This is a genomic window from Nakamurella lactea DSM 19367, from assembly GCF_000426645.1.
GTDB lineage: Bacteria > Actinomycetota > Actinomycetes > Mycobacteriales > Nakamurellaceae > Nakamurella > Nakamurella lactea.
In genome coordinates this window covers 57672-115342 of the sequence record NZ_AUFT01000011.1, presented here as the reverse complement: position 1 = coordinate 115342, position 57671 = coordinate 57672, and the positions used below count along the sequence as shown (strand labels likewise).

The following is a 57671-nucleotide window of genomic DNA, read 5'->3' as shown; positions in this document are numbered from 1 at the left end:
GAATCGAGTAGCCCTCGGCAGTCGGCGTCACCGAAACCACCGTCCACCCCTTCGTTTCGGTCCAGGCGCTCGCTACCTGCGAGACCTTGTCCGTTGCCGTCGTCGACTGGGCCAGCCGAATGGAAGTCAGCACCAGCGGAACGGCGACGATCACGGCCAGCGCGGCGATCACCAGGACACCGGGGCGGCGCCAACGCCGAGTCTTGCCCTTGGCTGTCATCCGGCTACCGAGCAGGCCGTATCCGGCCATCACCGCCAGCGCGGTGGCCATGATCGCCGAGACGTTCGCCAGGAACAGCAGCAGGGCGCCGCCGGCTTCCGCCGGTGCCCCGGACTCCAACGTCATCCCGACCACGCTCAGCGGCGGCACCAGCGAAATGGCGATGGCCACTCCCGGCAGGGTGTCGCTGATGTCCGAGCGCAGGAGCGCAATCGATCCGACGGCGCCGGTGGCCAGAGCCGCGACCAGATCGATCAGCTTGGGGCTGATCCGGGCCGCGACCTGGGAATTCGTCGCTGCGGTGACCGGCTCGACCTTCGCCAGGCCGACCAGGAAGCCGATGAGGATGACAACGACGACGCCGGCGACGACCGTGGCCAGACACCGGAGCAGGTTGCGCCGATTGTTGAGCACCATCGCCAGCACGATCCCGAGGATCGGGGACATCAGCGGGGCAACGATCATGGCGCCGATGACGGTTGCGGTCGAATCGCCGGCGACGCCGGCGCCGGCGATGATCGCCGCGAGCACCAACAGTAGCCAGAATCGACTGATCCGGCGGCCGGCGTCGTCACCCTCGAAGAACAGCTGCGACCGCATCCGCGCGACGTCGTCGGTACCGACCATGGCTGAACTCCGATTCTCTGGAGGGTTGCATGATCACCTTTTCCGGTTCCCCGCCGTCCGGACGTCACCCTCGGAGGATGATTGCGGGCAACCGCCGACGACGCGCCGGGCGCGGGTAGCAAGAGCCACCCCAGCTGCTCGTCATGCCGTCTGCGCCATCGGCGTGGCAGGATCCGAATCATGGAGCTGTCCGACTTCCTGGACCACGTCAGCCGCGGCGCGACGATCGTCGGTGGCTCGGATCAGCACGCGTTCATGCATGGCATCGCCCAGGAGGCGCTGCGGATCATCTCCGAGCTCAACACCGGATACCGCGCGCCCGAAGAAGTACGCGCCCTACTGTCGCGACTCACCGGCAAGGCGGTTGACGAGTCCGTCACCGTCTTTCCGCCGTTCTACAGCGAGTTCGGCAAGAACCTCACGCTCGGCCGGGACGTCTTCGTCAACATGGGGTGCAGTTTCCAGGACACCGGCGGGATCACCATCGGTGACGGGACTCTCATCGGACACGGCAGCATCCTGACCACGCTCAACCACGGGTTCGATCCGGACCGGCGCGCCGACATGATCCCGGCGCCGGTCCAGATAGGCCGCAAGGTGTGGCTCGGCGCCAGGGTGACGGTGGTTCCGGGCGTGACGATCGGTGACGGGGCGATCGTCGGCGCCGGTGGTGTGGTGACCAAGGACGTTCCGGCCAACGCGGTCGTCGCCGGGGTGCCGGCGAAACTCATTCGGATGACCGGGTTTGACGCGTCACCGCGGTGAAGCCTGGGCGGCGTGATCACCGGAGCGGGTAAACACCCAGCTGCCAATTGCGTGTCGGCTACCTACGCGTCATCGATTCTTGGGCTGACGCAACGATTGTCCCTCGGGCACCGCGGGGTTCGACGTTGCAGGCAGTCGCCACTGTGCGGATCGGGACAGATAGACGGTCGCGTCCTTCTCCTTGCTGCACCGCGTGCAGGCACGGTAACCCTGCTTCTCCAGCCCGCCGGATTCCGGGTTCGGGTCAGGAAAGTCCACAAAATGATGCAGACCGACTCGGCACAGCCGGGGCATGGGCATGGTGACCTCCTTGCGACGACGCTACCTCGGGTGAGCCGACCATGGAGGGAATCTTTCTGTCGTACGGGGCGTCAGGTCGCCTCAGGCCGCTGGTGTCAAGGCGGACCCGAAGGCGGCCGGCATTGCCGGCAGGCCCGTCGGCGACACGGCCACCGGCTGCAGTCGCGGCAGGAAGGTGCGCCTGGCGATCCGAACGACAGTGCGCACCGCGAGCATCCCGACGAAGGCGGTGATGGCCGACAGCAGCAGGTAGGTCACCAAGGTGGCGTGTGGCACGTGCTCGATCCACACCCAGCCGATCGCATTGCCAACGGTGGCTGCGTACGGGAAGGAGTAGGACCACCAGCCCGGACCGAACGGGGCGGTGCGATACGCCCGGATCAGGCTCAGCTGCACCGTCGCCATCAGTACCGAATAGCCGGCCAGACCCAGAGCGATGCCATCGGCCCGGCCGCCGTTGATCGCGAACCATGCGTTGCCGGCAACGACCGGCGGAGCGATCAGGATGGCCATCGTCGGAATCAACGGCTTCGGCAGCCGCTCCAGCCCGACCAGATGGTGCAGCAGGATGCCGCCGATCAGCACCCAGCTGAGAATGCCGAAGCCGAACAACAATCGGGCGAGCCCAGGAGCGCCGAACACGGCGGCCTCGCCGGCGGCCACGATCGGAGCACCGACGGACGGCAGGTAGTACCCGGGATGCCAATGCGTCGACGGAGCGTCGTCCATGGCCCAGACGGCGAGCAGGTGTCCGGCTAGCGCCAGCGCGACGATCAGCGACACCACGAACAACACCAGCCCGGCCATGTGCGCGTGTGGCTCGAGCCCACCGGCCAACAACAGCCCGACGATTGCTGGGATGCTGACGAACGGCCCGAAGACGTGATCGCTCAATTCGGTATGCCACCGACCGGCCTGCCGCACTGATCGCAGGTAGAGCAGCAAGGTGATCAGCCAGGCCGCACCGGCTACCAGCCATAGCCCGTCGGCGATCGCCGGCGGGGTTCCGGCGACCCGGGTCGTGAGGGTCCAGGTCTGCGCCAGGCCGGCGAGTCCGAGGCTGATGGCGAACAGGTTGGGTGTGATCCGGACCGGCGGAAGCGTCGCGGTCGGCGATTGATGGTCAGCTGATGTGTGCTTCATAGCGCCTAACTGTCCGGCCGAAGGCGGCCGCAGAGTAGGTGTGTCGACGTTGGGCCGGTACAAGGCGGATTGGTAGCTACCGGCGGCCGGGTCGACGCCGGGTAGTCGTCAAGGCCGTAGCGGCGTCCCACGTTGGCTGCCGGCGATGTGGGCGATCAGATCTCGCGCGGCGCCGGCCGGCGGCTGCCGGTCACCCGCCCAGACCGCCCGCAGCGCCCGGCGGCCGTCCAAACCGTCGACCGGCACCTGCACCAATTGTCCCCGACCGATGTCGTCCCGCACCGCCAAAGAACTCAGGACGGCGGGTCCGGCGCCGGCCAACACCGCGGCTCGGATCGCCGTCGTCGTCGACAACGAGATCGCCGGGTCTGCGTGCTCGTAACCGTCGCCCAGCACCTGCCTGACGGCGGCGTCCAGGGCGTCCCTGGTCCCCGAGCCCCGCTCGCGGGTCACCAGCGGGGTGGCGACCAATTCTGCCGCCGTCAACGGTGTCCGTCGGCGAGCCCACGGATGCGTCGGCGCGACCACCGTGACCAGTTCGTCGTGGCCCACCACCCGACTGCGCAACGTTGACGGGATCCGGGGCCCTTCAACGAACCCCAGGTCGGCGAACCCTTCTCGCACGTGCGTCAGCACGGTCTCGCTGTTGACCGCGGTGAGCTCGATCTCGGTCGGCCGAGCCATCGCGCCCCCGCGCGGGTCCCCGCCGGCGCGAGCGATCCGAAACGCCACCAGCCACGCCGGAAGCAACTGTTCGGCGACCGTCAGACTCGCGCTCACCCGCAACCGGGAGCGGCGGTCCTGACGCAGCGCCGCGAGCCCGATGTCGAACTCGGCGGCAATCTCCAGAACCTTCGCCGCCCACTCGGCGACCACCACACCGTCAGCGGTCAATTGCGAGCCGCGCGGTCCCCTGCGGACCAGCACGACGCCCATCTGCGCCTCCATCGACCGCACCCGGGAGGAGACGGCCTGCTGGCTCACTCCGGCCCCGGTCGCGGCTGCGTTGAAGCTGCCCGTGCGTGCGACAGCCAACAGGATCTCGAGCGCATCGAGGTCCGGAACATGACCACTCAACGGCATCCACGCAGCCTATCCGTCGGCTACAAGTCTGTCTTGTACATGGACACGGACGAGGTACCTACTCGGTGGGGCCACGTCGCGCAACGGTGAGTCCAACGCACCACCGGGGTGCACCGAAAGGCAGGCAACATCATGTCGACCAACATCAGCCGCCGCGGCCTTGCAGTGACTGCCATGACCTTCGCGGTCGCGATGACCTTCATCGACCAGACCATCGTGTCCGTTGCGGCGCCGAGCATCCAGGCCGACCTCGGCCTGACCAGTAGCGGGCTCCAATGGGGCGTGAACGCCTACCTGCTCGCCATGGCCGCGCTGTTCGCCTTCGGCGGCCGCCTCGCCGACACCATCGGTCGGCGCCGGATGGTGACGATCGGCGTCGTCGTGTTCACTGCGGCTTCAGCGATGTGCGGGTTCACGCCGGCGGGCAGCCTGGCCGAACCCTGGCTCATTGCCTTTCGCGCCTTGCAGGGCGCCGGCGGCGCCCTGCTGTACCCGGCCGCTCTGGCCATCGTCGTCAGCGCCTATGACGCGCGGCATCGCGGAAGGGCGCTGGCCACGTTCTTCGGCATCGCCGGCGCCCTGACCGCGGTCGGACCGGCCCTCGGCGGCTTCCTGGCCGCCTGGACCTGGCGTTCGATCTTCTGGATCAACATCCCGGTTGCCGTGATCGCCCTGGTGCTGATTGCGCTGGCCAAGACCGAAGACGATCCCCGCCCGGCCCGCCTCGACGTTCCCGGGCTCGCCCTGATCACCTCCGGATCCGGGCTCGCGGTGTTCGGGCTGCAGCAAAGCGCAGGCTGGGGCTGGACCAGCCCGCTCACCATCGGTGCGATCGCGATCGCGGTTGCCCTGCTCGCCGCGTTCGTACTGGTCGAACTGCGCACGGCGGAGCCTTTGATGGATCTGAAGATCTTTCGCGACCGGTCCTTCCGGGTCGACAACATCATTCTCTTCGCGGCCTCGATCGTCTTCGTTCCGGTGTTCTTCTTCGCCAGTGAGTACGGACAGATCGCTCTCGGGCAGACCCCGGCTACCGCAAGCCTGACCCTGCTGTACTTCTTCGCCGGCTTTGCCGTCGCCGCGCAGTTCGGGGGCCGGATGCTGGATCGTATCGGCGCCCGCCGACCCGTCGTCCTCGGAGCGGTGCTCGCTGCGGTCGGTCTGCACCTGTGGGCCACCCACGTGACGTCGCTGTCGATCGGCCAGCAGGTGATGTTCATCGTGCTGTCCGGCGCCGGCATGGGACTGCTGCTCGGACAAGCCAACACCGACGCGCTCAACCACTCGCCGAGCTCGGCCTACGGCCAGGCGACCGGTATCACCCAGACCGTCCGCAACCTCGGCGCCGGTCTCGGTCTGGCCGCGTTGGGAACGGTCATGGTGGCGCAGTTCCGTTCCCACCTGACCACCTCACTGATCGGCCATGGCGCCGCGGCCGCCCCTGCGCATCGGCTGGCCGCCGGCATCGCCGAGCTGAAATCCGGCTCGGGCCAGGCCATTCGTACCATCCCGCAGTTCGTCCAGCTCGACTTCGCCCGGGCGACCGGCAGCGTCCTGACGGCAATGTCCTGGGTGCTGGTGGCCGCCGCGGTGGCTGCTTTCCTCGGCCTACCGCGACGCTCGTCCCGCAATGCCGCCGCGGTTGGAGCGCAGCAGGCCGAGGTGGGAGGCGATCGAGACGGCCTGCAGTTGGGAGTGCGCACCGAGCTTGCCGAGCAGGTGCTGGACGTGGTTGCGCACGGTGTTGACGCTGATGCCCAGGGCGGTGGCGATCTGCTGATTGGAGTGGCCGGCGCCGATCAGTTGCAGGACTTCCGATTCGCGGGGCGTCAGGTCGGATCCGAGCGGACTCGGCCGGCCGGCGAACAGCGCGCCGACCATGTCCGGCGAGATCGGGGTGTCGCCGCGCAACACGGCGGCGACCGCAGCCAGCACCTCGTCGATGTCCTGGCGCTTGGTGACGAAGCCGTCGCAGCCCGCGTTCATTGCTTCGAGCAGCACGGCACGTTCGTCGGCGGCGGTCAGCATCAACACCCGGGTCGAGGGTGAAAGTCGTTTCAGCGCAGTAACGCTGCTCGCGCCGGTGTCGCCGGGGAACCGATGGTCGAGCAGCACGAGGTCGGGAACGAGGTCGGCGACCGCGGCCAGCCCGTCAGCCAGGCTGCCGTAGCTCCCGACGACGTCCAGGCCGCGCGAGCCGAGCACCTCGGCGAGCAGTTCGGCAAAGACCTTGTGGTCGTCGATGATCAACACCGTGGCCCTGTCGCGCGGTGTTACGGTTCGGTCAGTCGTCATCGGCGCCGCTACCTCCGCACGTGCCGGGACGTCGTGACTGTCGCAGCGGGATGGACCACCATGCACGAGTTCCTCCGAGAAGGCGCCGACGCTGGACCCCGGCCGGATCCGGTCCGGGTGGTGCGGGCGGGCGAGGTCGCAGCGTTGCGCCGGTCTTCGCCCGATAGTGCCATTGTCGCGCTCGTGGAGTCGACTTCGCCCGCGGAAGCGCTCGCCGCGCAGCTCGCCGGGGCGGACGTGGTGCTGCCGTGTATCGCGGAAACCGTGCCTGACGAGGCGGTGCTGACGGCGGCCGGCGCCGCGGCCCGTGCGCTGGCCGAAAAGGCTCGGCTGACGCGGGAACAGACGCGTGCGGCCGCCCACGAGGTCGCCGGCAATGCCTCGGCCGTGGCGATGATGGCCCATCTGCTGAGTCCCTCGGATCCGGCCAGGGCCGATCACCTGCGGCGACTGGCGGCGCGCGGTACGGAACTGGCCTGGCAGGCCGGGCGGTTGACCCGCAGCAACGGCGCGTCGCTGGAGCTGGCGGATCTGGCGGAGGTGGTCGGCGGAACCTGCCGCAGCCTGCGGACACAGGGACGGGTCGAGCTGCGGATGGACTGCGGCGCCCGGATCCCGGTGCTCGTCGACCGGCATCGGCTTGCTCGGGCGGTGTCCGCGCTGATCGCCAACTCCCGGCGTTCGGGTGCCAGGGTCGTCACGGTCCGGGTGGCCGAGGAACCGCCCGGCTGGGCAGCGCTGACGATCGTCGACGACGGTTGCGGGCTGCCGGACGGTTGGGCGGCGGGCGATCCGCTACGGCCGTTCGTCAGCGGGTGGAACCCACCCGGCGACGGGCTCGGGCTCGCCGAGGCCGCCGAGTACGCCGCGGATCACGGCGGCAGCCTGCATGTTGAGCCTCGCGGCGATGCCACCGGGGTGCGCGCGGTGCTGCGGATTCCCGTCATCGGCGGACCCGCCACCGCGGGCGGCAGTGCCGCAGACGTCAGTACCGCAGACGGCGCTGCCGATCGCGACCCGGATTGGACGCTCGCGTCGATCCTGGAGGGGATCGCCCGGCGCGACCCGCTCCCGCAGAGCCTGGAGGCCCTGGTCGCGACGATGGAGCGGCACCTGCCGGCCAGCGTGTGCTCGATCCTGTTGCTGGATCAGGAAACCGGCACCCTGCGACACGGTGCGGGCGCCCGGCTTCCACCGCCGTACCGCGCGGCGATCGACGGGCTGCCCATCGGTCCGCTCGCCGGCTCGTGCGGCACCGCGGCGTTCACCCGGGAAGAGGTCGTCTCCGCCGATATCGCCACCGACGAGCGCTGGATCGATTACCGCCACTTCGCGCTGACCTACGGATTGCGGTCGTGCTGGTCCAGGCCGATCCTCGACGTCGACCGCGGCATCGTGCTCGGCACCTTCGCGGTGTACCACCGCGCTCCGTGGGTGCCAGGTCCGTCGGCCACCGAGCTGGTCCAGCGACTCACTCACGTCGCCGCCGTCGCGATCGGTACCGCCGCGCTGCACGGACAACTCGTGGAGAGCGAGGCCCGGTTCCGCAGTACCTTCGAGGCCGCGGGGCTTGGCATCGCGCTGGTCAGTCCCAGTGGCACCATCCAGGACGCTAACGCCGCCCTGGTCGGCATGGCCGGTCGGCCGTTGGTCGGGACCTCCATCGCCGGGCTGCTCGTCGAGCAGGACGCCGCCGCGACCCTGGCCGCGCTGACCTCGACCTTGGCTCGCCCGGACGGCGACCAGAGTCTGACGACGGCCGAGGTCCGGGTGCGCCGGGCCGGCCCGGATACCGAATCGGTCTGGGCCGCCATCAGCGGCTCGCTGATCCGCGGACCGGCCGGGGAGCCCCGGCACTTCTGTATCGAGCTGTTCGACCTGACCGAGCGACGCCAGGTCGGGCAGGCCCGACTCGAACAGGAGGTGGCCGAGGCCGCCGACCGCGCCAAGAGCGAACTGCTGGCGCTGGTCAGCCACGAGGTCCGGACCCCGCTGCACGCGGTGATCGGCTTCGCCCAGGCATTGCAGAGCCTGCCGCTGTCGCCCGAACGTCAGCGCGAGGGCATCGAGCACATCCTCGGTGCGGGTCGGCATCTGCTGCAGCTGATCAACGATCTGCTGGACGTCACCGGGGCCGAGACCGGGCAACTGCAGCTCGTTCCCGAGTCCGTCGCGCCGCAGGAAGTCGTCGCCGAGGCGATGGAGATCGTCGCGGGGCTGGCCGCCGAGCGCTCCATCGTCCTACGGACGCAGGCGGTTTCGGGGCTCCCGCCGGTCCGGGCGGATCGGCATCGGCTGCGCCAGGTGCTGTTGAACCTGCTCGGGAACGGGATCAAGTTCACCCCGGTCGGCGGTGCGGTCGCCGTCGTGGTCGGGCCGAACGAGTTCCTGGTGCAGGACTCCGGCCGGGGCATCCCGACCGACCTGCTGCCGTTCCTGTTCACCCCGTTCCACCGGGGTGACGACACCGCAGCCGCGGGATCCGGTCTGGGACTTGCGGTCTCGCGGCGGCTGATGCGAGCGATGGACGGCGACCTCACCCTGGTCGACTCCTCGGACCGGGGCACGACCTTCCGTCTGGTGCTTCCCTCTGCGCCCTCACCGGCTGCGCCCCGGGCGTCGGGGACGATCAGTCAGGAGCCCCGGGTGACCGCGTCGACGCAGTGATCTCGCGCAACGCGCGCAGGAACTCCGGAACGTCGATCGGTTTCGTCATGCAGACATCCGCGCCCGCGGCGCGGGCCCGCCCGAGGTCCCGCGCGCTGGTCACACCGGTCAGCGCCACCACCGGCAATCCGTCCAGCTCCGGGCGGCGGCGTACCTGATCGATGAGCCGAAAGCCGCCCTGGCGATCCGCGCCCATCATCAGGTCGGTCACCAGAACCCTTGGCACGGCATCGTTCAGCAGGTCCACCGCGCCGGCCGCGGTCGCGCACGCGCGTACGGTGTGCCCGTCGGCCTCCAGGAGAATGCGGAGCAGCTCCAGACCGGCGGGATCGTCGTCCACCACGACTATGTCCAATTGCGCATCCTCGCCAGAGCCGGTCGATCATCCGACAGTAGTCGGCGGTGGCGCCGGCCGGGATGGTTCAAATGAACTACAGGCGCCTGGTGCCCTCGGCACTTCTGGCCGCCGCCCGCTGCTCCTAGCCTGGCAGGACATCGACACGGCCATCGACTGCAAAGGAGCGCTCAGGTGGGCACTATGAAGGCTTTCGTCATGCCAGAGGTCGGACGGACCGAGATCGTCGAGAAGCCGATCCCGGAACCGGGTCCGAACGATGTGATCGTCAAGACCACCCACGCACTCATCTGCACCTCGGACGTGCACACCGTCAAGGGCGCGCTGCCGGTCAAGGACGGCGTCACCCTCGGGCACGAGGCGCTCGGCGTGATCCATGCCATCGGCTCGGCGGTCACCGGGTTCACCGAGGGACAGCGGGTGGCCGTCAACGCCGTCACGCCGTGCTTCGAATGCCGCTACTGCCAAACGGGTTACACCAGCCAGTGCGGCGGGCCGCTGGGCGGGTACCAGTACACCGCCCAACGCGACGGCAACATGGCCGAGTACTTCCTCGTTCCGCACGCCAAGGCGAACGTCGCGCCGATTCCGGAGGACGTCTCGAGCGAGGCCGCTGTGTACGCCTGCGACATGCTGTCCACCGGATTCATGGGTGCCGAGCACTGCTACCTGAAGCTCGGCGACACCGCCGCGGTGTTCGCCCAGGGGGCCGTCGGGCTCTCCGCGACCATCGGCCTTTCGCTGCTCGGCGCCTCGCGGATCTTCGCGGTCGAGTCGATCCCGAACCGCCAGGAACTGTCAAAGGCCTACGGCGCCACCGACATCATCGACTTCACCAAGGGCGACGCGGTCGAGCAGATCATCCAGGCGACGGACGGCGAGGGGGTCGACGCGGCGGTGGAGGCGCTCGGCTTCCCGCAGACCTGGGAAGCCTGCCTGCGGGTGACCAAGGCCGGCGGCCGGGTCTCGAACATCGGCTACCACGGCGAGAACCCGGAGCCGCTGCGTGTTCCGCTGGACGCCTTCGGTCTCGGGATGGCCGACAAGGCCATTCACAGCGGCCTGTGTCCGGGCGGCAATGATCGGATGCAGCGGATCTTCGCGCTGATCCGGACCGGCCGGTTCGACCCGACCCGGATGACGACCCACACCTTCGCCTTCGACGACGTCGGGACCGGGTTCTCGATGATGCAGAACAAGGAAGACGGCATCATCAAGCCGCTGATCACCTTCTGACCCGACGACGCCCCCAGGAAGGCCGAAAGCCATGAAACTCGCTCTGTACCTGCCCAACTTCCGCGACAAGGTGACGATCAAGGAACTCGAGGATCTGACCGCGCTGGCCGAGGATCTGGACTTCGACTCCGTCTGGGCGCTCGACCGGCTGGTGGTCCCGGAGGCGTCCGACCGGGGGGAGTTGCAGTACCCGTTCGGGATGATGACGGAGTTCCCGACCGGCATGCCGGTGATCGCCAGGGGCGAGTGGTTCCAGGGCATGACGCTGATCCCGTGGCTCGCCGCGAAGACGCAGAAGGTCCGGATCGGCATGAGCATCATCGACACCTCCTACCGCGCACCGGCGATCCTCGCCGCAGAACTGGCCACCCAGGACCATCTGTCCAACGGCCGGCTCAACGTCGGAGTCGGCGCCGGCTGGATGCCCGAGGAATTCGCCGCCGCCAGTGTCCCGCAGCTGTTCCCACGCCGACACGCACATGTCCGCGAGACCATCGAGATCATGCAGGGCATCTGGACGAACGAACTGTTCGAATACCACGGCGAATTCGCCGACTTCGAGCCGTCCGGGTTCGGCCACAAGCCGATCCAGAAGCCGCACCCACCGATCTACTTCAGCGGGCTGAAGGATCCGAAGCGGTCGGCCAGACGCATTGCCAAGTACGGACTCTCCGGCTGGATCGGCATCCAGGACACCCCGGAGGAGATCGTCCGATGGCGTACCGAGATCGAGCGGGAACTGGGCGAGATGGGCCGGAGCCTGCCGGACGACTTCGACATGTGCTCGATGATCTGGTTCGTGATCACCGAGGACGACGCGGACCAGACGCCGGCCGGCAAGGCGTCCAACCTGCTGGTGGGTTCGGCCCGGCAGATCGAGGACATCCTCAAGCGCTACGCCGATGCCGGCCTGACGATGCCGCTGCTGTGGCCGCCGTTCCGGGACGTGCCCACCGCCAAGACGCTGGACGACATGAAGCGGCTGACCGAGGAGATCATGCCCAAGGTGAACTCGGTCTGAGGACCGGCACGGTGAACAGCGCTGCGGGCCAACGATTGTCGGCAGTGAGCGGGCCGGCGGTCGGCGGTGCCGTGCTCGCGGAAGGCCGGGGGCCGTCAGGGCGGCGGCCCTCAGATCGACGGCCCCTGGGCCGCCCAGCCGGTCCAGCCGGTCACCTCGATCGAGACGACCGGACCGCGCGGGCGACGCTCGACGTAGACGGGGTAGCGGGCGGCCAGCGCGTCCACCGCCTCGTCGTCCACGTCCAGGACGGTCGCGATGCCGTCCGCCCGTACCCACCAGAGGCGACTCCAATCGTCGTCGTAGACGTCGACCAACAGGCAGACCGCCGGCCGGGCCGCGATGTTCGCCAGCCGGCGCAGCCGGGTGGTGGTCTTCGGCTTGTCGTCGACCACGAACACGATCCGGTCGCCGACCACGGCGAAGGTGACCGGCACCAAATGCGGTGTCCCGTCAGCCGAGACGGTGGCCAGCCTGGCCACCCGCGCGGCGGCGAATCGGGCCCGCGCCTGCGCCGTCGGCAGCCGCATCAGTCGGCCCGCACGGCCCGGGGCAGGTGCCGGATCGCTGTCGGTCGGGTGGTGACCATCGGCGGCAACCTCTCCTGCGAGCATGGACAGATCCGGCGGCGCCTGTCGCGCCCCCACCCTAGCGCCGACCGGCGAGGGAGCCAGTGATGAACGAGCCGCTGTGGGTCCCATCGGCCGAGCGCATCCGCAGATCTGCGCTGCGCGAATACCTCGACTGGCTGCAGGTCCGGGAGGGCCGGCCGTTCGACGACCACGACGCCCTGTGGACCTGGTCGGTCGAAAACCTGGACAGCTTCTGGCTGTCCGTCGTCGAGTACTACCACCTCGACGTCAGCCAGCCGTGGCGGCAGGTGCGCACCGCCGATCCGATGCCGCACACCCGCTGGTTCCCGGGCGCCCGGCTGAACTGGGCGCAGCACCAGCTGCGCAGAGGAGCCGACGACGACGTCGCGCTGGTGTGCGTCCAGGAGGGCGGGCTGCCGGAGCGGGAGATCTCGTTCGGCGTCTTGCGCCGGTCGGTGGCGTCGGCGGCCGGCTGGCTGCGCCGGGCCGGGGTGCGTCCCGGCGACCGGGTCGCCGCGTACCTGCCGAACACCGAGCACGCCGTGATCGCCTGCCTGGCCGCGGCGGCGGTCGGCGCCGTCTGGGCGTGCTGTTCCCCGGACTTCGGGGCCGACGGCACCATCGGCCGGCTCGCCCAGCTCGAACCTACCGTGCTGATCGCGGCGGACGGATATCACTGGAACGGCAAGGTGATCGACCGCGGGGACGTCGTCGCGCAACTCCGTGACGGACTGCCGACGCTGCGGCACTTCGTGCACGTTCCGTACGTGTTCGACCGTCCGGACCCGGCCGGTTCGGTGCCGTGGGCCGACCTGGTGGCCACCGACGAGCCGCTGGTGTTCGACCAGGTCGAGTTCTCCCACCCGCTGTGGGTGCTGTTCACCTCCGGCACCACCGGCCTGCCCAAGGGCCTGGTGCACGGGCACGGCGGGATCACCCTGGAGGGCCTCAAGTGGTCCGGGTTGTACGCCGGGCTGCGCCCGGGCGAGCGGATCTTCACCTACACCTCGACCGGGTGGGCACTGTGGAACATCCAGTTCAACGCGCTCACCCAGGGGGCCGCCCTGGTGCTCTACGAGGGCAGCCCCGGCCATCCGCCGGGCGCAATCTGGGAGGTCGCCGCCCGGACCCGGGCCGACGTGATGCTGCTCGGCGCGGCAGTGATCACCGCCGGAGCCAACGCCGGCGTTTCCCCGCGCGGGCAGGGGCTCGACCTGAGCCGGCTCCGGCAGCTGATGGTCAGCGGGTCGGCGCTGCCGTCGGCCGGCTACCACTGGGTGATGGAGCACGTCAGCCCGGATCTGCGGATCGATTCGACCAGCGGCGGCACCGACATCTCCGGATCGTTCGTCGGCGCCAACGAGTATGCGCCGGTCCAGGTCGGCCGGATCGGTGGTCGGCTCGCGGGCGTGGACTGCGCTGCCTGGGACGACGACGGCCAGCCGGTCGTCGAATCAGTCGGGGAACTGGTCATCACGGCGCCGATGCCGTCGATGCCGGTGTATCTGTGGAACGACCCGGAGTCGGTGCGCTACAACGATTCCTACTTCGACACCTGGCCCGGGGTGTGGCGGCACGGTGACTGGGTGACGATCCACGCCGACGGCAGCGTCTCCGTCCACGGGCGTTCGGATGCGACGCTGAACCGGCAGGGGGTGCGGCTGGGCAGCGCCGACTTCTACGACGTGCTGGAGCCGATGCCCGAGATCGCCGACACCCTGGTGGTCGGGCTGGACCTGCCCGACGACGGGTACTGGCTGGGACTGTTCGTGGTGCCGGCCAACGGGTTCGCGGTCGACGACGACCTCAAGCAGAAGATCGCCGCCACCTTGCGGACCCGGCTGACGCCCCGACACGTGCCGGACGAGATCGTCGAGGCGCCGGCGGTTCCACATACCCTCACCGGCAAGCGGCTGGAGGTGCCGATCAAGAAGATGCTCGCCGGACAGCCACTGGAGAAGGCGGCGAACCTCGCCGCCGTCGACAATCCCGACGCGCTGCGCTGGTACGCGCAGTTCGCCGCGGACCGGCGGTGGCGGCTCCGCTGAACACCGGGCTGACGGAGCACCCATGCGGCTAGGCGCGACCCTCGCCCACTTCTCTGCCGCGCCGCCGCGGCCAACCGCAGCGTGGGCGAAACGGTTGGTGGAGGCGGGCTTCGAGAGTCTCTGGGTGCCCCAGATCATCGGTCGCGGCTCCCTGGTACCCGATCCGTTCGTGACGTTGGCGGTGGCGGCCACCGCGACCGCCGGGGTGGAGCTGGGGACGGCGACACTACAGGTTCCGCTGCACCATCCGGCCGAGCTGGCGCACCGGATCCTGTCGCTGCAGATCGTCTGCGGCGACCGGCTGACGATTGGCGTCAGTCCTGGGTCGACCCGGACCGACTTCGGCGCCCTCGACCGGGAATACCCGGCGCGGTTTCGTACTTTCGAGGCCAACGTGGCTCGGCTGCGTTTCCTGCTCGACCACGGTCGGGACGAGCAGGCCGACCTGGTCCCCGCCGCCGTGCTGCCACCCCGGCCGCCGCTGCTGCTCGGCTCGTGGGGCGCCAACGTCCAGCGGGCCGCTGGTGAGTTCGACGGGTGGCTGGCGTCCGGGATTCGGCGGACTCCCGATGAGATCGTCGCCGCCCACGAGAGATTCCGGGCGGCCGGGGGCCGGCGGGCCGTCGTCTGCGCGATCCGGCTGGCCGGCATGGACGACCTCGGACCGACCGGTGATGTGCTGCACCGCTATGCGGAAGCAGGCTTCGATGACGCCGTCGTCCTCATCGAACCGGGTGGGCCGACGCCCGAACAGGTCAGGGCGCTGTATCCACCGTTCTGAATGCCACGACGAGTGGCGTCAGCGGTGGCCTTCAATCAGCGCCTCGCCCTTCCGCTGAACGCTCTTTGGCGGCTGACGTGTCGCCTTCGACGGCGGAGATGATCGAGCCCTCCGTCAGGATGGGACGCGGTGCTGGCGGCCCGTGCCAGCTGCGACGGCGATCTCCGGATTCGGAGCATCCGCCTCTGCGCAGATCACCGCTGAGATCGACCGCACTCATGACGAGCTGAGACTCGCGGCCGCCGGGTAGAGACTGTCCGTTGGGCGGCAGGCACCTCTGCGCCGGCCGCCCAACGGGCGGGTTGTTCTTGGGGGAGCTCTTACTTTGCCGGGGGCATCAGCACTGTGTCGATGAGGTAGACGGTGGCGTTTGCGGTGTGGACTCCGCCGCAGATCACCGATGCGTCGCCGACCTTGAGGTTGTCTCCGGAGCCGCTGACGGTGACCTTCGCTCCGTTGACCGTGGTGTGCGTCCCGTCGATCTGGCTAGGGGACAGCTGCCCGGAGATGACGTGGTAGGTCAGGATGGACGACAGTAGCGTGGAGTCGGTCTTGAGCTTGTCGATGGTCGCTGCCGGGATCTTCTTGAACGCATCATCAACAGGGGCGAAAACGGTGTACTGGCCGTTGTTCAGCGTATTGACCAGGTCGACCTTAGGGTTGAGCTGGCCTGATACTGCCGCCACCAGAGTGGTCAGCACCGGGTTGTTCGAGGCAGCAGTCGCGACCGGGTCGCCGGCCATTCCGGTGACCGATCCGGCACCGGTGGGTACCTGCTTGGCGTAGTCGGCGCAGCCTGGTCCGACGAGATCGGCGGCCGGGTCCGCACCTGAACTCATGGCCCCCGAGTCCATGCTGCCCATGGCGCCGGACCCCATCGCCTCGGAGTCCGTGCTGCCCATTTCGCCGGAACCCATGGCTGGTGATCCCATGCCGCTCATGGCGCCTGAGCTCATCGGTGAGGTCATGGGTACCGAGGTCGCAGGTGCCGAGGTGGCCGAGCCCGAATCGGCTGCGGGAGTGGAGGATCCGCAGGCGGTCAGGGCCAGTGCGATTCCTGCTGCGGCGGCCAGTGTGAGGGTGCGTTTCAGCAACATGGTGATGCTCCTTCTTCTTGTTGTCGGTGGACCTGGTGTCTACCGATTCCGTTGGCTGGCAGCGGCGATTGCGCTGGGCCGGGCTGGGGGTTAGGGATTGACGGTGACGACTCTGGAGTCGTAGCCGGTGGCTCCGTCGGGCATGATCGGTGCCGCGGCGCTGGTTTGGGTTGTTCCGGTGGCGTCGGTGGCCCTGCAGCGGATGGTGTGTTCGCCCGGTGTGGCGTTCCACAGGTAGACCCATTGCCGCCAGGTGTCGATGCTGAACGGGGCGGACAAGGTGGCCGGCAGCCAGCTGCCGTCGTCGATCTGCACGTGCACAGCGGTGATGCCGCGGTGCTGGGCCCAGGCGACACCGGCGATCGGAACGGGCCCGGTCTTCAGTTGGGCGAATCCGCGGGGGATGTCGATGCGTGATTCGGTCTTGATCGGGCCGTTGGCCGACCAGCCGCGCTTGGTCCAGTAGGCGTTGACTGCCGAGAACGTGGTGACTTCCAGGTCCACTACCCATTTGGTGGCCGAGACGTAGCCGAACAGGCCCGGCACGACCATCCGCACAGGGAAGCCGTGTTCCAGCGGGAGCGGATCGCCGTTCATGCCGACCGCGAGCAGCGCGTCCCGCCCGTCGGTGAGCGCGGCCAACGGCGTAGAGACAGTGAAGGAATCGACACTGGTGGACAGCACGCAGTCGGCGCCCGGCTGGGGTCGGGCGCGGCCGAGGATGTCGGCCATGCGGGCGCCGACCCAGGTCGCGGTGCCGTTGAGGTTGCCGCCGACCTCGTTGGAGACACAGGACAGGGTGATCGTTCGCTGAACCAGCGTCATCGCGGTCAACTCCGCGAAGTCGATTTCGAACGGGTGGCTGACCATGCCATGCACGCGCAGTCGCCAATCCTGGGCGGTGATCCGGGGCACGGCGAATGCGGTGTCCACCCGATAGAAATCGGCATTCGTCGTCAGGAATGGCGTCAGACCTGGGGTTTTCAGATCAACCGTCGGGGCCGGTTGAAGGTCGGCCGCCGTGGGCAGGACGATGCCTGCGCGGCTGGCTGTCACCTGCTCGGTGGACGGTATCCAGCGGGAGAGCGCGCCGGCCGTCGCGGCCGCCAGCGCTCCCAGCCCGATGAGCCGAACGAAGCCGCGGCGGTTGGACTGTGGCGTGATGGCACTGCGCGGCGAACCGGCGAGACCGTCTGCAGGAGTACTGCGTTCGGCCGGGTCAGCTCCAGGATGGGTTGCATTCGGTAGCGGGCAATTGAGTGCTCGTCGCAGCGCACTGACCAGAAATGCGATCCCTGCCGCGCCACCCAACACGGTGGGCAAGACATCGACAATGCCGGTAGCCGGTCGCAGTAGTACCGCGATGGCAGCGGCGATGACACCGGCAGCCAGAATGCCGGCGGCCCAACGCGGCCGACTGCGTCCGATCACTCCGACGATCGTGGCGATCAGCAGAAAGGTGATGCCCATCCCGGCCAGCAGCGCATCCTTGTCGTGCTGCCCGAACGTCCGGATGGCGAACTCTTTGAGCCATTCCGGCGTCAGCGAGATGAAGGTCGAGCCCAGCGACACCACCGGGGACGTACTGACGCCCCACCACCCGAACCAGCCGCCCAGCGCTGCAAGGAGTTCCGCGACCCCCAGCGCCAGGCCGACCGCGACGACGCCGATCAGCGCCGCGAGCGGCAGACCCGGTCGCCGCGCGGAACGCCGCGGCGTCGACGTCGTGTTGTCCATACCCGGTGTCCGCTGCGGACCCGGTGACGGATGGGTGCCAGCACCGGAATCGTCAATTCCCCGAGGGACTTCGAACCTGGACCCATCCATCACAGGCGCCCCGCCGGATCACCAGTGTTGCGGCGGTGACATCACCGCCGAAGCCCGAGGGTCGAGCGGGTGGGGTCCGCAGGTCTCACAGATCACGGTGCCTGCTGCGGAGTACGGTCGGCAACCCCAACGGCAGGCGGAAAGGGAGTGTTCGATGGCAGGGACCCACCGTCGGATCAGTTGGCGGCTGTATGTGGCTGTCGCTGCCGTGCTGTGTGCAGTCGGTATCACGTTGATCGCGGTCTCCTGGGCCGGTAGCAGGACGGGACCACCGATGCCTCCGGCGTCGGCCGCCGGCTCCATCGATGGCCCCGGTGTTTCGAGTGCGAGCGCCACCCGCACGGATCGGGCTGGTGAACCGGAGCGCGGCCGGACTCCCGGTGACGCGGCGTCCACCGACCCGATCACCCGGTCCACCGCTGCGCTAGCGACCACGGCACCGTCAGACACCCGCAGTTCCCCCGAACCGTCGAACCCGCGCGTCACCACCGTGCCGAGCCCGACGACCGGCACGGCGCACACTGCTGTCGGCACTCCGACACCGGACCCGACCAGGCCGGACTTGACCGGACCGGTCCTGCCTGCCTCAGCGCCGGTGTCGCTGTCCATTCCCACGATCGGTGTGGACGCGCCGCTGATCGACCTCGGGCTCAACGCGGACGGCAGTGTGCAGGTCCCCGACCTGAACGACCCTGATTCCAAGCCGGGCTGGTACAAGAACTCTCCGACGCCCGGATCCGCAGGTCCGTCGATCATCCTGGGACACATCGACTCTGCCAAATATGGACCGGGTGTGTTCTACAGGTTGGGCACCCTGAAGCCCGGCGATACCGTGGACATCGGCCGCGCCGACGGCACCGTCGCGGTGTTCCGGATCGATGGTGTCCGTTCGTACGGCAAGGACGATTTCCCGACTCTTGAGGTGTACGGGAACATCGACCATGCCGGCCTGCGGTTGATCACCTGTGGTGGCACCTTCGACCCTGGCAGCGGCCATTACGAGAGCAATATCGTCGCCTACGCCACTCTGGTCTCCTCCCATCGGGCCTGACCTGCGTATTCGATGTGGGCATTCCGGCGGTCGGCCGGCAACGAATATCTGGCATCATCGCATCCGATGCCGACGGTGCAATGGCTCATCCCGACGCGCGTCGACACCGAGACTGCGTTCCACCCGAACGGCGACGGAACCAAGATCGCCACCCGGCTGTCGTCCGGACTGGGCGCCGGTACCCACCCCCAGAGCTACCGGGTCATCTCCGGCGACTCGCACCCGATGGTCGGGGTGCTGCGCTTCGCGGATCTCTCCCGTCGGACGCCCACCGGCGGTCGAACTGGCGTGACGACACGGTCCGAGATGATGGAGGCGGTTCCCGAACACTGCCCTGGATGGCCGGGTCGGGACCAATCCGGGTGGTCGGCTGCATCGAATACCGGTGTGACCAGTTGTTCGGCGGGATGAGGGAGGTGCGCGATGGTGGGACGGTCGTTGTCTGCAGTTCCTGACGATCCGGGCCGCGGCCCGGGTGATGCACCGGGATCCGAGGATGATGCGGCCGAGCTGCTGCGGCGGATCGCGCAGGGACACACCGAAGCGTTCGAGTCGTTCTACCGACAGTTCGGTGCCCGGGTCTTTGGACTGTGCCGCCGCGTGGTGCGTGATCCCGGCCTGGCCGAGGAGGTGGCACAGGAGGTGTTCCTGGAGATCTGGCGGCGGGCCGGCTATTTCGACCGGAGTAAGGGATCGGCGGCCGGCTGGGTGATGTCGGTGACCCATTCCCGCGCCGTGGACAGAGTTCGCTCGACCCAGGCGTCGGCCGATCGGGAAGCGAAGGTCGCCGCTTCGACGGCATCCAGGGAATCCGACACCGTCGTTGAAGCCGTCGAGCACCGATGGGAACGCCGGGCCGTGCGCCGGTGTCTGCTGACCTTGACGGATATCCAGCGGGAGTCGGTGACTCTGGCGTACTACAACGGCTATACCTACGCGCAGGTGGCGCACCTGCTGGAAACCCCGCTGCCGACGGTGAAGACCCGGATGCGGGACGGCCTGATCCGTCTGCGCGACTGTCTGAAGGTGGCCCGATGAACGCGCAATTGCATGTCGACACCGGTGCCCGGGCGCTGGATGCGTTGCTGCCCGCCGAGGCGGCAGCGTTCGATCGACACTTGGACACTTGCCCCTCCTGTGCGACTGAGTACGGCGAGTTCACCGAAACGGTCGCGCTGCTGGGTTCGGCCGTCGCTGTTGAGCCGCCACCATCGCTGCACGTGTCGTTGATGAGGTTGATCGCCATCACTCCGCAGGCGCCGCCGCCCGCGGCCGAGCCCGATCCCGCGAGCAGTGAACCCCCCGGTCGCGCGGAGCGAGTCGACCGGCCGCGTTGGTATCGCCGACCGCCAACGCTGCTGGCCGCCGTGATCATCGCGGTGGCGCTGATCGCGGGCGGAGTCGTCGTCGCATCCCAAGGAACCAGCGGGCCGCCGACCGCCGAGGTCTGCGTCCAGCGGGCCGCCGATGCCCGGGTGATCGCGCCGGACGTCGGCGCGGGCGGATCGGTGCGGTACGCGCCGTCCTGTCATGCAGCGGTGGTGACCACCCCGAAGATGCCGAAGCTGGCAGCCGGCAACGACTATCAGTTGTGGGTGATGGCCGGTGACGACGCCGTCTCCGCGGGGTTGGTTTCCGCTTCGGCGACTCCGTCCAGCGTGGTGGTGCCGGTCGCCGCCGCCGATACCGCGGTCGGGGTTTCGGTCGAACCGAGCGGTGGTTCCCGGACGCCGACCACTGATCCGATCTGGGTGGTGCCGCTCACCGGCTGACCGGCTGCTCGGATCGGCAGGACAGGTGTGCGCCAGCAGCGACCCCGGCTGCCTCGTGCGGCCGGGCGCGGCTACCGCAAGTAAGTGCTCGTGGTCGACCCATCCGCGGGGGCTTGGCCTTCGGATCTCGTTGGTACTGCGCAATTGTTCTGCTGACTTGGGCGGCGATGTGGCGAGGTACCGGACCGGAGGGACCATGATGACGCGGCAGACATCGATCCAGCACGGGGCACCGCGATGAGATCACCTGTGGGGAGATCAACCGTCGCGGAGCGTCTGGACCGGGTCGCCGCGACGGTACTCGGGCAGCCGTTGCCGCTGGGCATCACCGCGTGGGACGGCAGTACTGTCATCCGTCCATCGCCCGGGTGCCAGGGCGGAGCCGCGGTCGGGGAAGCCCCGGTCATCGTGGTGCGCGATCGGCGTGCCCTGCGGCGGATGCTGTGGGATCGAGGTGAACTCGGCCTTGCCGACGCCTACATCTGCGGAGAAGTGGACGTGGTCGGCGACCTCGGCGCGGCGCTGGCAGCATTGCGTCCGTCCGGCCGGAGTGCCGATCGCCCGCCACTACGGCAGTGGCCGATGTTGCTCGCCGATGGCGCCCGGCTCGGCGCCTTCGGCCGCCGGCCGGAACCACCGGCTGAAGCGGCCTCGCTGACCGGCAAACGCCATGAGCGGGCGCGGGATCGGGCCGCCATCGCGCATCACTACGACGCCGGGAACGAGTTCTACCGGCTGCTGCTGGACGACACCATGGCCTACTCGTGCGGGTACTACCCCGACGGCGCCGGTGCGCTGGCCGATGCCCAGCAGGCCAAATTGGATCTCATCTGCCGGAAGCTGGGGTTGACCGCCGGGTCGTCGCTGCTCGACGTCGGATGCGGGTGGGGCTCGCTGCTGCTGCATGCCGCGCAACGGTTCGGGGTCAGGGCGACCGGCCTGACGCTGTCCCGCGCGCAGTACGAGTTCGTCCGCGACCGCATCACTGCTGCCGGACTCGACGAAACGGTGAAGGTCGTCCTCGCCGATTACCGCGACCTGGACTCCTCGCTCGCCGCTGATGGCAGCACCAAATTCGATGCGGTGGCCGCGATCGAGATGGGCGAACACGTCGGTGACCGCGAGTACCCGCAGTTCGCCCGACTGCTGCACGATCAGCTCCGGCCGGCTGGAACGGTGTTGGTGCAGCAGATGTCCCGCGGCGCGGACGCACCCGGCGGCGGGCGGTTCATCCAGACCTACATCGCGCCGGACATGCACATGAAACCCCTCGCCGTCACCGTCGGTCACCTCACCGGCGCCGGGTTGGAGATCCGCGACGTGCAGGCCCTGCGGGAGCACTACCCGCCGACCATCGACGCCTGGCGCGCGAATCTGGAACAGCGCTGGGACCGTGCGGTCCAGTTGGCCGGCGAGCAGTTCGCCCGGATCTGGCGGCTCTACCTCGCCGGCAGCGCCCTCGCGTTCGCCGACGGCCGGATGGGCGTCGACCAGATCGTCGCTGCCCGACCCGACCGGCAGCCCTTGGACCGTGCCGTCGTCCCGGCCGGCCGGAGAACCCGATGACCACCGTGCTGTTCTGCCTGGCGGGTACCGCGGCCGCGGTTGTGGTGCTGATGGCCGCCACCTTCCTCGCCGGCCGGAGCACCGGGAGGTACTCGGTGATCGATGTCGTGTGGGGGCCGGGGTTCGCGGTCGTGGCCTGGGTCGCAATGCTGTTGGCGTCCGGGCACGGAACAACCTGGCTGCGCTGGACGGTGGCCGCCATGGTGACCGTCTGGGGCCTTCGTCTCGGCGTGCACATCGGCCGGCGGAACCGCGGGCGCGCGGAGGACCCGCGATACGTACGGATGTTGTCCGACGCCGGTGCAATGGGCGTTGTTCGGCGGGTCCACCTGCCGCAGGGCGTGGTGATGTGGGTGGTGTCGTTGCCGGTGCAGGCGGCGATGCTGCTGACGGATCCGGTGGTCGTGGTGGTGGCCATCGGCGTCGCAGTCTGGGCTATTGGCCTGATCTTCGAATCGGTCGGCGATCGGCAGCTGGCCGCCTTCCAGGCGCAGCGCACCGATCCCGACCGGATTCTGCGTTCCGGGCTCTGGCGATACACCCGTCACCCCAACTACTTCGGTGACGCCTGCGCGTGGTGGGGACTGTTCCTGACGGTCGCCTGGGCGTGGCCGGGCCTGCTGACGGTGGTGTCGCCGCTGCTGATGACCTACCTGCTGGTGGCCAAGACCGGCAAGGCCCTGACCGAACAGCGAATGCACGAGTCCCGGCCCGGCTACGCCGAGTACGTGCGGTCCACCTCGGGCTTCGTGCCGTTGCCGCCCAAGAGGTTGGCGTGAGCGCCGTCGTGGTGTCCGAGCGTCCGATGCCGCCGTCGGTCCGGCCGTCAGTGGCGGTCGTCGGCTCCGGCATCTCCGGGCTGACGGCCGCCTACCTGCTGCGAAAGACGCACCGGGTGGTGCTGTTCGAAGCGGACGATCGGCTCGGCGGGCACGCGCACACCCACCGCACGGTTGACGACAACGGAAAGCCGCTGGCGGTGGACTCGGGGTTCATCGTGCACAACGACCGGACCTATCCGCTGCTGCGCCGGTTGCTCGGCGAACTGGACGTGCCGGTGCGCAGGGCCGAGATGAGTATGAGCATCCGGCACGAGGCGAGCGGGTTGGAGTACGCCGGCGGTCGCGGCATTCGCGGCCTCGCCGCGCAGCCGCAGCAGCTGCTGTCTCGGCGATTCCTCTGCCTGCTCGCCCAGGTGCGGCGCTTTCACCGCAGTGCTACCCAGTTCCTGTGTGACGCCGACGAAGGCGACGACACCAGCTACGGCGAATTCCTGGCCCGGCAACACTTCTCCGCCGAATTTTGCGAGCTGTACGCCGTTCCCGTTGTGGCGTGCGTCTGGTCGTGCGGGTCCGGCAAGGCAACGGAATACCCGGCGCGGTTCCTGTTCCGATTCCTGGACCACCACGGGATGCTCAGCATCGGCCACTCGCCGCAGTGGTACACGATCCCCGGCGGTTCCGGACGCTACGTCGACGCCTTGGCGGCGCAACTCGCGGACGTGCGGCGCGGCCACAAGGTCACCGCGGTCCAACGTCGCGAGCGGGCCGCATCGGTCACGGACGGCACCGGCACCGTGACCGACTTCGACAAGGTGGTGCTGGCCACTCACGCCGACCAGGCGCTGTCGTTGCTCGCCGACCCCACCGCCGCCGAGCATCAGGTGCTCGGGGCGCTCGGCTACTCGACCAACCACACCGTGCTGCACACCGACTCGTCGCTGCTACCCCGCGCCCGCGGTGCCCGCGCATCCTGGAACTATCTGGTTCCGTCCCACGGCGATCCGGCGGACGGCCCGGTGGTCACCTATTGGATGAACCGGCTGCAGGGGCTGCCGGGCGAGCGGCAGTTCCTGGTGACGTTGAATGCCGCCGACCGGATCGATCCCGTTTCGGTGATCGCCCGGATGGAATACCGGCACCCGGTGTATGACGTGCCCTCGGCCGGCGCTCGGGCACGTCTGCCCGAGCTGAACACCCCGGTCACCGCCTTCGCCGGCGCCTACCACGGATGGGGTTTCCACGAGGACGGCTGTCGGTCCGGCGTCGCCGCGGCCGCCGCGTTCGGAGTCAACTGGTGAGCACACACGAGGGTCGTGAGCGAAACGGCGAACCGATCCCGACCAGAAATTTGGTTGTCGGACCCATCCGCGGGCCGAACGGACCCGGATGGCTACTTGAGTGCAGATGCGCTCGCCGGCGCGAACGCCCGGCGAGCGCGCTCCGGTTGGGGCACAGCGTCTCGGCCGCATCGATGGAAGGGATTCATCTCATGTCCAAGATCAGTCGATTTGCGGTGCCATTCGCGGCCGCCGGGATCGCAGCGCTGACCGGATTGGCGTTGACCGCACCGGCCAGCGCCGCAGCCGAGCCGGCCAGCTACCAGGCCACCCTGGCGGCGGTGCCGCTGAACACCCCGGACGGTGCGGCCTCCGGCACCGTCATGCTGACCCTCGACGGTGACCAGGCGACCGTCACCGAAACGGTGACCGGCCTGGCCGACAAGCTCCCGACCGACACCAAGACGCTTGCCGCGCTGGGGATCCCGGCCGGGTTCGCAGGGGCGCCGTTCCCGCACGTGAACCACATCCACATCGCCGGCCAGGGCACCTGTCCGACCGCGTCGGCCGACGCCAACGGTGATGGGGTGATCAGCACCGTCGAGGGCCATGATGCGTACGGCATGATCGGCACCACGTTCTCGACCAAGGGTGCCACCGACACCTCGACGGCGACCGATGTGACAGTCGCTCCCGGGGGTGGCAGCTTCACCTACAAGCGGACGTTCACCATGAACGCCGACACCATCGCATCGATCAAGGCCGGTACGGCCGTGGTCGTGGTGCACGGCCTGAACCCGGCGACGGCGCCGAAGGCCTCGCTGAGCACGCCGAACTCGCTGAATGTGACCCTGCCGGGAGCGGACAAGAAGCTTGCACTGATCGGGACCGCGCCGGCGCTGTGCGGACCGTTGCAGGCCTCGCAGATGTCGGCCATGCCCTCGGGCGGGGCGAACACCGGCGGCGGCTCGATGGCGGCCTCGGACGGCAACACCATGGAGTACGCGCTGGGTGGCCTCGCGCTGGTGGCAGCCGCGGGTGCGGGTGCGGTGGCGCTGCGTCGCCGGCGGACCAGCGAGAACTGAGAGCTGATGTCCGGCTCCGCCGGGCAGCCAGATAGGTAGCGGTTCACCAGAGGTGGCCCGGGACGTGGGACAAGGTGTCCGGTGTCCCGGGCTACCTCGCTGTGCCTGCAGCATCAGATCCCAACTGATGGAACGGCCGACCCGGTTGAGAGCCTGGATGCGCACCGGCATCCTCAGTACGGTCAGCGCGCGGCGATCAACGCCCGCGCGCCCGCGCCGGGATCGGGGATCAGCTCGTCCGAATCCTCCGGGGAGCCGACCAGGACCGGCGAGGGCATATGCCGGCCAAGGCCTTTCGCGCTCTGCACATGAAGATCAGGAGGTATCGATGCATCGGCAAGTTGCCTTGAGGGCCTTTCGCGGTCGCCGTGACTTCCACTGTCGGCGGGTGGCCGACACCCCGTACTCGTCCTGTATCGATCCCTGTGCAAGCCCGAGTGGCAGCCGCCCCGTTCGGCCTTCGCCCGGTGTGGACGGTGTTGTACAGACTGCTCGGCGGTGCCGCGGACACGCTGGTGCCGTATGCGGTGTGGGGTGGAGTCGCATTGGTCCTCAACACTGACATTGCCCGCCGGAACCCGAACCGATGCGCGTGTGCCCCATTGCATCGTTGGTGACCAGTCCGGCCGGTCGAGTGCTCCGAACCACTCACGGCAAGGAGGAAGATGGCAGAAGCACGAAGCGTGGGCGGAGGCGTCGCGTTGGCCGCCGGCGGCGGGCCGCCGTGGTTGTACCAAGCGGAGTTGGGTCACGTACGGACAGTGCCATCCAGGCGTGCGTTCTCCTACCGCGTCTATTACTGGCTGGTCGATCTCGACGAGCTTCCCCGGCTGCCGCTGTGGCAGCGTCCGCTGGCCCGGTTCGAGTCCCGCGACCACCTGGGCGATCCTGGCCGCAGCATCAAGGAAAACGTGACGGCCTTTCTGGCCGGCAACGGCATCGACCTGACCGGCGGCCGAGTGCTGATGCTGGCCAACGCCCGCAGCTTCGGGCACGCCTTCAACCCGATCAGCGTCCACTGGTGTTATGCCGAGACCGGTGAGCTGGCCTGCATTCTCGCCGAGGTCCACAACACCTATCGGGAGCGCCATGTCTACCTGTTGCATCCCGATCCGGCCGGGCGGGTGCAACAGGACAAGCAGTTCTACGTCTCCCCGTTCCTGACCGTTGACGGCCGCTATCTGATGCGCTTCTCCCCGCCGGGGGAGCGGCTGTCCATCACGATCGCGCTGCGTCAGGGCGGTGCGACGGTCTTTACCGCCACGCTGGCGGGCACCCGGCGTCCGGCGAGTACGGCGAGCCTGCTGCGGGCGGTGGCTCGGCGGCCGGCGATGACGATGCTGACCAGCGTGTGGATTCGACTGCAAGGCGTGCGGTTGTGGGCTGCAGGCCTACCGGTCGTCAACCGGATCCCGCACGGCGGGCCGGATGACCCGTGACCAAACAGTCCTCACCGAGCAGCTGCAGACCGCGCTGAACACCCGGGTGCGCATCGAACAGGCCAAGGGCATGCCACGACTGTCGTGCCGTGCTGATGCCAGTGCCTGGGGCGCACGCGGTTCATGCATGCCATCGCCGGAGCTGAACGCTTCGAGGAGGTTTCAAAACGCCGAACCCGGATACAGACCCGATTGGAGTGCGGCCGTGCGGTCGCCGTCGGGCGCCTGCTGAGAGAGGAGCACGGATGATTGTCCTGGGCATCATCTGTCTGGTGATCGGATTCATCGTCGGACTGCCATGGTTGTGGACCATCGGGATCATCCTGGTGGTCGTCGGGGCCATCCTGTGGATCCTGGGCGCGATGGGGCACGCCGTCGCCGGCCGAAAGGTCTGGTACTAGCACCGCCGCGACCCGGCCGGGTGGTCATCGACCGGGAAGGACCTCCCAGTAGCAATCCGGCCCGGCGTTGGCGAAGCCATGAGGCTCGAAGGCGGCAGTGCTTCGGCCTACCGGAACACGTTCGGTGGCCGACGCAAGACCGCGATGGCTGTCGTCTTCCGGGCGATCGTCGCGCGGGAACCGCTCGACCCGAATCGGTGAAAGTGCCTGGTGCACAGTAGGTGTGGCTGCGCTCATCACGACCTCCCGGGTGTCGGCTACCAGTGTTCTCCACCAGGCGCGCGCCTACAAGACCGCAATGCGGCGAGCCGGCACCACCCTCTTGCTGGACTGTTCGCCGGATTGTCCGAATCAATGCCACGAGGAGTAGCGCCTGTCGCCGGTTCGTGCACGACCCTGACCGATCGGCCCATCGGTTCCGCGGAGCCGTCAAGGCCCGCCTGACCTGCACTGGCGATTGGCTACGTGCCGACAGCCGTCCTCGCTACACCGTCCGGGTGAAATCGCGACAAGGGGGATTGAGGAATGCGGACGGAGTACACCAAGCAAGAGTTGCGCGTCGAGCCCGGGATCGGCGCGTCGCAAGGTCCCCCTGGTTCAACCAACAGCCAGGGGGACCGCCGGCGCTGACGCTCAAACACGTACATTGGAACGCGGTAGGTCCGCACTTCATCGCGGTGCACGAGATGCTGGACCCGCAGATCGACGATGTTCGGGCGTTCGTCGATCAGATCGCCGAGCGGATCGCCACCCTCGGCGGGGAAGTGGTCGGCACCCCAGGAGCGTTGGTAGCCGGCCGTGATGGGGCGCCTACGCGATCGGCCGGGACGATGCGATCGCCCATTTGGGTGCTCTCGATCAGGTCTACCAGGGCGTCATCGCCGCGCATCGGCAGGCGGCGGCGGACGTGGAGGACAGCGACCCGGTGAGCAACGACATGCTGATCGGTCACTTGCACTCGCTGGAACTGTTCCACTGGTTCGTGCGTGCGCACCTGGAGTCGCCGAGCGGAACCCTGACCGACGCCGGAGCTGCCACCGCGAAGCAGGCGGCGAATAATAGGGTGGCGACCCGGACCGGCGCCCGCCGCAAGAGCTGAGGCCGTATTCTCCGACCGACTGTCGTGAACCTCAACGGAGGGTCCAATGGACGATCTGATCCCGGCCGTCGAGGCGGTAGCCGGTGGACCTTCGATTCCCGTCGCCGGTTTCCGCTATCACCTCGTCGGCGATACCTGGGCGTGGTCGGCGGGCGTGTTCGCCCTCCACGGGTTCCGCCCGGGCGAGGTGTTGCCGACCGGCGAGTTGATGATCGCCCATCGCCATCCCGACGATCGGGACCGGGTATCGGCCGCAGTCACCACCGCGTTGGCCACCGGCGAGCCATTCAGCTGCCGGTATCGGATCAACGGCGCTGACGGGAAATGCCGCACGGTGGTCGTGCTGGCTTCGGGTGATGTCGGACCCACCGGTGCGGTGATCGGGCTGCACGGCTACTTCTTGGACGTCACTGAACCGCTGCGAGCGGATGTCTCCGAGCGGACAACGACGGCGCTGGAGTCCGCGGTGGCCAACAGGGGCGCGATCGAGCAGGTCAAAGGTGCGTTGATGCTGGCCTACTCGCTCGACGACGAGGAGGCGTTCGCCTTGCTGCGGTGGCACTCCCAGCACGCCAACATCCGGGTCCGCGACCTCGTGCAGCGGCTTCTGGATGGTCTCAATGATCCTGAGCTGGCCGCCATGCCGCCGCGGCGGAAGATCCATACGATCCTGGTTGGCATGGTCGGCGCGGTGGACGTCATCCCGCCGGCGCTGGCCGATCCGGCGACGGCCGCCCTGCCACGGGAGCCCGATCCCCGGGGTCTGCCGGCACGCGTCGACGAAATTTCCTGAGCGGCGACGCACCGGGCGCCGGCGGTTCACGATCGATCGGGCTGAGACCTTGCATCAGCGGGCGCGCAGTGGTTGCCTGGAGGTCTGGTCAAACCACGCGCCAGCCTCCTTACTGCAATCGAGGCGTGCCATGGTGGACCTTGCCCCCGTATCCGATCGCCGAACGGTCGTCGACCGAAGTTCCGACGCGGCCGAGTTGCTTGACGCATTGACGCTGGCGCGAAACTCTCGAAGTCCGGGCGCGATCCGGGCTGCTGAGCAGTCGCTGGTGATCCGCTTTCGAACTTTTGCCGCAGCGCTGGCGGCCGGCTTTCTCGGGCGGGGAGCGGATCTGGAGGACCTGGTCCAGGTCGCCCAGGTGGGGCTGACGAAGGCGGTGCGGGGCTGGAAGGCGCAGCCGACCGGCGGATTTCTCCAGTATGCGAGACCGATGATCGTCGGTGAACTCAAGCGTTACTTTCGCGACGTAGCACCGATGATTCGATTGCCACGGCATCTGCAAGAGGTCGGCACAGCGGTGGCCATGGCCAGAGGAGATCTGAGTTTCCTCAGGCGCGTCCCCACACCGGACGAACTCGCCGAGGCCGCGGGTGTCGCGCGCCGGGAGGTGGATGCCGACGCGATAGCCCGCTGCGCCACCGACTTCACCAGTCTGGACGCTGCCCCGTTCGACGCGATCGCCCCGCCGAGTCTTGCTGCCGAACGGGAACTGGACGCCGTCGAGGTCCGGACGATGTTGCGCGAGGCGATCGCCTGCCTGACCGAGCGAGAACGACACCTGCTGGCGCTGCGGTACTTCCAGGACCTCACCCAAGATGAGATCGGCTTGAGGATCGGGGTCAGCCAGATGCAGGTGTCCCGACTCCTTCGGTGCGCGCTGTCGAAATTGCAGCAGCGGCTGGCCGCGTGAACGCGACGGGCACAACGCCGGGGCGTGATCAGGTCGGTCCCTGGTTCACTCCTGCTGGCTGGGCGGGCCGGCCAGCCGGGCCGCCGACTCCAGGTGCAGCGCATGCACGAACGCCTGCGGGATGTTGCCGCGCAGCTGGTGCTGGGCCACGTCGTACTCTTCGCTGTACAACGCAGGTGGGCCGCTCACCGCCCGGGTTCGCTCGAACCAACCCCGGGCCGCGACCGCTCGACCCTGCTGATGCAGCGCCATCGCCATGGTGAATCCGCAGAGCGTGAACGAACCCTCCGCTTCGGCCAGCTGGCGATCATCGTGACGGAACCGATAGGCGTAACCGTCGGTGACCAGGTCACGGGCGTAAACCTCAAGGGTGGCAACGGTTCGCGGGTCATCGGCCGCGAACGCGCCGCGCAGCGGGGGCAACAACAGCGAGCCGTCCACCGCCAGATCGTCCGGTGACCGCTGCCAGTAGCCGGTGGCATGCAGTCCGGTCCGGTCCGTCTCGGCGAGGATCCGGTCGGCCAGCGCCACCCATTCGGCGGCCCGCGCCGCCGGTGCCCCGGCCGCCGCCAGTGACCGGAGACCGGCGACGCAGGCCAGCCGGCTGTGCGTCCAGTTGCGATTGTCGATCTCCCAGATGCCTGCGTCCGGCTCTGTCCATCTGTCGGCGATCGCGGTCGCAGCGACATCCGCTGCTTGCCAGGAGGTTCCGTCCATCCGGTCGTCCCGGGCGGCCGCCGCGAACAGCACCAGCGACTCGCCGAAGGCATCCAACTGGAACTGTCGGTTGACCCAGTTACCCACGAGATTGTGGCCGCCCGGATAGCCCGGCAGATCGAGCTCGCGCTGATCTGGCACCCGGCCGGCCTCGGTCGTGTACGCCGGACGTAACTGGTCGCCGTGTTCGATCAGCCGGCCGGCGACGAAACCCACTGCCGCATCGAGCAACGCGGTACCACCGGCCGCGGCAGCGGCGACCCCGGTGTAGCACTGATCGCGGATCCAGACATACCGATAGTCGTAGTTGCGACCCGCCGAGGCACGCTCGGGCAAGCTCGTGGTGGCCGCCGCCACCATCCCACCGCCGGGACTGGTCAGTCCCCGTAGCACCGCATACGACCGGCGGGCGTCGCCCGCGCCGATGCAGTTGTCCAGCGCGGGTACTTCTGCCCGCCAAGCGTTCTCGGTCTGCTGCCAGGCCTGCCGGGGGTCGACCGGGTCGTCGGTGAGCTCCTGGTCGCCGATTTCCAGCACCAGATCGTGATGCGTGCCCTCCGGGACGACGAGATCGGCGACCAGCCATCGGTCGTTTCGAGTGCCATCCGGCCGGGCGCCGTCGGCGCCGGTGAGGCGCAGCCGCAGCGGCCCCGAGCGGGCCGTCCATCCGCTGTCGTCGCGGTGCAACGCGGTGAACTGGTGTCGGCCGTAGCCGGCTCGGGGGGACAGCAGCACCCGCACCCGCGCGTCGCCGTTCAGGGCCGTCACGCGACGCAACAGCACCGCCCGGTCGGTGCGGCCGGGGAATGCCAGTGCTTCCCGGCACTCGATCAGTCCGTCGGTGAGGACCCACCGGCTGCGCCAGATCAGCGAACCTTCTTCGTAGTAGCCGCCCCAGACGTGCCGGTCGGTGGGCGTGATCGCATATCCGCCCAGACCCCCGATCAGCGAGCAGAACACCGCGTCGGAGTCCCAGCGTGGCACGCACATCCAGCTGACGTCGCCGCGTGGTCCGATCAGCGCACCGCGGATGCCGTCGGCCAGCAACGCATACTGCCGCAACGTCTGCGGCGCGAACGGGCCGAACTCCGCGGCACCGAGCTGACCTGCCACCGGAGCCGGGGTCGCGCGCGGCGTCATCCGTGGCCGCCCATTGCCGCGGGCAACAAAGCAGTGGCGCCGGCGAAGGCCGCCACGGCGCTCCGGGTGGCGGCGGTGCGGAATGTGGGAGTGAGCCGCCGGGCCGCCAGCATCGACATGCCGTGCAGCAGATCGACGGCCATCCCGACGGTCGCGATCGGTCGCGCCGGCCACCGCAGGATCACCAGCCCCTGGGTCAGCTCCCGCAGTCCGAGAACGACGATCAATTCGGCCCGCGGTCGGGTGCCGTCACCGGCCGCGGCAGCCGCAACAGCGTCCGGCCGCAGCAGCATCGCGATGCCACCCGCGACGCCGGCCGCGGACCGCAGGCACGCCGTCGTTCGCGCGGCAGACCGGCGCGGTGGCCGGGTCATCGACGACGCCCGAGGACCCCGCCGACCCCGGCGGCGGCAGCGGCCCCGACGGCAGCCGCGGCAACGGCGCCGAGAATGCCGTGATGCCGGGATGCCCACAGTTGGGGGTCAACGTGGACGGTGCGGGAATCGAAGATGCCGTCAGCCCCGAAGTCCTTGCCGGCGCTGCCATCCGCCGGTTCCCAGAGGTTCACCGGGGCATCCGGATCTGTCGACTGATCGGTCTGTTGCGAATCGAAGCCGGTCCGCCCCAGGTAACGATCCAGAACGCCCGGTGCGATGGCGTTGGCGGCCAGGGTGAGCGCCGTGCTGGTGCCCACCCAGTATTCCCGGCGGTGCGGATGATCGGCGGCGTGCAGCACCGACCGGGCGACCATTTCCGGGGGATAGATGGGCGGCACGGGCTGAGCGTGACGCGGCAGCCGGGAGAGCACCCAGGAGAACTGTGGAGTGTTGACGGCCGGCATCTGGACCATGCTGACGTGCACGTTGCTGTTGTCGTGCAACAGCTCACAGCGCAGTGCCTCGTTGAATCCTTGGATGGCGTGCTTGGCGCCGCAGTAGGCCGACTGCAGCGGAATGCCCCGGTAGGCGAGCGCCGACCCGACCTGGACGATCGTCCCGCTGTCGCGCTCGCGCATCCGGCGCAGCGCGGACTGGGTGCCGTAGACGTATCCGAGGTAACTGACCTCGGTGACCCGTTTGAACTCCGCCGCGCTGATCTGGTGGAACGGTGCGAACACCGAGGTGAACGCGTCGTTGACCCAGATATCGATCGGCCCGAGCTCTGCCTCGACGGTCGCTGCGGCCGACTCGACGGCATCGGGATCGGCGGAGTCCACTTCGAGCGGCACCGCGGTGCCGCCGGCCGCCCGGATCTGGTCCGACGCCGCGGCCAGTCCCTTCGCACCCCGCGCCAGCAGCGCCACTCGGTCGCCGCGGGCGGCAAAGGCGACAGCGGAGGCCCGCCCGATGCCGCCGCTGGCGCCGGTCACCACCACAGTTCGGGGCGATCTCGTCCTGGATAACACGTCGTTCTCCGATCCACTCGACCTGCGCAGGCTCATCTGATAGCGCGCTGGTCCAGTGCCCCGATCAGCTCGGACTATTCCTCGATCGGCTCGTCGAGCGCCTGCCCGGGCGGGAATTCTCGGGACGGCTGGGATCGGTTTGCCGAACCGCACATGTGGGCACCGAATTCGTCACGGGCAACACAACCCCGGGTGGCGAAGGCGATCCGGTCGACTCCAGAAGGCCCGACGAGGAGATATTGATGGCACCGACTGTGGCCGATCGTCTACTTGAGCGGCTTGGTGAGTGGGACGTCAAGCAGGTGTTCGGATTCCCGGGAGACGGGATCAACGGCCTGATCGCGGCCTGGGGGCGGGCGGAGTCGCCGCCGCAGTTCGTGCAGGCTCGGCACGAGGAGATGGCCGCGTTCGAAGCGGTCGGATATGCGAAGTTCTCCGGGCAGGTCGGCGTGTGCGCGGCGACCAGTGGGCCGGGGGCCATTCATCTGCTGAACGGGCTCTACGACGCGAAGCTCGATCACGTGCCGGTGGTGGCCATCGTCGGGCAGACCGCGCGCAGCGCGATGGGCGGGTCGTACCAGCAGGAAGTGGACCTGCAGTCGTTGTTCAAGGATGTCTGTAGTGAGTACGTGCAGACCTGCATGGTGCCGGAGCAGTTGCCGAACCTGATCGATCGGGCGATCAGGATCGCCGTCACCGAATCGGCGCCCACCTGCGTGATCATCCCGGGCGACGTGCAGGAACTGGAATACGTCACGCCCGGGAACGGGATGAAGGACGTTCCGTCCAGTCTTGGCACGGTGTCGAGCACAGCGGCCCCCGATCCCTCCGGTGTCCGGGCGGCCGCCGAACTGCTCAATGCCGGGACGAAGGTGGCGCTGTTGGTCGGCCAGGGCGCCAGGGGCTGCGTTCAGGAGCTCACCGAGGTCGCCGAATCGCTCGGGGCCGGAGCTGCCAAGGCGTTGCTGGGCAAGGACGTGCTCTCCGACACGCTGCCGTGGGTCACCGGGCCGATCGGGCTGCTCGGCAGTACCGCCAGCTATCGGATGATGCAGAACTGCGACACCTTGCTGACGGTCGGTTCGAATTTCCCTTACCTCAACTTCATGCCCGGCCTCGAGCAGGCCAGGGCGGTGCAGATCGACCGGTCCGGCAAGTGGATCGGCATGCGCTATCCCTACGAGATCAACCTGGTCGGTGACGCGAAAACTACCCTCCAGCAGCTGATTCCACTGCTGAACCGCAATGCGGACCGTTCCTTCCGGGAGACCGTCGAATCCGATGTCGCCGCCTGGTGGAACGATGTCGAGCGCCGGGCGATGACGGGGGCCGACCCGATCAATCCGATGCGGATCTTCCATGAGCTGTCCCGGCAACTGCCGGCGGACGCCATGGTGTCCTCCGACTCCGGCACGGCCGCGAACTGGTACGCGCGGCAGCTCAAGTTCCACGGCGACATCCGCGGAACCCTATCCGGCACGCTGGCCACCATGGGGCCGGGGGTGCCGTACGCGATCGGGGCGAAGTGGGCGTTCCCGGATCGGCCGTCGATCGCGCTGGTCGGCGACGGTGCCATGCAGATGAACGGGACGGCCGAGCTGATCACGGTATCGCGGTACTGGGAGCAATGGACCGACCCGCACCTGATCGTTGCCGTCCTGCACAACAACGATCTGAACCAGGTGACCTGGGAGCTGCGGGCGATGGCAGGGTCGCCGACCTTCCCCGAATCACAGTCGTTGCCCGACGTGGACTATGCGGGATTCGCGCGTTCTCTCGGTCTGGCCGGAGTGAACATCGACGATCCGGAAGAATTGGCCGGCGCCTGGCGTACGGCGCTGTCGGCCGATCGGCCCACGGTGCTGGACATCCGCTGCGACGCATCGGTGCCGCCGATCCCGCCGCACACCACGTTCGAGCAGCTGAAGTCGATGGCCGGTGCGTTGCTCAAGGGTGATGAGGACACCTGGGGTGTTGTCAAGGAGGGCGTCAAACAGAAGATGCAGCAATACCTTCCCGGCGAGAAGCACTGACATGCTGGGCAGACGGGGCGAGCCGGAGGTGTCCGGGGCGCTGGCGACGGTGCTCACCGATGTTCGAACGGGGCGGTTCGAGCGGAGCCTGGCGGCGCTCACTGCGGCCGGTGCGGCGATCACCACCGCGGAGGTGTACCTCTCGCACGACGGTGCCAGCTTCGGCAACCGGATGATGTGGTGGCCGGTGGTGGTGATCCCGACGGCCGTGCCGGCCGGGATCGCCGCCGTCTTCTCCGAGCGAGCCGCACGCACGGTGCTGCCGCTGGCCGGCGCGGCGATCGTCTGCAACGGGGTCCAGGGCACCTATCTGCATTGGCGGGGCACCGCCCAACGTCCCGGCGGCTGGACCCGCTACAACATGGAATCCGGTCCGCCGATGTTCGCCCCGCTGTTGGCTGCCCTGGTCGGCGGGATGGGAATCGTGGCGTCGATCCTGCGCAGGGAAGGCCGGCGCGGGCGATGATCTATCGCAGCCCGGCGCAGCGCGCGATCACCCCGCAGCATCGCGGCCGGTTCCCTGGGTTCGATGTGGTCGAGCGGGCCGACGACTGGGATGCGCTGACCGCCGGAACGGTGCTCGCCCGGTTGGGACCGGCCGCTGCCACCGTCTTCTTCACCGAGACCGAGGCCGGCATCGCCGGGGCGCTGTTGGATCGGTTGCTCGCCCAGGACGGCGAGCCGCGTATCCCGGTGCTCGCGCTGATCGACGCCCGGCTGGCCGCCGGCGAGACCGACGGTTGGCACTACGACGATCTTCCCGAAGACGGCCAGGCGTGGCGGGACACCCTGCGGTACCTGGAATCCGACGCGAGCAGCCGGTACGGCACCGGCTTCGCGGAGACGCAGGTCAGACGGCAAACGGTGCTGATCCAGCAGGTGCAGGACCTTGCCGCGGCGTCGGAGTGCTGGCACGGCCTGCCGGCTGAGCGGGTGTGGAGCCTGTGGACCCGTTACGCCTGCACCGCGTTCTATTCGCATCCGTGGGCGTGGAACGAGATCGGGTTCTCCGGCCCGGCCTATCCGCGGGGCTATCTGAACCCGGGGGTGGACGCCCTGGAACGGTTCGAGGTGGCCGACCATGACGATGTCGATCCCGGCCCGTTCGCCGATCGGGTCGAACGGGCGCGTCACCGGCATCTCGAGGATCAGCCGTGAGCGGATCGGGAAACGTCCGCACCCGCAACGAATCCGCTTGGCTGCTGCCTTCGGACGGGTCCCGGGTCAACCATCGCCTCCGGGCCGACATGCGCACCTTCGACGACGCCGAGGAGGTCGACCTGGTGGTGGTCGGGGCCGGGGCCGGGGGCAGCGTCCTCACCCAGCGCCTTGCCCGCCGGGGCTGGCGGGTGGTGTGCCTGGACGCCGGCCCGTTCTGGGACCCGGACAGCGACTGGGTCAGCGACGAGCGTGGCGCCCATACCCTCTACTGGACCGAACCCAGACAGATCGGCGGCACCGATCCGGTTCCGTTGGGCTCCAACAACTCCGGTCGGGGTGTTGGCGGGTCGATGGTGCATTTCGCCGGGTACGTCCCGAGACTCCATCCCTCCGATTTCGCCACCCGCAGTCGCGACAAGGTGGGCGCCGACTGGCCGATCGGTTACCCGGAGCTCAAGCCCTATTACGAACACATCGAACACGAACTGCCGGTGGCGGGCCAGCGGTGGCCATGGGGGGATCCGCATCGATACCCGCATTCGCCGCACCCGGTCGGCGGCAACGGCGAGATCTTCCTGCGCGGCGCGAAGGCGGCCGGCATCGAAGCCAGGGTCGGCCCGGTGGCGATCACCAACGGGCGCTTCGGCAACCGCTCGCACTGCATCTACCGCGGCTTCTGCTTACAGGGGTGCAAGGTCAATGCCAAGGCCAGCCCGTTGATCACCCATGTCCCGGACGCGCTGGCGCACGGCGCCGAGATCCGGCCGGACTCGCACGTTTCGAGAGTGCTGCTGGACGAGGGCAGCGGCCGGGTGACCGGCGTCGAGTACCACCGCGGCGGCGTCCTCCGGCGACAGCGGGCCGCGGCGGTCGTCGTCGCGGGCTACAGCATCGAGACCCCGAGGCTGCTGATGCTGTCCACGTCCCGCGCGTTCCCTGATGGACTGGGAAATCGCCACGATCAGCTGGGCCGCTACCTGATGGTGCAAGGCGCCCCGCAGACCGCCGGCCGGTTCGAGGCCGAGATCAGGATGTACAAGTCGCCGCCACCGGAGGTGAGCACCGAGCAGTTCTACGAAACCGACCCGAGTAAGCCGTACCGTCGCGGCTGGTCGATCCAGACCGTCAGCCCGTTGCCGATCACCTGGGCAGAACACGTGACCGCGCAAGGACACTGGGGCGAGGTGCTGCGCGAATACATGCGCGACTACGTGCACTGGGCAACCCTCGGGGCGCTGTGTGAGTTCCTGCCGTTGGCCGGCAACCGGGTCATTCTCGCCGACGAAACCGATCGGCACGGGCTGCCGGTGGCCCACTTCGCCTACAGCATGGGCGCCAACGATCACGCCCTGATGCGGGCCGCCACCGAATCCATGGAGACGATCCTGCGGGCGGCCGGCGCCTCCGAGGTGATGACCATCGACCGATACGCCCACCTGGTCGGTGGCGCCAGGATGGCGGCGACCGCCGCGGACGGGGTGGTCGACGCCGATCACCGGGTCTTCGGCGTGCCCAACCTGTTCATCGTCGACGGCAGCGTGCTGCCCACCCAGGGTTCGGCGAATCCGGCCCTGACCATCATGGCGCTGGCCGCCAGGGCAGCCGATCGGATGGTCGCGATCGGCCGGACAACCTCCGGTACGGGAACCCTATGACGCAGACAGTCGCGACGGTGACGCCGACCGTATACCGGGTTCCGACGCCGACCCCGGAGGGCGACGGCACCCTCACGTGGGACGCGACCACCGTCGTCACCTGCCTCCTCGAGGCCGGGGGCCGGACCGGGCTCGGCTGGACCTACAGCTCGCCCGCGGCTGCGGTGATCATCACCGAACACCTGGCGCCGGTTCTGATCGACCACGACCTGGGCGACATCGCCGGCTGCTACGCACGGATGCGGCGCGCCTGCCGGAACCTGGGCACCAAAGGCCTGGTGATGCAGGCGATCAGCGCCGTCGACATCGCCCTGTGGGACCTGCTCGGCCGGACCCTGGGCGTCCCGGTCAATGCCCTGCTGGGCGGCGGCGGATCGGTGCGGGTCTACGGATCCGGCGGCTTCACCACCTTCGACGATCGGCAGCTGGCCGTACAGGTGGAAGCCTGGTCGACGGCTGGCTGCACCGCGATGAAGATCAAGATCGGTGAGAGCTGGGGCACCGCCGAGGATCGCGACCTGGCCCGGGTCGCCCGGTTCGCCGAGTTGGCCGGCCCCGGCGTCCAGCTGATGGTGGACGCGAACGGCGGCTACGGCGCCGGCCAGGCGAGACGGATCGGCGAGCAACTGGATCGGGCCGGTGTCGTCTGGTTCGAGGAGCCGGTGAGCAGCGACGACCCGACCGGGCTGGGGCTGGTGCGGGCGGCGCTGCGGTGCGACGTGGCCGCCGGCGAATACCTGTCCGAACCGCAGCAGGCGGCCGCACTGTGCCTGGTGGTCGACTGTCTTCAGCTGGACGCCACCCGATGTGGCGGCTACACCGGCTGGCTGGCCTGCGCCCGAGTCGCGGCTGCTGCACAAGTGCCGGTGTCGGCGCACTGCGCGCCGGCGCTGCACGCCGCGCTGGCCGGGACCGTTGAGCACCTCCGCCACCTGGAGTGGTTCGCCGACCACGCCCGGCTGGAACCGATCCTGTTCGACGGGGTGCCCCGGGTGCTCGCGGGGACTCTGACTCCATTCGAGCGACCCGGGCACGGCATGTCGGTAAGCGGTAGGGCAGCTGAGTACCGTGTCGGCTGACCTTTCCACCCTGTCGGACATCGGCAGCCGCCGGCCGATGTTCGCCGTGTGGGCCCGGCGGGTGGTGATCTCGCTGATGGTGGTGGCGATTCTGACGGCCGCCACCGGACTGCTCGGGGTGCACAGCAAACGAGTCGAGGCGACCGCCGGCGGCTACACCCTGAGCGTGGAGTACGCGGGGGTGGCCCGAGCCGGCCTGGACGTGCCGCTGCGGATCGAGGTGGCCTCCGAGCACCCATTCGGCAAGGAGATCACCCTCGCCGTCAACCGCGGGTACTTCACCATCTTCGAGACGCAGGGATTTCATCCCGAGCCGTCGGCGAGCACATCCCAGGGCGATGACGTACTGCTGACCTTCGACGCGCCGCCCGGCGGCGGCCCGCTCATCGTGGACTACGACGCTTACATCCAGCCATCCAGTCAGATCGGTTCCACCGGGCGGGTTTCGGTGATGCGCGGGACCGGCCGGCTGGTCACGGTGGAGTTCGCCACCTTCCTGTTCCCCTGACCGAAGGACACGTCATGGAAATCGTCGTTCGCGCCGCAGTGATCTACCTGTTCCTGTGGATGATCACCCGACTGGTCGGCCGGAGCACCATCGGCGAGTTAAGCACCTTCCAGCTGATCTTGTTCATCACGATGGGCGACATGGTGCAGCAGGCCGTCACCCAGCAGGACTACTCGGTGACGGCCGGGGTGCTCGCGATTTCCGTCTTCGCCGTCCTGACCATGGGGCTGTCCTGGGCGAACACCAAGTGGCCGAGCATTCGGAGTTTCACCCATGGGGTACCGGTGGTGATCGTGCAGGACGGCGAACCGCTGAAGGGCGTGATGCGCCGGGAGAAGATGTCCATCGACGACCTCAAGGCGGCGGCCCGCCAGCAGGGGTTCGAGACGGTCAGGGACATCCGGTTGGCAGTGCTGGAGGCCAATGGCCAGGTCTCGTTCTTCTCCCGGCGGAGCAGCGATGGCGAGGAGGGTGCCGAGCAGAAGCCTGCCGTGGGCTGACGGCAAATCTACCGGGGGACCGGGAGTGGATCTGCTCTTGCGGCAGCGCCCGGACGGTGGTGAAGTGGAAGCCGGTTCAGAGTCGAGCCGGCGTTCTCCTCGTAGTTCCAAGGACGTATTCCGAGGTCGCAGAATGACTCGTCTGCCGCAACTCCGCACCGAACACGCACGCCTCGTCGAGGCTCCGGTCGAATCGGCTAACCGAAACTGTCGTGGGCTCACATGGTACGCCGATAACCGGCCTGCCCAGATGAATTGCAGCCGAGCCTGAGAAACCTCAAATATGTGGAGGTAGGGGAATTCGTCACAGGTAGCCAGGGAACGGATTGAATTACTCCCAGACGTTGTCCGCATTCGTTCGCACACTGGGTTTCCGCAGCTCAGTTGACCCCGCCACCCAATCCATGCCGGACTCGCCGTCACCGACGTCCATTCGCGAAATGTCTCTGCCGCCTGCCTGCTGCCGCATTCACCACTGGTGGCCGATCGCGAACACTCTCGAACACGAAAGTCAGTCCTCGCTTTCGCCGCGCAACCGACCCGCCTTCGAAGGCCAGCAGGCTATTGCCAACCACGAACGCATGTGTCAATGTCCAGCTGCGTTGTCCGCGTCAAGCTTCATGATAAATCTGCGTCATGCACAAGGAGTGCGAATGATGAACCGAACTTCAGTTCAAGGGACCAGTCTGTGGTCTGCGGTCGGGAACCTGATTCTTGTGTCGGGTGGCGCCTGATGCGAACCCGAAGTGCGCGTCTGGGTGGCGTCCTTGCTGCCCTCACGCTGGTGATCTCGTTGGTGTCCGTTCCGGCCGATGCTGGGAGTGCCCACGGCACTTCGAGGCAGGCCACCAGTGCCTCCGACGGCCAGGGCGTCAGAGCCGTCGACCTGAGCGTCGACGCCCTACTTGGGGATCAGCTGGGTATCGGAGACACCAGGCCTGATCTCGCCTGGCGGATGACAGCGGCTGACGTCAAGGGCAATCCGTGCTTCGAGGACACCGCAACTGGGACGTGTGCGCTGGATCGACAAACCGCGTACCAGGTCGAAGCTGCGACCTCGCCGAAGCGACTCAAGGCCGGCAAGCTCCTTTGGGACACGGGAAAGGTCAGGTCCAGCCAACAGAGCGTCATCTTCGGCCCGGAGCTCCGGTCACGCGACTCCGTCTACTGGCGGGTCCGCGTCTGGGACGCCAACGGCCGATCCTCCCGGTGGAGCGCGACTTCCACGTTCACGGTCGGACTCCTTGAGGCGTCCGACTGGTCCGGGGAGTGGATCGAGGACCCGGACTACACCTATCAGACGAATGGGGTGCCGAACCCGCTTCCGGTGTTCGCGACTCAGTTCAACCTCAAACGACCGATCGCCTCGGCAAGGCTGTACGCGACGGGTCTGGGCCAGTACGCGGCGACCCTGAACGGTTCACCGATCGGTGACGCGGTCCTGGAACCGGGCCAGACCTCCTACTGGGAAGAGGTCAACTACCGCACCTACGACGTCACAAACCTGTTGACCCGCGGCAAGAACGTGTTCGGCATGGAGGTCGGTAGCGGCGCGTTGCAGCAAGCCGACACCACGTCGATCGGGCGGTACATGTTCCAGCCCGAGAACAACGAGGTGTTGGGGACCCCGAAGGTGCGCGCGCAGCTGGAGGTGACCTTCGCCAACGGGAGCGTGCGAACGATCGCCACCGACGGGACCTGGAAGGCGAGGTCCGGGCCAACGGTCTTCTCGTCCTGGTGGGCCGGTGAAGACTACGACGCACGGATCATGCAGAGCGGCTGGACCGGCACCGCGAAGAGTCTGGCAGGCAAGAACTGGCACAGTGCCCGCATCGCGGCACTGAGTGCCGACACCATCCCACGGGACACGACACCTCTGGTCGCTGATCCCCGGCCGCCGGTGACGGTGGCTGAAGAGGCCGCGCCGGTGTCCATCACCGAGCAGCAGCCGAACGCTGCCAACACCACAGTCGTCGCGGCTGCCGCAGCGGGGGACCGTAACGTGAAAATCGCCTCGGCCACCGGGATCTACACCGGCGACGCGATCGACCTGAACGGCCGGAAGTACACGGTGACCGATGTCGGAATCTCCGCCAAGACAGCGACCACGCTGACCGCGGCCACCAACGTCCGGGACACCAGCATCAGCGTGGCAAACGTCGGAGCCAACTGCTATGCCGGCGCCGCCTGCGAAGGCACCGCAAACTTCGTCATCGGCCAGAAAGTCGTGGTCGGCACCGGAAGCAACGCCGAGACGGCGACGGTCACGGGGGTGACTCGCGAAGGCACCGCGAACAACTCCCCTGGGACGGTCACCATCAAGCCGGCGCTGAAAGCCGCCCACAGCCAGGACGACACGGTCCGCGGCGCAGGAACCGGCATCTCTCTCAGCCCGGCACTGAAGTCCGCGGTGCCCCAGGGGACCGCGATCACCACCACGCCACGGCCCGCGTATGTGTTGGACTTCGGTCGCAACCTCGTCGGCCTGCTGAAGGTCACCGGCAAGGCACCGGCCGGAACTACGGTCACCCTGCTGGGATCGGAACAGCCCACTCCACCGACGAACTATGACACTGTCGGGTCGTCGGGCATCTATCACTACACATTCGCCGGCAAGGGCAAGGAGACCTGGCACACCCAGTTCACCTACAACGGGCAGCGGTATCTGGTGGTCCGCGGCATGCCGAGCAAGCCGACACCTAAAATGATCACGCTGTTGGTGACCCACGCCTCGAACCAGGAAACCTCGACCTTCCAGACTTGCGACGGAATGTTGAATTCCATCTACGACATCACCAAGCGAGCTTTGCAAGGAAACATGCAGTCCGTGCTCACAGACTGCCCGAACCGGGAGAAGGGACCCTACACCGGCGACAACCTGCACAACATCGACGCCGAGCTGACGATGTATGACATGCGCGCCTACCAAGGGCAGCTCGTGGCGAACATGCGCACATCGCAACGACCGACGCCGGTCAGCGAGGGATACGGCGGAAAGTACGCCGGCAAGTACGAGGGCATGATCGCCAACATCGCTCCGGAGTACCACGCCGTGCCCGACCAGATCTACAACGGCCGGTGGTTCCTCGACGAACCCAACTGGGGCGGTGCAGTAATCCGCATCCCCTGGGCGCTGTATGAGAAGTACGGTGACACCTCCGCAATGGAGGCCAACTATGACGCGATGGTCAAATGGCTCGAATACGTCGGCAGGAGCAAGCAGACCAACCCAAGCGGTGAGATCAACGGATTGGGCGACTGGTCGGCGGCGCAAGCAACCACTCCGGCAGAGGCGATCATCGATATCGGCTATTACGAGGGCGCGCGAGTGCTCGCAAAGATCGCCGACAAACTCGGAAAGACCGCCGACGCCAAGAAGTACAACGCGTTGACTGCAGACCTCAAGAAGGAGTACAACGAAGACTATCTACATGTTGACGCCGCCACCGGCAGGGTCTGGTATGCCAATGACACAGAGGCATCGAATGCCGTAGCGCTCGACTCCGGATTGGTTCCCGACGAATACCGCGACGCGGTGTTCAACTCCCTGGTGGGAGCAGTGGAGGCTTTTGACTATCGGCTCAGCCACGGTTCGGTGGCCGGTGGGGCGGTGTTCCGGGCGTTGCATGCCGGCGGACGTGATGACCTTCTTTATCGGATGGTCGTCAACCCGGAGGCGCCGAGCTACGCCTTCCAGGTGAACAGAGGCCAGACCACCCTTGCCGAAAACCTGAGCGGAGGCGGATCGCAGAACCATCACTTCCTCGGTGAAGTCGCCTCATGGCTGGTGCACGACCTCGCAGGCATTGATCAGCAGGCCGGTTCCACGGGCTATCAGAAGCTCCGTATTCACCCCGCAGCCGGCCAAGGTATCGACACGATCCCCTGCGTCAATGCCACCTACACCACACCGCAAGGTGTGGCGTCGAACAGCGTTGTCCGCAACGCTGACAGCACAGTAATGACGGTGACCGTCCCGGCCAACACCACTGCGGAAGTGTGGGTTCCCAAGGCGAATGGCGACCACGTGGAGCAGCCGAGGCGGGCCACCTTCCTGCGCGAGCAGGATGGTTACGCGGTCTACACCGTGGGCTCCGGCAGGTTTGTCTTCTCCACTGCCAAGGACACCGAGCCTCCGGTCGATACCGTCAAACCGCTGACCACATTGGTCGCGCCGACCACTGCTGGGCCGTTCCAAGCCTTGAACGTACAGGTGGATGCGACTGATGATGTCGGTCTGCAGCGGGTGGTGGCGAACATCTACCAGGACGGCAAGCTCGTCAAGTCAACGCAGACTGCCGGCAACGGCGCTACAGCAGTCAGCCACAAGGCAACGGTCACGCTGCCCGAAGGTACCTACCAGGTGCGCTACAACGCACAGGACACGGCCGGGAACATCTCGATCACCCGGGACTACACCTTCTCCATCGACACGACAGCACCCACCGTCACCGTCAAGGCAGGAGCGAACGAAACCGTTGGTACCGACGGCAACTACTCGCAGGTCAGTTTCAAGCTGTACGACGCCGGCCAGATCGACAAGGTCACCATCAACGGAGTCGTCAAGGATCTCACCAACAATGCCTGGTCCGACGTCAACTTCGTCAAACCCGGAGTGTTCGGCGCTGTTCTCGGCGAAAACACCCTCGTGGCGTACGACGTTGCAGGCAACACGCAGGAGATCACCTTCAGGGTGGTCGCATCCTGACCGGCGCGGGAGCAACTGACCGGGGGCGCGGCATCACGCCGCGCCCCTGGCGATGTTGCTAGAAGTTGCTACCGTGACCGGCATGGTGACGGTGCTGCTCGTCGAGGACGACGAGGCGATCAGTCGCAGCTTGACCCAGAGTCTGAACGACCTTGAGTACACGGTGCTCGCGTCGAAGGAGGGCCTGCCGGCGATCGAGATGGTCCTTCACCGTGACGTCGATCTGATGCTGCTCGATCTGGGACTGCCCGACATCGAAGGCTCAACCCTGTTGTCGGTGGTTCGGTCGCTGACGGCAGTCCCGGTGATCGTGGTCACGGCCCAGGTCAGTCAGGATGAAGCCGTCCGGCTGCTCAATCTCGGTGCCGATGACTACGTCACCAAGCCGTTCAGCGTCAGCCAGCTCGACGCCCGGATCCGGGCGGTGCTGCGTCGAAGCTCTCCGGCGGAAGTGCCGAGCGTGACCGTCGGCGCACTCCATATTGACCCCGACCGTCGCCGGGTCACCCTCGACGGCGAAGTCGTTGACCTCCGAAACTTGGAATATCAGCTGCTGCTGCTTCTGGCGATGAACCACGGCCATGTCATGTCCGCGGCCGACCTGACCCAGCGGCTCTGGGGGGAATCCACCGCCGACGCGCTCAGCCGACTCGACACCCAGCTGTCCTCGTTGCGGGCGAAGCTGGGCGAGAGCGCACGGCATCCTCGCTATCTGCAGCGGGTCCGCGGAGTAGGCATTCGTCTCGTCGCGCCGACGAGTTGATGCATGCGCCGGAGACTGCTGATGTTGACGGCGTTCACCAGCACCCTGGTGCTGGTGGTTCTCGGCTTCGCGGCACTGCCCCTGGTCCATACTCGGGTGACTGGGCAGCTTGACCAGAACCTTCGCCAACAGATTCTCGCCATTGCCGACTACATACTCAGCGGCGATCGAACCGACCAACAAGTGGCTGCCTTTACGGAGTCAGTGGATACAGTCACGGGAACCCGGATCGGTGTCAAGACGCCTTTCCACACTTACGTAGGCAGCGATGCCGCCGCCGTTCGGGCGCGATGGCCCGGGACCTATTCGGTCCAGCAACCACGGTCGCCGTTGGACCGGCTCTCCCCTCGGTTCTACGTCGACCAGAACGGCGACCGGATCGCCTCTCAGGGTGTTTTCACGGGAACCTCGTCGTGGATCGTCGAAGGCACGATCACCAGAGACCTGATCCGCCAACAGGAAAGACAGCGATGGCTTCTCATCGCAGGCTCAGGCGCCGGCGCTCTCGTGGTCTCACTGGGGGCTGCTCTCTTGTTGGCCAGGCGCATCACGCGACCGATCGACTCCGTCCTGCATGCTGCGGAGTCGCTCGGACGAGGCGACCTGAACACTCCGGTACCGGTCAAAGGACCCCCAGAGATCGTCAACCTGGGAGTTGCCCTTACGCAACTATCCGGCCGTATTGAACGCCTGCTGGCCCGTGAACGCGAGCGTGCTGCTGACGTGTCTCATCAACTCCGAACGCCGTTGACAGTCCTGTCGCTGGAAACCGAACGACTTGAGGCTGTGCTGACGGAGCGGCCGGAGCAGCTTCGCCGGGTGCAGCAGGCGATTCTCGCCCTTGAACAGGGGCTCGACAACGTCATCAACGAATCCAGGCATCGCCGCGAAGACGGTCTTGCCGAACGGTCTGATGCCGTAGAGGTCCTTCGCGAGCAGTTCCGCTTCTGGTCCGCGGCAGCCAAGGCTCAAGACAGGCAGGTACAACTCGACGGCGGTTCCGCACCGCTATTCGTAGCGCTGTCGACCAAGCATCTCGGCACCGCTATTGACGCGGTTGTCAGCAACATCTACCGGCACACCCCGCCCGGTGTCGGCTACTCCGCCACCGTGCGGCAGGTCGACAACACCATCGTCATCCGGGTGCGAAATGCAGATCCGGGAGCGCCTCACCGTATGCGGCCACCCGCAGCCGGCTCGACCGGGATCGGACTGAGCATCGCCCGATCTGCTCTGGAGGCCAGCGGCGGATCGTTGACCGCCGGGCACGATGGTGCTGATTGGCTGGTGACGATGACTCTCAAGTCTTACGACGGTCCGCTGACGAAGGTGGACCCTGCGTCTGAATAAGGTTCGGACCACACTCCATGGCCTCGCCACTCCCGCCAGCACGGCGGACGTGGGCCCCAAGCCAATCTCAGATACCTCAGATTTGTTGAACTATTGCAGTGTCATCTGGGTTAACGTTTGTCCGCGAAGGATGGGCGCCTGTCAATCGAAAGGCGGCAGCTTTCACTTTCCTCCAGCTATTGACGAACGCGTTCTTTATGGAGTTCAGTATCACAGATCAAAGCTTTACTATCGAGTCAAACGCGGTCGAGCGTTCGGCCTTCCGGCTTCATCTCAAGGGGATGATACGTGATCAAACGGCGGGCAGGGCTCGGCCCGGGCATGCCACAGCTGAATTCGGTCCTGTCGCAGCTCCGGTGCGGGGAGGAGGTGTTCATGGACGGGTCGCCCCAGTCATTGCAACTCGCTCATCTCATGACGGAGTGCCCTGACCTGAGAGTATCTACCTCCGGCATCGACCTGGCCATCTTCCTGTCGCAGCACACCACACACTCCACGGTCCTGTTCGGGGGCGAGATAGATCGCCCCTCCCGATCCATTATCCCAGGTGACACCCTTCTGGATCGTCGTACTTTTCGGATCGGATTCTTCGGCGGCACTTCCTATACGGCGGTGTCGGGTTTGATGGAGCGCGAGCCGGCCATTGCTCATAGCAAACGGCGATTCGTTGGTCAGTGCGAACGGCGCTTCGCCCTGGTGCGGGCCAATCAGTTCGATCGTTTCGGGCCTTACGTATTTCTGCCGTCCCAAGCTATTCACCGGCTAATTGTCCTACCAGTCGGCAAGCAGATCCAGTTCCAAATGAATCATTGACGGATCGAATGTTCTGCAGGAATGTGCCTGCATTCCTGAGAAGTCCTCGGTCGATCGGGCGGCCGTGTGCGTTCCGGCGAGAGACGTCGGGCGTCATGAACGAACCATCGGAGGTTGGCTGTGCGAGAACACGTTCGAGCAAGGCGACGCGGCGAACGCGTCGGGCGAAGATTGACGGGACGCGCGCCGACCGGTCGTGCATTCGGCAAAGCTGTTGCCGGCGTCGCCGCAGGGGTCCTCGTGGTCTCGCTCGCGGCAGCGCCGGCGTCCGCTGCCGGCAGCGGCAGTTCGTCGGCTTCGGACGGAGCAGATTCTTCGTCCGCGCTCCCAACCTGGCCGTCGAATGCCGATTGGGAGCAGTACGTACCCGGGCCGTCGAGCGACGACGTGCACCCGACTGCGATCACCAGGTCGCACGGGAGCGTGAAGAATGCGCAGGCGCTGACGAAGGAGAACGGCACGACCACCATGACCGTGGAGCCCGGTGGGCCACCCGCGGTCGTCGTGCTCGACTACGGACAGGAGGTCGGCGGCACGCCGTACCTCGAGGTCAGGGCGGCGTCCGGATCACCGCAGGTGCGGATCTCGACGAGCGAAGCCCTGCCGTTCCTCAACTCGAACCAGACCACGACGCTGTCGGCCGCGGCGGCGAAACGGCAGAAGAACGTCAAGGTCACTAGCACGGCGCCGTTCTACCCGGGGACCTCCATCACCATCGGCAGCGGCGGGACCGCAGAGACTGCGAAGGTCACCGACGTGGGCACGTCCGCCGCGCGGGAGACGGCGACGGTGCTGTCGGCGGACGCGGGTGACGGCAACGTGAAGGTTGCCGATGTCAGTGGGTATGCCGTCGGTGGTCCGCTCACGATCGGATCGGGCGCAGCGGCGATAAAGGCGACAATCTCCAAGGTGGGGACGTCAGCCGGCGCGCCGACGACGCTCGTTTACCCGGCGGAGGCCGGATCGACGAATGTCAAGGTCGCGGACACGACCGGCTTCGGCGTGGGAGACCAAGCTGTCACTGGCTCGGGGGATGACGCAGTCGTTCGTACCGTGGGCGAGGTCGGAACGGCGGCTTCGACGGGCCAATTGCTCGCCGCGGCGGTCGCCGGTGACGACAACCTCAAGGTTTCCAGGGTGGACGGACTGACCGTCGGTGCCGAGATCGATGTCGATCCGGGGCCGGCCCAAGAGCACGTCACGGTGACCGACGTCGGCACTGCCGGCGTCAGCACCAGCGTGGCAGCCGCCAACACAACCTCTGGGATCGCGGTGCCCAGCCTGGCCGGTGCCAACTGGATCTGGAACGCGGCGGGAGCGGCGAGCAACACCACCGCAGGCACGATCTACGTGCGGAAGACGTTCGATGTCTCGGACCCTGCAGCGCTGTCGTCCGCGGTGCTGCGCATCAATGCGGACGACAGTCACACGACCTACGTCAACGGCACCGAGGTGGCGACCTCCGCGGGTATCGACAACGCGTGGCGGACGTCGCAGATCGTCGACATCAAGCCGTTGCTGGTCCCTGGTATGAACGTCATCGCCACCGCCGTGACCAATGCCGGTAGCGGGGGCGGTCTGCTCGTCTCTGCGGACATCGGTTCGGAGCACCTCGTCAGCGACGGGACGTGGAAGGCGTTGGCCGGCACGCCGGCGAGCCCGCCCTCGGGCTGGGCCGAGGCAGGCTTCGACGACACGTCGTGGACAGCAGCAATCGTGACCGGCGCGTACGGGATCAGCCCGTGGAACAGCAGCATCGCGGAGCCGCCCGGGCCGACGACCCTTCGGGTGGCAAGCAACGCCGGGTTCGAACCCGGGGACCAGATCTCCATCGGTTCCGGCGATGAATCGGAGACGCGTGCGGTCACCTCGGTCACCGGCACGGGTGGGAGCCAGGTACTGACGGTCGACTCTCCGCTGAGCGTCGTCCACGCGGTCGGATCGCCTGTGCTCAACACCAGCAAGCCCGGCACCGGCGTCGGCATCGCGCCGGTGCTCGCTGCCGCCCACGGCGTCGGTACGACGGTGGCCTCTCCCGGGACCGGTATCACGTTCACCACGGCACTCGATGCGACGATCGACGCGGGAACGGCGATTCAAAGCCTTGGCAGCGGTATCACCTTCACACCGGCTCTGGCATCCCCGGTACCGGCCGGGACGCCGGTCAACAGCGCGGGAACCGGAGTGTCGTTCAAGCCGGCGCTGAAGAACGCGCACGACCCCGGCGAAACAGTCACGGGCCTGGGCACCTATGTCAACGACAACGGAGGTCAGATCAACCTCACGATCGACGAGCCGCGCACCTACACCGGCGCGCTGCGAGGCGGCTTCCGGTTCGAGGCGATCGAACTACGCACTCCCGGAACGATAAAGATCCGAACGGCAGGCCTGAACTTCAAGGCCTACCGGGCAACGCCCGAGCAGTACCAGGGCTGGTTCCTCTCGAGCGATGACCAGCTGAACCGCATGTGGTACGCCGGTGCGTACACGGCTCAGATGGACATGGTCCCACCGGGTGTGGAGCAGTGCTTCGACAAGCCGGTCATCTTCGACGGTGCCAAGCGTGACCGGGCGATCTGGTCGGGGGACCTGATGATCAGCGACCCCGTCGCCATGCTGTCGCTCGGTTCGAACGCCTCACCGTATGTGACAGGCTCGATCGACGCATTCATGGACCTGCAGGCGCCGAACGGACGCCTCACCAGTGCGGTGGGCTTCCGTGGCTGTGGAGGATTCGACTACGCGATGACGTACTCGGCCTACTCGGCCATGATCGCGGTGCAGTACTACCGCTACACGGGCGACACCGCCTACATCGAGTCGGTTCTGCCCAACCTGGAGGCCGCGCTCACGTACCACGCGACGCGACTGGACGAGAACGGCCTGGTCGTCACGAACGACAACGACTACTGGCAGACCCGTCAGAACGGCGAGGTAACGGAGTACAACCTCGTCTACCTTGAGTTCCTGCAGGACATGGCGTGGCTCCAGACCCACGTCGGTAACCCGGACAAGGCAGTCGACTACAACGCACGCGCTGCCGCTCTCAAGGAAGCGATCAACGCACACCTGTTCAATGCGCAGGAGGGCCTGTATCAACACACCGACAGCCGGCCTGACGTGTTCCCGCTCGATGCGAACATGAACGCCGTTCGACTCGGTGTTGCTCCGGCCGACCAGGTTCAGCACATCTTGGACTACTTCCAGAACGCGTGGCTCGAGCACGGGAGCGAGATCTCGCAGCCGGGTCCGAGTATGGCGGATCCGTACGGGCACACCATCGAACCACTGAATAACACGTGGGAGATGCTTGCCCGACTCCGCAGCAATGATGCGGCCGGCGCCCTCGAACTGATGCGCCGGATGTGGGGCCTGCAGGTCAATCCGGACTCCGGCTACTACACCGGGACCTTCTGGGAGTTCGTGCTGGAGAACGGCCTTCCCAGCCGAGGATTCGACAGCCTCGCTCACGCCTGGGGCGCGGGTCCGACCCAGGTGCTGACCGAAGCAGTCGTCGGGGCGACTGCGATCGATCCGGGATACGCCAAATGGGAGGTGAAGCCTCAGCCCACGGATCTCGAATGGGCACAGGGACAGGTACCCACCGCGCATGGTGCGCTCCAGGTCAGGTGGGCACAGGACGAGAAGGCTCGTGCGGGCTCGTCCGATGGGACGTTCCACCTGCAGGTCACGGCGCCCGAAGGCACGTCCGGTGAAGTGTGGGTACCGCTGTCGTCCGCGAATGGATCCGTGAGCAAGGCGCTCACGCCCGGCAGCCAGTGGATCAGACGCGACGGCAGCTACGACGTGTACAACGTCGGCAGCGGAACATTTGAGTTCAGCTCGTTCCCGGTCGACTATGAGCCGCGTGGGCCCGAGGTCACTGTCAAGGATGGCGCACAGTACACGGTGGGATCGGACGGGCTGTATTCGAAGGTGTCGTTCAAGCTGCACGATCCGTCAAAGGTGGATCGCCTGACCCTGAACGGGGTCGAGAAGGACCTGACCGACAACACGTGGTCCGATCTCAACTTCGTCGCTCCGGGCAAGTTCGGTGCGGTAGAGGGTAAGAACACGCTGAAGGTGTACGACGTTCTTGGCAACTCGACGACAGTCGAGTTCTCACTCGATGCGACCGGTCCCCAGGTCACTGTCAAGGATGGTGCGCAGTACACGGTGGGTTCGGACGGCGTCTACTCGAAGGTGTCGTTCAAGTTGCATGATCCGTCGAAGGTGGATCGCCTGACGCTCAACGGGGTTGAGAAGGATCTGACCGACAACACGTGGTCAGATCTCAACTACGTCGCGCCGGGCGAGTTCGGTGCGACGACAGGCGAGAACACCCTCGTGGTGAATGATCTGCTCGGCAACACCACCACTGTGGTGTTCACCCTGAGCTGATCACGACACTCGGCAGAGCCGGAACAGTGGGGCCCGCATCCCGGACGGGAGGCGGGCCTCACTGGCGCGCCGGGTCTGCTGGCCAGCAGCGGATCGATGGTTGGTCCGTCTTGAAACCCCTTGGGGGGCGGGACATTGCCGTCAGTCAGGTGGCGACCCGCTCGGCGGGGAACAACCGGGCGAAGTCCTCACGCACCAGTCCGAAAACATCCAGGTTGAAGCAGGGCTCGTCGCCGATCACATCGGCCGAGTGCGGCAGGCCTGCGGGTATCCAGACCACGGCCGGACCGTGGACATCGCGAGTGTCGTCGCCGAGGGTGAACCGCATCGATCCCTGAAGAACGAAGGCGAGTTGGTCGTAGGGATGGCTGTGCGGCGCCGGCCAGGCCGGATGGTCCGGCTGAAACCAGTGCATACCGACGGTCACGTTGTCGCCGGGGATGGCCGCCATGCGGTAGGTGTCGCCGATCTGGGTGACCGGCAGATCCGCAAGCTGGAAGACTTGCGGCGTCTCACGGTCAGTCGCCGGACGGTTCTCGGCCGACATCACAGGTCCCGCACGCTGGCGACGAAGGTGCTGACGATTTCGTGATCGATCGGGCCGTTGATGTCCCAGCCGCGGGCGAAGGTGCCGATGGTGGTGCCGTCGCAGGCCTTGACCAGATCCAGCGACTGGTCGCTCATACCGCTGGCGATGACCACGGGCACGTCCGGTACCGCGGCCTTGACCGTCTCGATGTCCGACACCTGCGGCGGGGTGTCCGAGTCGGGGCCTGTCACCAGCAGGACGTCGGCCATCTGCCGGTAGGCGGTGTCGCGTGCGATCACCTCGAGCGGGCGGATGGTGAGCGGTCCGCCGTGCTTGCAGTCGACGTCGGCGAAGATCCGAACATTTTCCGCGCCCAGGTATTTGCGGTAGCGGAGCAACTCACTGGCACAGCCCTGGATGATGCCTTGATCGGCGACCAGCGCGTCCCCCAGAACGTTGATGCGCACGTATTGTGCTTCCACCGCAGCGGCAATCGCCATCGCCGCGCTCCAGGAGTTCCGCATGACGTTGATCCCGATGGGAAGGTCGACGGCACGCTTCACGGCCGCGGCGACGATCGAGAACGCCGCGATGGTCTCGTCTGCGGCGGTGTCCCGCGGGAAAGGATTGTCGCCGACGTTCTCCAGGGTGAGCCCGCGAACCCCGGCCGCCTCGAAGGCACGGGCCTCCTCGACGGCACGATCGGCGATCTCGAAGACGGACATCGTCGACCGTGGAGCGCCGAGCAGGGGAGGCAGCAGCATGCCGCCGAGAACGGGACGGTCGACGCCGAACAGGGACGACAGGGTAAAGGTACGGGGCATCGTGTTCTCCATCGTTGGGTTGGATGACGGGTTCGGCGACCGACCGAATTAGCTCGGTACGGCCGATGTATTGGTTTGCTCTGCAAGAACCGCTTGGACCTGCGCGATGGTCCCTTCGACGTGCCGCTCCGCTGCGCGTCGGGCCCGTGTCGCGTTGCGGTCCTTGATGGCCGTCACGATTGCCCGGTGATCGCGCACCGATGCCGCCGGCCGACCGGGCATCGCCATGCTGGTGCGATGGATGTTGGCAGAGTTGGCGTCCAGATCGCCCAACAGCTGCGCAACGATGCGTACGCCGCCCGCATTCGCGATGGCCACATGCAGCTCCTTGTCCAGGGTCACCAGCCGCACGGGATCGGCATCGGATGCCACTGCCGCGGCGAATGCCTGTTCCCGCTCGACGATCACTTCGATCGGGCCTTCGTCCGCCGCCGCAGCCTCTTCCGCCGCGAGCCCGTCCAGCGCGCGGCGGAGCTTCAGCAGGTTGACCACTTCGTCGCGATTGAGGTCCAGCCAGACGCGGAACGGCCCGCGCATCAGGTCCGGCAGGGTGGCATTGACGCTGCTCCCGCGACCGTGCTCCACCTTCACCAGGCCGATTGCCTGTAGCCGGACGATGGCTTCCCTGACGACCACCCGGCTCACGCCGAACATGATCTGGAGCTCGCGCTCGGAGGGCAGCGGATCGGCGGGCTTGTAGGTGCCCTGCTCGATCCACTTCAGGATTTCATCGCGGACCCACTCCGGCGCGCTCTCGCGCGGACGTTGCGAGCGATCCGGAAGCTCTGCTGGATGTTCTGTCACGCTGACTCCAACTGGTATGACGTGTTACGACTACCGTAGAACACTCGGGCGCCGAGGGCAAGAGTCGGCGATGTCACCAGCGGCGTTCGGGCGACGCGGTGTGAGATGTGAAGGGGGACACCCCTTGTCGCAGGGCGGGCTCGGGTGTCAGTGTGGGGCTCGGATTCCTGAGTGGGCGGCTACTCTCGGCCCGACCGACATGACACATTGACGAACAGGAGTGGCATCATGGATCTGGGACTGCGTGGGCGGACTGCTTTGGTATGCGCCTCGACCGGTGGCCTCGGTCGGGCAACCGCCGAGGCTCTGGCGGCCGAGGGCGCGCGGGTGGTGATCAGCGGGCGGCGGGCGGAGATGGCCGAGCAGCTCGCGGCGAGTCTGCCCGACGCGGTCGCGGCGCCGTGCGATGTCACGACGCCGGGTGCCGCCGGCGAACTGGTGGAGTCCGCTCGTGCGGCACTGGGCGCGGAGCTCGACATCGCCGTCCTCAATGGTCCCGGGCCAAGGCCCGCCACCGCGACCGAGATCGATGCGGATGACCTGCGCGCCGCGATGGAGTCCCTTTTGGTGTTCCAGCAGTCGTTGGTGGCGCAGGTCCTGCCCGGGATGCGTGAGCGGCGTTGGGGCCGCATCCTCTCCGTCGGGTCCAGCGGCGTGTTGGAACCCATTGGGGGGCTGGTGTTGTCCAATGTGGGCCGGTCGGCTCTCGCTGCGTATGTGAAGTCGTTGGCGAGCGAGGTTGCGGCCGACGGCGTGACCGTGAACATGTTGCTGCCGGGGCGGATCGACACCGATCGGGTGCAGAGCCTGGATGCGGCGCGCGCCGAACGCGAGGGGCGTGCGCCGGCGGAGGTGGCGGCCGCGGCCGCCACCTTGATTCCGGCCGGCCGGTACGGCACACCGGCCGAATTCGGTGCGGTGGCGGCCTTCCTGTGCTCCGAGTCGGCGGCGTACGTCACCGGGTCTGCGGTGCGCTGTGACGGCGGAATGCTGCATCACCTCTGACCGGGCCCTGTCGTTACGGCGCCGGTAAGCGGAAGTTTCACCGAGGGTCTTGACACAGTGAAGAAGTTCACTGACACTGAACCGCATCGTTCTGAAGCCCGACGAGGGAGGTGCCGGTGGACCACGTAGACCTGGACGCCGCCGGCCCGCCGATGGCCGCCGGGCAACTGATGGAGCAGATCGGCTCCCGGCTACGCGCCATCCGCGAACAGCAGGGCCGCACGATCAAGGAATTGGCTGAGCTGTCCGATGTCTCCGTCGGGCACATCAGCATGTTGGAGCGTGGCAAGGGCAACCCCTCGTTCAACACGCTCGTCCAGATCGCCCATGCGCTGGACGTTCCGTTCGCTCGGTTGTTGTACACCACGGACGGGACTTCGCCTGTCGTACGGGCAGGCGCTCGCCGGGACCTGGACCCGCACAACGGTTCTTCCGGGGCGATGCATCAATTGCTGACGCCGTCCCTGAAGCATGCGTTGGAGGTGGTCTGGGTGGAGGAACCACCCGGATACAACTCGGAAGCGACGCCCTTTCAGCACGCCGGCGAAGAATTCGGACTGATTCTCGAAGGCCAGCACACGGTCTGGCTCGACGGGGTTCCCTACGAACTGGAACCCGGCGACTCCATCACGTACGCCAGCACCACTCCGCACTGGTATTCCAATCGCGGTGACACCACCGTGAAGGCAATCTGGGTGATCACGCCACCCACGTTCTAGTGGACCACCCGCCGTCCGGCTCCAGCAGCCTGGCGGCACGCACCACCCATATCGACACCACTCGCGAGATCGTCGGCATCCTGTCGTCGATCGATGGACAGTATCCCCTCGAGCTTTGGAGTCCGACATGCCTGCGAACAACAAGCACCCGCTCATCATCTCTCGCCGCCGGCTGTTCACCGGCGGCGCCGCCGTGGCGGCCGGCGCCGCGTTCGGCGTCCCTTTGCTCGCCGGCTGCGGCGCGGACGAAACGCCTGCCGGCGCAACCGGTTCGGCCGCCGCGAGCGGCTCGGGTGCGAAGAGCAAGGTCGACTACCAGATCGCCTGGGTCGGCGACAACGGCGCTCTCGGCGACGTGGTCGCGCTCCAGAAAGGGCTGGTACGCCGAAGCCGGGCTGGATCTCACCTTCCGGCCGGGCGGCCCCAGCATCGACCCGATCACCACCACTGCCTCCGGCGCGGTGACGTTCGCGCAGACATCCTCCAGCCCGGCTGTCATGCTCGGCCGCTCGCAGGGGGTGCCGATCAAGGCATTCGCCAGCGGGCTGCAGTCATGGCCATGGGCGATGCTCTCACTGCCCAAGAATCCGGTGCAAAGGCCGGAAGATCTCATCGGAAAGACGGTCGGCACGCAGTCGACGGGTCAGGTCCTGGTGCAGGCAGTGCTGGAGAAGAACAACATCGATCCGTCGCAGGTCAATGTCCAGGTGGTGGGCAGCGATGTGACCCCGCTGGTGACCGGTCGGATCGACGTGTTCACGGGTTGGACGACCAATTTGCAGTCCTATGCGCCGCTCGGGGACGACTACCTGACCATGACGATCGGCGAATCCGGTATCGCGTCGTACGCGAACCTGTACATCGCGACAGACGACACCATCGAACATCGCGCCAGTGATCTTCAGGCGTTTGTCGCTGCGACCGCGAAGGGTTGGGATTACGCCAGGCAGAACCCGGACGAGGCCGTGGACCTGCTGATGAAGCAATTCAGTGGACTGGACAAGGACGCCCAGGTTGCGGCCGGCAAGAAACTGATGACGTACATGTTCAATGATGACACCGCGAAAGACGGCTGGGGAATCATGAGCACGGAAAGCTGGCAGTCCCAGCTCGATCTGTGGGCACAGATGAAGCAGTTCAAGGGGGCAACGCCGAAGGTCGACGAAGTGATGACCTTGGATATTCTGACGGCGACCGCAGGGGAGCGTCCGAAGGCGGGCAAGGCATGACCGCGCCGGCGACGATGACGGAGCCGGGCACCATCGGCCTGCGGGACGTCGGCGTGTCCTTCCACACCGACAGGGGCGTCGTCACCGCATTGGAC

At 67.3% G+C, this 57671-nt stretch carries 48 protein-coding genes and 2 pseudogenes (2 of these 50 cut by a window edge); 35 read left to right on the top strand and 15 right to left on the bottom strand.

All coding sequences use genetic code 11. The features are described 5' to 3' along the window. A protein-coding gene (locus tag K340_RS0112495) for a DUF389 domain-containing protein (RefSeq protein WP_029136955.1) crosses the window boundary here: on the bottom strand, positions 1-847 show its 5' portion. 134 nt of this gene lie to the left of the window's left edge; only the first 847 of its 981 coding nucleotides appear in the window; it begins with the start codon at positions 845-847; its stop codon lies off the left edge, out of view. Positions 848-1027: 180 nt separating this feature from the next. Between K340_RS0112495 and K340_RS37290 the strand changes: the two genes are divergently transcribed. After that, positions 1028-1612 carry a DapH/DapD/GlmU-related protein gene (locus K340_RS37290; RefSeq protein WP_029136954.1) on the top strand — a complete coding sequence of 195 codons (585 nt, stop codon included), beginning with the start codon at positions 1028-1030 and terminating at the stop codon, positions 1610-1612. Positions 1613-1993: 381 nt separating this feature from the next. Here K340_RS37290 and K340_RS0112485 read toward each other — a convergent pair whose 3' ends face one another. After that, the gene (locus tag K340_RS0112485; RefSeq protein WP_029136953.1) at positions 1994-3055 is read right to left on the bottom strand and encodes an SLAC1 family transporter; all 1062 of its coding nucleotides are present in this window, start codon (positions 3053-3055) and stop codon (positions 1994-1996) included. Positions 3056-3163: 108 nt separating this feature from the next. Beyond that, entirely contained in the window at positions 3164-4138 is a 975-nt protein-coding gene (locus K340_RS0112480; protein ID WP_029136952.1) for a LysR family transcriptional regulator, read from the bottom strand. Between the two features lie 132 nt (positions 4139-4270). On the opposite strand from K340_RS0112480, the pseudogene K340_RS37530 reads away from it, so the two are divergent. Further along, positions 4271-5482 (top strand): annotated as a pseudogene (locus tag K340_RS37530) (MFS transporter); the annotation flags it as partial. A 264-nt stretch (positions 5483-5746) separates the two neighbouring features. Here K340_RS37530 and K340_RS37525 read toward each other — a convergent pair. Beyond that, a complete protein-coding gene (locus K340_RS37525) occupies positions 5747-6433 on the bottom strand; it encodes a response regulator (RefSeq protein ID WP_084614350.1) in 687 nt (228 codons plus the stop codon). Between the two features lie 183 nt (positions 6434-6616). Here K340_RS37525 and K340_RS34310 point away from each other — a divergent pair, with 183 nt between their 5' ends. Continuing rightward, positions 6617-9100 carry an ATP-binding protein gene (locus K340_RS34310; RefSeq protein ID WP_161632102.1) on the top strand — a complete coding sequence of 828 codons (2484 nt, stop codon included), beginning with the start codon at positions 6617-6619 and terminating at the stop codon, positions 9098-9100. Here the strand turns inward: K340_RS34310 and K340_RS29675 are convergent. Next, a complete protein-coding gene (locus K340_RS29675; protein ID WP_029136951.1) occupies positions 9063-9443 on the bottom strand; it encodes a response regulator in 381 nt (126 codons plus the stop codon). The two genes, K340_RS34310 and K340_RS29675, sit on opposite strands and share 38 nt — an antisense overlap. A 195-nt stretch (positions 9444-9638) precedes the next feature. On the opposite strand from K340_RS29675, the gene K340_RS0112460 reads away from it, so the two are divergent. Beyond that, on the top strand, positions 9639-10691 hold the full coding sequence (locus K340_RS0112460) for an NAD(P)-dependent alcohol dehydrogenase (RefSeq protein ID WP_029136950.1): 1053 nt from the start codon (positions 9639-9641) through the stop codon (positions 10689-10691). A gap of 31 nt (positions 10692-10722) precedes the next feature. Beyond that, entirely contained in the window at positions 10723-11712 is a 990-nt protein-coding gene (locus K340_RS0112455; RefSeq protein WP_029136949.1) for an LLM class flavin-dependent oxidoreductase, read from the top strand. A gap of 110 nt (positions 11713-11822) precedes the next feature. Here K340_RS0112455 and K340_RS0112450 read toward each other — a convergent pair whose 3' ends face one another. Beyond that, entirely contained in the window at positions 11823-12242 is a 420-nt protein-coding gene (locus K340_RS0112450) for a TIGR03668 family PPOX class F420-dependent oxidoreductase (protein ID WP_029136948.1), read from the bottom strand. Between the two features lie 146 nt (positions 12243-12388). Here K340_RS0112450 and K340_RS0112445 point away from each other — a divergent pair, with 146 nt between their 5' ends. Both K340_RS0112445 and K340_RS0112440 read left to right on the top strand, forming a co-directional pair. After that, positions 12389-14353: an acetoacetate--CoA ligase gene (locus tag K340_RS0112445; RefSeq protein WP_029136947.1), complete on the top strand. Its 1965-nt coding sequence runs from the start codon at positions 12389-12391 to the stop codon at positions 14351-14353. Positions 14354-14375: 22 nt separating this feature from the next. Beyond that, positions 14376-15134, top strand: a complete 759-nt coding sequence (locus K340_RS0112440; protein WP_029136946.1) for an LLM class flavin-dependent oxidoreductase — start codon at positions 14376-14378, stop codon at positions 15132-15134. Positions 15135-15454: 320 nt separating this feature from the next. Here K340_RS0112440 and K340_RS0112435 read toward each other — a convergent pair whose 3' ends face one another. Together K340_RS0112435 and K340_RS0112430 are read right to left on the bottom strand one after the other, a co-directional pair. Further along, positions 15455-16036 carry a fasciclin domain-containing protein gene (locus tag K340_RS0112435; RefSeq protein WP_407662226.1) on the bottom strand — a complete coding sequence of 194 codons (582 nt, stop codon included), beginning with the start codon at positions 16034-16036 and terminating at the stop codon, positions 15455-15457. A 285-nt stretch (positions 16037-16321) separates the two neighbouring features. After that, complete coding sequence (locus K340_RS0112430) at positions 16322-17968, bottom strand: molybdopterin-dependent oxidoreductase (RefSeq protein WP_029136944.1); 1647 nt, start codon at positions 17966-17968, stop codon at positions 16322-16324. 244 nt (positions 17969-18212) lie between these two features. Here K340_RS0112430 and K340_RS35150 point away from each other — a divergent pair, with 244 nt between their 5' ends. The 12 genes and pseudogenes from K340_RS35150 to K340_RS36235 all read left to right on the top strand — a co-directional run bounded on the left by K340_RS35150 (position 18213) and on the right by K340_RS36235 (position 30233). Next, positions 18213-19109, top strand: a complete 897-nt coding sequence (locus K340_RS35150; protein ID WP_084614344.1) for a class F sortase — start codon at positions 18213-18215, stop codon at positions 19107-19109. A gap of 423 nt (positions 19110-19532) precedes the next feature. Further along, complete coding sequence (gene sigK / locus K340_RS0112410; RefSeq protein WP_029136941.1) at positions 19533-20147, top strand: ECF RNA polymerase sigma factor SigK; 615 nt, start codon at positions 19533-19535, stop codon at positions 20145-20147. Then, positions 20144-20881, top strand: coding sequence for an anti-sigma factor (locus tag K340_RS34305; protein ID WP_029136940.1), 738 nt, complete (start codon positions 20144-20146; stop codon positions 20879-20881). Before sigK ends, K340_RS34305 begins: the two co-directional genes overlap by 4 nt. 249 nt (positions 20882-21130) lie before the next feature. Then, positions 21131-22447: an SAM-dependent methyltransferase gene (locus K340_RS0112400; protein ID WP_245599543.1), complete on the top strand. Its 1317-nt coding sequence runs from the start codon at positions 21131-21133 to the stop codon at positions 22445-22447. Beyond that, a complete protein-coding gene (locus tag K340_RS0112395; RefSeq protein ID WP_029136938.1) occupies positions 22444-23226 on the top strand; it encodes a DUF1295 domain-containing protein in 783 nt (260 codons plus the stop codon). The genes K340_RS0112400 and K340_RS0112395 overlap by 4 nt, the downstream gene beginning before the upstream one ends. Before the next feature lie 26 nt (positions 23227-23252). Next, positions 23253-24527, top strand: a complete 1275-nt coding sequence (locus tag K340_RS0112390) for an NAD(P)/FAD-dependent oxidoreductase (protein WP_029136937.1) — start codon at positions 23253-23255, stop codon at positions 24525-24527. Positions 24528-24718: 191 nt separating this feature from the next. Then, complete coding sequence (locus K340_RS0112385) at positions 24719-25591, top strand: hypothetical protein (RefSeq protein WP_037364425.1); 873 nt, start codon at positions 24719-24721, stop codon at positions 25589-25591. Positions 25592-26256: 665 nt separating this feature from the next. Beyond that, the gene (locus K340_RS0112375) at positions 26257-27030 is read left to right on the top strand and encodes a DUF1365 domain-containing protein (RefSeq protein ID WP_084614343.1); all 774 of its coding nucleotides are present in this window, start codon (positions 26257-26259) and stop codon (positions 27028-27030) included. 245 nt (positions 27031-27275) lie between these two features. Next, a complete protein-coding gene (locus tag K340_RS36420) occupies positions 27276-27431 on the top strand; it encodes a DUF6131 family protein (protein ID WP_169726911.1) in 156 nt (51 codons plus the stop codon). 623 nt (positions 27432-28054) lie between these two features. Next, positions 28055-28530 (top strand): annotated as a pseudogene (locus K340_RS37520) (Dps family protein); the annotation flags it as partial. 46 nt (positions 28531-28576) lie between these two features. Beyond that, positions 28577-29323, top strand: a complete 747-nt coding sequence (locus K340_RS29655) for a PAS and ANTAR domain-containing protein (RefSeq protein ID WP_051266069.1) — start codon at positions 28577-28579, stop codon at positions 29321-29323. A 49-nt stretch (positions 29324-29372) separates the two neighbouring features. After that, the gene (locus K340_RS36235) at positions 29373-30233 is read left to right on the top strand and encodes a sigma-70 family RNA polymerase sigma factor (RefSeq protein WP_211229402.1); all 861 of its coding nucleotides are present in this window, start codon (positions 29373-29375) and stop codon (positions 30231-30233) included. Positions 30234-30278: 45 nt separating this feature from the next. Here the strand turns inward: K340_RS36235 and K340_RS0112345 are convergent, their stop codons facing one another. From K340_RS0112345 to K340_RS0112335, 3 genes are read right to left on the bottom strand one after another with little or no spacing between them, the layout of a single operon-like run. Next, positions 30279-32090 (bottom strand): glycoside hydrolase family 15 protein, encoded by a 1812-nt coding sequence (locus K340_RS0112345; RefSeq protein ID WP_084614340.1) that lies wholly within the window; start codon positions 32088-32090, stop codon positions 30279-30281. Continuing rightward, positions 32087-32464: a hypothetical protein gene (locus K340_RS0112340; RefSeq protein WP_029136933.1), complete on the bottom strand. Its 378-nt coding sequence runs from the start codon at positions 32462-32464 to the stop codon at positions 32087-32089. Before K340_RS0112340 ends, K340_RS0112345 begins: the two co-directional genes overlap by 4 nt. Continuing rightward, positions 32461-33531, bottom strand: coding sequence for an SDR family oxidoreductase (locus K340_RS0112335; protein ID WP_051266062.1), 1071 nt, complete (start codon positions 33529-33531; stop codon positions 32461-32463). The genes K340_RS0112340 and K340_RS0112335 overlap by 4 nt, the downstream gene beginning before the upstream one ends. A gap of 206 nt (positions 33532-33737) precedes the next feature. Here K340_RS0112335 and K340_RS0112325 point away from each other — a divergent pair, with 206 nt between their 5' ends. The 11 genes from K340_RS0112325 (at position 33738) to K340_RS0112275 (ending at position 48065) form a co-directional block, all read left to right on the top strand. After that, entirely contained in the window at positions 33738-35528 is a 1791-nt protein-coding gene (locus K340_RS0112325) for a thiamine pyrophosphate-requiring protein (RefSeq protein WP_029136931.1), read from the top strand. A 1-nt stretch (position 35529) separates the two neighbouring features. After that, the gene (locus K340_RS29645) at positions 35530-35994 is read left to right on the top strand and encodes a hypothetical protein (RefSeq protein ID WP_051266060.1); all 465 of its coding nucleotides are present in this window, start codon (positions 35530-35532) and stop codon (positions 35992-35994) included. Beyond that, a complete protein-coding gene (locus K340_RS0112315) occupies positions 35991-36686 on the top strand; it encodes a gluconate 2-dehydrogenase subunit 3 family protein (RefSeq protein WP_029136930.1) in 696 nt (231 codons plus the stop codon). Before K340_RS29645 ends, K340_RS0112315 begins: the two co-directional genes overlap by 4 nt. 41 nt (positions 36687-36727) lie before the next feature. Then, positions 36728-38344 carry a GMC family oxidoreductase gene (locus tag K340_RS29640; RefSeq protein ID WP_407662225.1) on the top strand — a complete coding sequence of 539 codons (1617 nt, stop codon included), beginning with the start codon at positions 36728-36730 and terminating at the stop codon, positions 38342-38344. A gap of 17 nt (positions 38345-38361) precedes the next feature. Beyond that, positions 38362-39423, top strand: coding sequence for an enolase C-terminal domain-like protein (locus K340_RS0112305; RefSeq protein WP_245599537.1), 1062 nt, complete (start codon positions 38362-38364; stop codon positions 39421-39423). Beyond that, on the top strand, positions 39413-39931 hold the full coding sequence (locus tag K340_RS36650; protein WP_029136928.1) for a hypothetical protein: 519 nt from the start codon (positions 39413-39415) through the stop codon (positions 39929-39931). Before K340_RS0112305 ends, K340_RS36650 begins: the two co-directional genes overlap by 11 nt. A gap of 14 nt (positions 39932-39945) precedes the next feature. Then, a complete protein-coding gene (locus K340_RS0112295; RefSeq protein WP_029136927.1) occupies positions 39946-40431 on the top strand; it encodes a DUF421 domain-containing protein in 486 nt (161 codons plus the stop codon). Positions 40432-40909: 478 nt separating this feature from the next. Beyond that, positions 40910-45139 carry a family 78 glycoside hydrolase catalytic domain gene (locus K340_RS0112290; protein ID WP_154674229.1) on the top strand — a complete coding sequence of 1410 codons (4230 nt, stop codon included), beginning with the start codon at positions 40910-40912 and terminating at the stop codon, positions 45137-45139. Positions 45140-45221: 82 nt separating this feature from the next. After that, on the top strand, positions 45222-45902 hold the full coding sequence (locus tag K340_RS0112285; RefSeq protein ID WP_029136925.1) for a response regulator transcription factor: 681 nt from the start codon (positions 45222-45224) through the stop codon (positions 45900-45902). A 21-nt stretch (positions 45903-45923) separates the two neighbouring features. Continuing rightward, the gene (locus K340_RS0112280) at positions 45924-47252 is read left to right on the top strand and encodes a sensor histidine kinase (RefSeq protein ID WP_161632100.1); all 1329 of its coding nucleotides are present in this window, start codon (positions 45924-45926) and stop codon (positions 47250-47252) included. A gap of 321 nt (positions 47253-47573) precedes the next feature. Next, positions 47574-48065, top strand: a complete 492-nt coding sequence (locus K340_RS0112275) for a DeoR/GlpR family DNA-binding transcription regulator (RefSeq protein WP_029136923.1) — start codon at positions 47574-47576, stop codon at positions 48063-48065. A gap of 512 nt (positions 48066-48577) precedes the next feature. Here K340_RS0112275 and K340_RS36645 read toward each other — a convergent pair. Then, complete coding sequence (locus tag K340_RS36645; protein WP_211229400.1) at positions 48578-48748, bottom strand: hypothetical protein; 171 nt, start codon at positions 48746-48748, stop codon at positions 48578-48580. A 520-nt stretch (positions 48749-49268) separates the two neighbouring features. Between K340_RS36645 and K340_RS0112270 the strand changes: the two genes are divergently transcribed. Continuing rightward, positions 49269-52466, top strand: coding sequence for an alpha-L-rhamnosidase-related protein (locus tag K340_RS0112270; protein ID WP_161632098.1), 3198 nt, complete (start codon positions 49269-49271; stop codon positions 52464-52466). Positions 52467-52611: 145 nt separating this feature from the next. On the opposite strand, the gene K340_RS34295 is transcribed toward K340_RS0112270, so the two are convergent. From K340_RS34295 to K340_RS29630, 3 genes are read right to left on the bottom strand one after another with little or no spacing between them, the layout of a single operon-like run. Continuing rightward, complete coding sequence (locus K340_RS34295; RefSeq protein WP_051266057.1) at positions 52612-53013, bottom strand: cupin domain-containing protein; 402 nt, start codon at positions 53011-53013, stop codon at positions 52612-52614. After that, on the bottom strand, positions 53013-53819 hold the full coding sequence (locus tag K340_RS0112260) for a BtpA/SgcQ family protein (RefSeq protein ID WP_161632097.1): 807 nt from the start codon (positions 53817-53819) through the stop codon (positions 53013-53015). Before K340_RS0112260 ends, K340_RS34295 begins: the two co-directional genes overlap by 1 nt. Positions 53820-53867: 48 nt before the next feature. After that, on the bottom strand, positions 53868-54623 hold the full coding sequence (locus K340_RS29630; RefSeq protein WP_051266051.1) for a FadR/GntR family transcriptional regulator: 756 nt from the start codon (positions 54621-54623) through the stop codon (positions 53868-53870). A gap of 228 nt (positions 54624-54851) precedes the next feature. Here K340_RS29630 and K340_RS0112250 point away from each other — a divergent pair, with 228 nt between their 5' ends. The 4 genes from K340_RS0112250 to K340_RS0112235 all read left to right on the top strand — a co-directional run. Then, positions 54852-55628 carry an SDR family oxidoreductase gene (locus tag K340_RS0112250; RefSeq protein ID WP_029136920.1) on the top strand — a complete coding sequence of 259 codons (777 nt, stop codon included), beginning with the start codon at positions 54852-54854 and terminating at the stop codon, positions 55626-55628. A 116-nt stretch (positions 55629-55744) separates the two neighbouring features. After that, positions 55745-56347 (top strand): helix-turn-helix domain-containing protein, encoded by a 603-nt coding sequence (locus K340_RS0112245; protein WP_211229399.1) that lies wholly within the window; start codon positions 55745-55747, stop codon positions 56345-56347. Next, a complete protein-coding gene (locus K340_RS35145) occupies positions 56347-57576 on the top strand; it encodes an ABC transporter substrate-binding protein (RefSeq protein WP_154674226.1) in 1230 nt (409 codons plus the stop codon). The genes K340_RS0112245 and K340_RS35145 overlap by 1 nt, the downstream gene beginning before the upstream one ends. Further along, positions 57573-57671 carry the beginning of an ABC transporter ATP-binding protein gene (locus K340_RS0112235; RefSeq protein WP_029136918.1) on the top strand. The gene runs 693 nt beyond the window's last position, so only the first 99 of its 792 coding nucleotides appear in the window; the start codon lies at positions 57573-57575; its stop codon lies off the right edge, out of view. Before K340_RS35145 ends, K340_RS0112235 begins: the two co-directional genes overlap by 4 nt.

What these genes read in the sequence shown, in the direction of transcription:
- K340_RS37290 (WP_029136954.1), top strand. Translation starts at nt 1,028, where the DNA reads ATGGAGCTGTCCGACTTCCTGGACCACGTCAGCCGCGGCGCGACGATC.
- K340_RS0112485 (WP_029136953.1), bottom strand. Translation starts at nt 3,055, where the DNA reads ATGAAGCACACATCAGCTGACCATCAATCGCCGACCGCGACGCTTCCG.
- K340_RS0112480 (WP_029136952.1), bottom strand. Translation starts at nt 4,138, where the DNA reads ATGCCGTTGAGTGGTCATGTTCCGGACCTCGATGCGCTCGAGATCCTG.
- K340_RS37525 (WP_084614350.1), bottom strand. Translation starts at nt 6,433, where the DNA reads ATGACGACTGACCGAACCGTAACACCGCGCGACAGGGCCACGGTGTTG.
- K340_RS0112460 (WP_029136950.1), top strand. Translation starts at nt 9,639, where the DNA reads ATGAAGGCTTTCGTCATGCCAGAGGTCGGACGGACCGAGATCGTCGAG.
- K340_RS0112455 (WP_029136949.1), top strand. Translation starts at nt 10,723, where the DNA reads ATGAAACTCGCTCTGTACCTGCCCAACTTCCGCGACAAGGTGACGATC.
- K340_RS0112450 (WP_029136948.1), bottom strand. Translation starts at nt 12,242, where the DNA reads ATGCGGCTGCCGACGGCGCAGGCGCGGGCCCGATTCGCCGCCGCGCGG.
- K340_RS0112445 (WP_029136947.1), top strand. Translation starts at nt 12,389, where the DNA reads ATGAACGAGCCGCTGTGGGTCCCATCGGCCGAGCGCATCCGCAGATCT.
- K340_RS0112440 (WP_029136946.1), top strand. Translation starts at nt 14,376, where the DNA reads ATGCGGCTAGGCGCGACCCTCGCCCACTTCTCTGCCGCGCCGCCGCGG.
- K340_RS0112435 (WP_407662226.1), bottom strand. Translation starts at nt 16,036, where the DNA reads ATGGGCAGCACGGACTCCGAGGCGATGGGGTCCGGCGCCATGGGCAGC.
- K340_RS0112430 (WP_029136944.1), bottom strand. Translation starts at nt 17,968, where the DNA reads ATGGACAACACGACGTCGACGCCGCGGCGTTCCGCGCGGCGACCGGGT.
- K340_RS35150 (WP_084614344.1), top strand. Translation starts at nt 18,213, where the DNA reads ATGGCAGGGACCCACCGTCGGATCAGTTGGCGGCTGTATGTGGCTGTC.
- sigK (WP_029136941.1), top strand. Translation starts at nt 19,533, where the DNA reads ATGGTGGGACGGTCGTTGTCTGCAGTTCCTGACGATCCGGGCCGCGGC.
- K340_RS34305 (WP_029136940.1), top strand. Translation starts at nt 20,144, where the DNA reads ATGAACGCGCAATTGCATGTCGACACCGGTGCCCGGGCGCTGGATGCG.
- K340_RS0112395 (WP_029136938.1), top strand. Translation starts at nt 22,444, where the DNA reads ATGACCACCGTGCTGTTCTGCCTGGCGGGTACCGCGGCCGCGGTTGTG.
- K340_RS0112390 (WP_029136937.1), top strand. Translation starts at nt 23,253, where the DNA reads ATGCCGCCGTCGGTCCGGCCGTCAGTGGCGGTCGTCGGCTCCGGCATC.
- K340_RS0112385 (WP_037364425.1), top strand. Translation starts at nt 24,719, where the DNA reads ATGTCCAAGATCAGTCGATTTGCGGTGCCATTCGCGGCCGCCGGGATC.
- K340_RS0112375 (WP_084614343.1), top strand. Translation starts at nt 26,257, where the DNA reads ATGGCAGAAGCACGAAGCGTGGGCGGAGGCGTCGCGTTGGCCGCCGGC.
- K340_RS36420 (WP_169726911.1), top strand. Translation starts at nt 27,276, where the DNA reads ATGATTGTCCTGGGCATCATCTGTCTGGTGATCGGATTCATCGTCGGA.
- K340_RS29655 (WP_051266069.1), top strand. Translation starts at nt 28,577, where the DNA reads ATGGACGATCTGATCCCGGCCGTCGAGGCGGTAGCCGGTGGACCTTCG.
- K340_RS0112345 (WP_084614340.1), bottom strand. Translation starts at nt 32,090, where the DNA reads ATGACGCCGCGCGCGACCCCGGCTCCGGTGGCAGGTCAGCTCGGTGCC.
- K340_RS0112340 (WP_029136933.1), bottom strand. Translation starts at nt 32,464, where the DNA reads ATGACCCGGCCACCGCGCCGGTCTGCCGCGCGAACGACGGCGTGCCTG.
- K340_RS0112335 (WP_051266062.1), bottom strand. Translation starts at nt 33,531, where the DNA reads ATGAGCCTGCGCAGGTCGAGTGGATCGGAGAACGACGTGTTATCCAGG.
- K340_RS0112325 (WP_029136931.1), top strand. Translation starts at nt 33,738, where the DNA reads ATGGCACCGACTGTGGCCGATCGTCTACTTGAGCGGCTTGGTGAGTGG.
- K340_RS29645 (WP_051266060.1), top strand. Translation starts at nt 35,530, where the DNA reads ATGCTGGGCAGACGGGGCGAGCCGGAGGTGTCCGGGGCGCTGGCGACG.
- K340_RS0112315 (WP_029136930.1), top strand. Translation starts at nt 35,991, where the DNA reads ATGATCTATCGCAGCCCGGCGCAGCGCGCGATCACCCCGCAGCATCGC.
- K340_RS0112295 (WP_029136927.1), top strand. Translation starts at nt 39,946, where the DNA reads ATGGAAATCGTCGTTCGCGCCGCAGTGATCTACCTGTTCCTGTGGATG.
- K340_RS0112285 (WP_029136925.1), top strand. Translation starts at nt 45,222, where the DNA reads ATGGTGACGGTGCTGCTCGTCGAGGACGACGAGGCGATCAGTCGCAGC.
- K340_RS0112280 (WP_161632100.1), top strand. Translation starts at nt 45,924, where the DNA reads ATGTTGACGGCGTTCACCAGCACCCTGGTGCTGGTGGTTCTCGGCTTC.
- K340_RS0112275 (WP_029136923.1), top strand. Translation starts at nt 47,574, where the DNA reads ATGCCACAGCTGAATTCGGTCCTGTCGCAGCTCCGGTGCGGGGAGGAG.
- K340_RS34295 (WP_051266057.1), bottom strand. Translation starts at nt 53,013, where the DNA reads ATGTCGGCCGAGAACCGTCCGGCGACTGACCGTGAGACGCCGCAAGTC.
- K340_RS0112260 (WP_161632097.1), bottom strand. Translation starts at nt 53,819, where the DNA reads ATGCCCCGTACCTTTACCCTGTCGTCCCTGTTCGGCGTCGACCGTCCC.
- K340_RS0112250 (WP_029136920.1), top strand. Translation starts at nt 54,852, where the DNA reads ATGGATCTGGGACTGCGTGGGCGGACTGCTTTGGTATGCGCCTCGACC.